53 protein-coding genes (2 of these 53 only partly in view) are annotated in these 57,671 nt (G+C 46.6%); 23 read left to right on the plus strand and 30 right to left on the minus strand.

Annotated features, from left to right (window positions below):
* Positions 1-35, minus strand: the 5' portion of a protein-coding gene (locus LY387_RS03125) for an alpha/beta fold hydrolase (protein ID WP_234495285.1). The gene continues 724 nt to the left of window position 1, outside the view; 35 of the gene's 759 nt are visible here — the first part of the coding sequence; its start codon is at positions 33-35; the stop codon falls past the left edge of the window.
* A gap of 92 nt (positions 36-127) precedes the next feature.
* Between LY387_RS03125 and seqA the strand changes: the two genes are divergently transcribed.
* The 6 genes from seqA (at position 128) to rlmM (ending at position 5,859) form a co-directional block, all read left to right on the plus strand.
* Positions 128-658, plus strand: a complete 531-nt coding sequence (seqA, locus tag LY387_RS03130) for a replication initiation negative regulator SeqA (RefSeq protein ID WP_128648311.1) — start codon at positions 128-130, stop codon at positions 656-658.
* A 92-nt stretch (positions 659-750) separates the two neighbouring features.
* The gene (pgm, locus tag LY387_RS03135; protein ID WP_234495286.1) at positions 751-2,397 is read left to right on the plus strand and encodes a phosphoglucomutase (alpha-D-glucose-1,6-bisphosphate-dependent); all 1,647 of its coding nucleotides are present in this window, start codon (positions 751-753) and stop codon (positions 2,395-2,397) included.
* Between the two features lie 425 nt (positions 2,398-2,822).
* Positions 2,823-3,731: a transcriptional regulator GcvA gene (locus LY387_RS03140; RefSeq protein ID WP_234495287.1), complete on the plus strand. Its 909-nt coding sequence runs from the start codon at positions 2,823-2,825 to the stop codon at positions 3,729-3,731.
* Positions 3,724-4,362 carry an alpha/beta family hydrolase gene (locus tag LY387_RS03145; RefSeq protein ID WP_234495288.1) on the plus strand — a complete coding sequence of 213 codons (639 nt, stop codon included), beginning with the start codon at positions 3,724-3,726 and terminating at the stop codon, positions 4,360-4,362. The genes LY387_RS03140 and LY387_RS03145 overlap by 8 nt, the downstream gene beginning before the upstream one ends.
* Complete coding sequence (locus LY387_RS03150) at positions 4,355-4,771, plus strand: DUF423 domain-containing protein (RefSeq protein WP_234495289.1); 417 nt, start codon at positions 4,355-4,357, stop codon at positions 4,769-4,771. Before LY387_RS03145 ends, LY387_RS03150 begins: the two co-directional genes overlap by 8 nt.
* Positions 4,768-5,859: a 23S rRNA (cytidine(2498)-2'-O)-methyltransferase RlmM gene (gene rlmM / locus LY387_RS03155; protein ID WP_042473674.1), complete on the plus strand. Its 1,092-nt coding sequence runs from the start codon at positions 4,768-4,770 to the stop codon at positions 5,857-5,859. Before LY387_RS03150 ends, rlmM begins: the two co-directional genes overlap by 4 nt.
* A gap of 26 nt (positions 5,860-5,885) precedes the next feature.
* Here the strand turns inward: rlmM and xni are convergent, their stop codons facing one another.
* The 5 genes from xni to queF form a co-directional block, all read right to left on the minus strand.
* The gene (gene xni / locus LY387_RS03160) at positions 5,886-6,668 is read right to left on the minus strand and encodes a flap endonuclease Xni (protein ID WP_234495290.1); all 783 of its coding nucleotides are present in this window, start codon (positions 6,666-6,668) and stop codon (positions 5,886-5,888) included.
* A gap of 62 nt (positions 6,669-6,730) precedes the next feature.
* Positions 6,731-8,092, minus strand: coding sequence for a nucleotide 5'-monophosphate nucleosidase PpnN (ppnN, locus tag LY387_RS03165; protein WP_234495291.1), 1,362 nt, complete (start codon positions 8,090-8,092; stop codon positions 6,731-6,733).
* 233 nt (positions 8,093-8,325) lie between these two features.
* Positions 8,326-9,894 (minus strand): GGDEF domain-containing protein, encoded by a 1,569-nt coding sequence (locus LY387_RS03170; RefSeq protein WP_234495292.1) that lies wholly within the window; start codon positions 9,892-9,894, stop codon positions 8,326-8,328.
* A gap of 104 nt (positions 9,895-9,998) precedes the next feature.
* Positions 9,999-12,263 (minus strand): tetratricopeptide repeat protein, encoded by a 2,265-nt coding sequence (locus LY387_RS03175; protein ID WP_234495293.1) that lies wholly within the window; start codon positions 12,261-12,263, stop codon positions 9,999-10,001.
* Between the two features lie 31 nt (positions 12,264-12,294).
* Positions 12,295-13,140 (minus strand): NADPH-dependent 7-cyano-7-deazaguanine reductase QueF, encoded by an 846-nt coding sequence (gene queF / locus LY387_RS03180; RefSeq protein WP_234495294.1) that lies wholly within the window; start codon positions 13,138-13,140, stop codon positions 12,295-12,297.
* A 110-nt stretch (positions 13,141-13,250) separates the two neighbouring features.
* Between queF and syd the strand changes: the two genes are divergently transcribed.
* Together syd and LY387_RS03190 are read left to right on the plus strand one after the other, a co-directional pair.
* Positions 13,251-13,796 (plus strand): SecY-interacting protein, encoded by a 546-nt coding sequence (gene syd / locus LY387_RS03185; RefSeq protein WP_112480670.1) that lies wholly within the window; start codon positions 13,251-13,253, stop codon positions 13,794-13,796.
* 2 nt (positions 13,797-13,798) lie between these two features.
* On the plus strand, positions 13,799-14,575 hold the full coding sequence (locus tag LY387_RS03190) for a Zn-ribbon-containing protein (RefSeq protein ID WP_234495295.1): 777 nt from the start codon (positions 13,799-13,801) through the stop codon (positions 14,573-14,575).
* Between the two features lie 82 nt (positions 14,576-14,657).
* Here LY387_RS03190 and metQ read toward each other — a convergent pair whose 3' ends face one another.
* Genes metQ through metN form a run of 3 tightly spaced genes read right to left on the minus strand, consistent with a single transcriptional unit; the run spans position 14,658 to position 17,203 of the window.
* Positions 14,658-15,467 (minus strand): methionine ABC transporter substrate-binding lipoprotein MetQ, encoded by an 810-nt coding sequence (gene metQ / locus LY387_RS03195; protein WP_112480668.1) that lies wholly within the window; start codon positions 15,465-15,467, stop codon positions 14,658-14,660.
* A 34-nt stretch (positions 15,468-15,501) separates the two neighbouring features.
* Positions 15,502-16,179, minus strand: a complete 678-nt coding sequence (locus LY387_RS03200; RefSeq protein WP_234495296.1) for a methionine ABC transporter permease — start codon at positions 16,177-16,179, stop codon at positions 15,502-15,504.
* Entirely contained in the window at positions 16,169-17,203 is a 1,035-nt protein-coding gene (gene metN, locus LY387_RS03205) for a methionine ABC transporter ATP-binding protein MetN (protein ID WP_042473684.1), read from the minus strand. Before metN ends, LY387_RS03200 begins: the two co-directional genes overlap by 11 nt.
* Before the next feature lie 199 nt (positions 17,204-17,402).
* On the opposite strand from metN, the gene gmhB reads away from it, so the two are divergent.
* The 5 genes from gmhB to treC all read left to right on the plus strand — a co-directional run bounded on the left by gmhB (position 17,403) and on the right by treC (position 22,735).
* Complete coding sequence (gene gmhB / locus LY387_RS03210) at positions 17,403-17,954, plus strand: D-glycero-beta-D-manno-heptose 1,7-bisphosphate 7-phosphatase (protein ID WP_112480665.1); 552 nt, start codon at positions 17,403-17,405, stop codon at positions 17,952-17,954.
* A 24-nt stretch (positions 17,955-17,978) separates the two neighbouring features.
* A complete protein-coding gene (locus LY387_RS03215) occupies positions 17,979-18,347 on the plus strand; it encodes an MliC family protein (RefSeq protein ID WP_234495297.1) in 369 nt (122 codons plus the stop codon).
* A gap of 15 nt (positions 18,348-18,362) precedes the next feature.
* Positions 18,363-19,307, plus strand: a complete 945-nt coding sequence (treR, locus tag LY387_RS03220; RefSeq protein ID WP_234495298.1) for a trehalose operon repressor TreR — start codon at positions 18,363-18,365, stop codon at positions 19,305-19,307.
* Between the two features lie 239 nt (positions 19,308-19,546).
* Positions 19,547-20,971, plus strand: a complete 1,425-nt coding sequence (gene treB, locus LY387_RS03225) for a PTS trehalose transporter subunit IIBC (protein ID WP_234495299.1) — start codon at positions 19,547-19,549, stop codon at positions 20,969-20,971.
* A gap of 81 nt (positions 20,972-21,052) precedes the next feature.
* A complete protein-coding gene (gene treC, locus LY387_RS03230) occupies positions 21,053-22,735 on the plus strand; it encodes an alpha,alpha-phosphotrehalase (protein ID WP_234495300.1) in 1,683 nt (560 codons plus the stop codon).
* Between the two features lie 216 nt (positions 22,736-22,951).
* Here the strand turns inward: treC and LY387_RS03235 are convergent, their stop codons facing one another.
* Positions 22,952-23,551: a YitT family protein gene (locus LY387_RS03235; protein ID WP_042473693.1), complete on the minus strand. Its 600-nt coding sequence runs from the start codon at positions 23,549-23,551 to the stop codon at positions 22,952-22,954.
* Positions 23,552-23,899: 348 nt separating this feature from the next.
* On the opposite strand from LY387_RS03235, the gene glyA reads away from it, so the two are divergent.
* Entirely contained in the window at positions 23,900-25,150 is a 1,251-nt protein-coding gene (gene glyA / locus LY387_RS03240) for a serine hydroxymethyltransferase (protein WP_042496689.1), read from the plus strand.
* A gap of 81 nt (positions 25,151-25,231) precedes the next feature.
* On the opposite strand, the gene LY387_RS03245 is transcribed toward glyA, so the two are convergent.
* The 13 genes from LY387_RS03245 to leuS all read right to left on the minus strand — a co-directional run bounded on the left by LY387_RS03245 (position 25,232) and on the right by leuS (position 38,224).
* On the minus strand, positions 25,232-25,561 hold the full coding sequence (locus tag LY387_RS03245) for a hypothetical protein (RefSeq protein ID WP_042496692.1): 330 nt from the start codon (positions 25,559-25,561) through the stop codon (positions 25,232-25,234).
* A gap of 191 nt (positions 25,562-25,752) precedes the next feature.
* Positions 25,753-26,718, minus strand: a complete 966-nt coding sequence (lipA, locus tag LY387_RS03250; RefSeq protein WP_128648988.1) for a lipoyl synthase — start codon at positions 26,716-26,718, stop codon at positions 25,753-25,755.
* A gap of 4 nt (positions 26,719-26,722) precedes the next feature.
* A complete protein-coding gene (lipB, locus tag LY387_RS03255) occupies positions 26,723-27,364 on the minus strand; it encodes a lipoyl(octanoyl) transferase LipB (RefSeq protein WP_112459637.1) in 642 nt (213 codons plus the stop codon).
* A 175-nt stretch (positions 27,365-27,539) separates the two neighbouring features.
* Positions 27,540-27,818: a DUF493 family protein YbeD gene (ybeD, locus tag LY387_RS03260; RefSeq protein ID WP_042473702.1), complete on the minus strand. Its 279-nt coding sequence runs from the start codon at positions 27,816-27,818 to the stop codon at positions 27,540-27,542.
* 143 nt (positions 27,819-27,961) lie between these two features.
* Positions 27,962-29,140 (minus strand): serine hydrolase, encoded by a 1,179-nt coding sequence (locus LY387_RS03265; RefSeq protein ID WP_234495301.1) that lies wholly within the window; start codon positions 29,138-29,140, stop codon positions 27,962-27,964.
* A 99-nt stretch (positions 29,141-29,239) separates the two neighbouring features.
* A complete protein-coding gene (locus LY387_RS03270; protein ID WP_234495302.1) occupies positions 29,240-30,040 on the minus strand; it encodes a septal ring lytic transglycosylase RlpA family protein in 801 nt (266 codons plus the stop codon).
* On the minus strand, positions 30,040-31,161 hold the full coding sequence (gene rodA / locus LY387_RS03275) for a rod shape-determining protein RodA (RefSeq protein ID WP_234495303.1): 1,122 nt from the start codon (positions 31,159-31,161) through the stop codon (positions 30,040-30,042). Before rodA ends, LY387_RS03270 begins: the two co-directional genes overlap by 1 nt.
* Positions 31,158-33,044 carry a penicillin-binding protein 2 gene (gene mrdA, locus LY387_RS03280; protein ID WP_234495304.1) on the minus strand — a complete coding sequence of 629 codons (1,887 nt, stop codon included), beginning with the start codon at positions 33,042-33,044 and terminating at the stop codon, positions 31,158-31,160. Before mrdA ends, rodA begins: the two co-directional genes overlap by 4 nt.
* A gap of 11 nt (positions 33,045-33,055) precedes the next feature.
* Complete coding sequence (gene rlmH / locus LY387_RS03285; protein ID WP_042473711.1) at positions 33,056-33,526, minus strand: 23S rRNA (pseudouridine(1915)-N(3))-methyltransferase RlmH; 471 nt, start codon at positions 33,524-33,526, stop codon at positions 33,056-33,058.
* Between the two features lie 4 nt (positions 33,527-33,530).
* On the minus strand, positions 33,531-33,848 hold the full coding sequence (rsfS, locus tag LY387_RS03290; RefSeq protein WP_042473714.1) for a ribosome silencing factor: 318 nt from the start codon (positions 33,846-33,848) through the stop codon (positions 33,531-33,533).
* A 71-nt stretch (positions 33,849-33,919) separates the two neighbouring features.
* The gene (gene holA / locus LY387_RS03295; RefSeq protein WP_234495305.1) at positions 33,920-34,939 is read right to left on the minus strand and encodes a DNA polymerase III subunit delta; all 1,020 of its coding nucleotides are present in this window, start codon (positions 34,937-34,939) and stop codon (positions 33,920-33,922) included.
* A gap of 13 nt (positions 34,940-34,952) precedes the next feature.
* Complete coding sequence (lptE, locus tag LY387_RS03300) at positions 34,953-35,519, minus strand: LPS assembly lipoprotein LptE (RefSeq protein WP_234495306.1); 567 nt, start codon at positions 35,517-35,519, stop codon at positions 34,953-34,955.
* A gap of 131 nt (positions 35,520-35,650) precedes the next feature.
* Positions 35,651-38,224 carry a leucine--tRNA ligase gene (leuS, locus tag LY387_RS03305; protein ID WP_234495307.1) on the minus strand — a complete coding sequence of 858 codons (2,574 nt, stop codon included), beginning with the start codon at positions 38,222-38,224 and terminating at the stop codon, positions 35,651-35,653.
* A gap of 137 nt (positions 38,225-38,361) precedes the next feature.
* On the opposite strand from leuS, the gene LY387_RS03310 reads away from it, so the two are divergent.
* Positions 38,362-38,832, plus strand: a complete 471-nt coding sequence (locus LY387_RS03310) for a zinc ribbon-containing protein (protein ID WP_128648982.1) — start codon at positions 38,362-38,364, stop codon at positions 38,830-38,832.
* Positions 38,833-38,891: 59 nt separating this feature from the next.
* Here LY387_RS03310 and cysZ read toward each other — a convergent pair whose 3' ends face one another.
* A complete protein-coding gene (gene cysZ, locus LY387_RS03315) occupies positions 38,892-39,596 on the minus strand; it encodes a sulfate transporter CysZ (protein ID WP_234496044.1) in 705 nt (234 codons plus the stop codon).
* A 217-nt stretch (positions 39,597-39,813) separates the two neighbouring features.
* On the opposite strand from cysZ, the gene zipA reads away from it, so the two are divergent.
* The 3 genes from zipA (at position 39,814) to LY387_RS03330 (ending at position 44,495) form a co-directional block, all read left to right on the plus strand.
* Positions 39,814-40,815 (plus strand): cell division protein ZipA, encoded by a 1,002-nt coding sequence (zipA, locus tag LY387_RS03320; RefSeq protein WP_234495308.1) that lies wholly within the window; start codon positions 39,814-39,816, stop codon positions 40,813-40,815.
* A 67-nt stretch (positions 40,816-40,882) separates the two neighbouring features.
* On the plus strand, positions 40,883-42,886 hold the full coding sequence (gene ligA / locus LY387_RS03325) for an NAD-dependent DNA ligase LigA (RefSeq protein ID WP_234495309.1): 2,004 nt from the start codon (positions 40,883-40,885) through the stop codon (positions 42,884-42,886).
* 484 nt (positions 42,887-43,370) lie between these two features.
* Positions 43,371-44,495: a porin gene (locus LY387_RS03330; RefSeq protein ID WP_234495310.1), complete on the plus strand. Its 1,125-nt coding sequence runs from the start codon at positions 43,371-43,373 to the stop codon at positions 44,493-44,495.
* A 150-nt stretch (positions 44,496-44,645) separates the two neighbouring features.
* Here LY387_RS03330 and LY387_RS03335 read toward each other — a convergent pair whose 3' ends face one another.
* A complete protein-coding gene (locus LY387_RS03335; RefSeq protein ID WP_128648979.1) occupies positions 44,646-45,272 on the minus strand; it encodes a DUF2057 family protein in 627 nt (208 codons plus the stop codon).
* 174 nt (positions 45,273-45,446) lie between these two features.
* Between LY387_RS03335 and cueR the strand changes: the two genes are divergently transcribed.
* Positions 45,447-45,851 (plus strand): Cu(I)-responsive transcriptional regulator, encoded by a 405-nt coding sequence (gene cueR, locus LY387_RS03340; RefSeq protein ID WP_234495311.1) that lies wholly within the window; start codon positions 45,447-45,449, stop codon positions 45,849-45,851.
* A gap of 640 nt (positions 45,852-46,491) precedes the next feature.
* On the opposite strand, the gene LY387_RS03345 is transcribed toward cueR, so the two are convergent.
* Entirely contained in the window at positions 46,492-47,370 is an 879-nt protein-coding gene (locus LY387_RS03345; protein WP_234495312.1) for a TraB/GumN family protein, read from the minus strand.
* A 465-nt stretch (positions 47,371-47,835) separates the two neighbouring features.
* Between LY387_RS03345 and LY387_RS03350 the strand changes: the two genes are divergently transcribed.
* The 3 genes from LY387_RS03350 (at position 47,836) to LY387_RS03360 (ending at position 50,136) form a co-directional block, all read left to right on the plus strand.
* Entirely contained in the window at positions 47,836-48,513 is a 678-nt protein-coding gene (locus LY387_RS03350) for an oligogalacturonate-specific porin KdgM family protein (RefSeq protein WP_042473740.1), read from the plus strand.
* 216 nt (positions 48,514-48,729) lie between these two features.
* The gene (locus LY387_RS03355; RefSeq protein ID WP_234495313.1) at positions 48,730-49,083 is read left to right on the plus strand and encodes a DUF2799 domain-containing protein; all 354 of its coding nucleotides are present in this window, start codon (positions 48,730-48,732) and stop codon (positions 49,081-49,083) included.
* A gap of 309 nt (positions 49,084-49,392) precedes the next feature.
* Positions 49,393-50,136, plus strand: a complete 744-nt coding sequence (locus LY387_RS03360) for an oligogalacturonate-specific porin KdgM family protein (protein WP_234495314.1) — start codon at positions 49,393-49,395, stop codon at positions 50,134-50,136.
* A 31-nt stretch (positions 50,137-50,167) separates the two neighbouring features.
* On the opposite strand, the gene LY387_RS03365 is transcribed toward LY387_RS03360, so the two are convergent.
* Positions 50,168-50,617 carry a DUF411 domain-containing protein gene (locus LY387_RS03365; RefSeq protein ID WP_234495315.1) on the minus strand — a complete coding sequence of 150 codons (450 nt, stop codon included), beginning with the start codon at positions 50,615-50,617 and terminating at the stop codon, positions 50,168-50,170.
* Between the two features lie 91 nt (positions 50,618-50,708).
* Positions 50,709-53,438: a heavy metal translocating P-type ATPase gene (locus LY387_RS03370; RefSeq protein WP_234496045.1), complete on the minus strand. Its 2,730-nt coding sequence runs from the start codon at positions 53,436-53,438 to the stop codon at positions 50,709-50,711.
* 203 nt (positions 53,439-53,641) lie between these two features.
* Between LY387_RS03370 and gltX the strand changes: the two genes are divergently transcribed.
* On the plus strand, positions 53,642-55,069 hold the full coding sequence (gene gltX / locus LY387_RS03375) for a glutamate--tRNA ligase (RefSeq protein WP_234495316.1): 1,428 nt from the start codon (positions 53,642-53,644) through the stop codon (positions 55,067-55,069).
* Between the two features lie 136 nt (positions 55,070-55,205).
* On the opposite strand, the gene dxs is transcribed toward gltX, so the two are convergent.
* Entirely contained in the window at positions 55,206-57,071 is a 1,866-nt protein-coding gene (gene dxs / locus LY387_RS03380) for a 1-deoxy-D-xylulose-5-phosphate synthase (protein ID WP_234495317.1), read from the minus strand.
* A gap of 24 nt (positions 57,072-57,095) precedes the next feature.
* Positions 57,096-57,671, minus strand: partial view of a (2E,6E)-farnesyl diphosphate synthase gene (gene ispA / locus LY387_RS03385; protein ID WP_234495318.1) — the 3' portion only. Its footprint extends 309 nt past the window's final position; 576 of the gene's 885 nt are visible here — the last part of the coding sequence; its start codon lies off the right edge, out of view; it ends in the stop codon at positions 57,096-57,098.

Genomic DNA, 57,671 nt, shown 5'->3' on the forward strand with positions numbered 1-57,671 from the left:
TGACCTTCTCTTTTGTAGTTTAATAAAGCTGACATTTTCTGTTATTCGTGATGTGTTTAACGTGGAGGTTCATCGCGGAACTCGTTATAATCATCCAGAGTTTAAACATAGAGATTGTGAAAAGCGAATGAAAACAATTGAGGTTGATGAGGATCTATACCGTTACATTGCAAGCCAGACCCACCACATTGGCGAAAGTGCTTCAGATATCTTACGACGTTTATTAAAGGTAGATGCAGCCGAGACGGAAAAGAGACCCGCTGCCGCTAAGACGATTGTCGTGAGTAAAGAGGCACCAAAAGTAGAAGCTGTTGATTCAGTAAAAGAGATGCGCTCTTTACTGATTTCAGACGAGTTTGCGGGCCTTAAGAAAGCGATTGACCGCTTTATGTTGGTCTTGTCTACTTTGCATCGCTTGAATCCAGAAGGTTTTTCAGAGGCGACGCAAGTGAAAGGTCGCAAGCGTGTCTACTTCGCTAACAATGAAGCGACCCTGCTAGAGAGTGGCAATACAACGAAACCAAAAGCCATTCCAAATACGCCGTTTTGGGTGATTACCAACACCAACACCAGTCGTAAGAGACAAATGGTCGAGCAGGTGATGACCATGATGGAATTCCCTGCAGAGCTCATCGAGAAAGTCACGGCTTCTATCTAAGATTTCGATTTAAACCTCATAATGTTCAAACTTAAACGAGTATTATGAGGTTTTTTGTATTTTTTAAGCTTGAATTTGAAAGGACGTCAGTTATGGCTATACACCCACGCGCGGGCCAAAAGGCTTTGCAAGAAGATTTGCATAATATCCCAGCGCTTGTTTCTAATTACTTCTTAGTTCAACCAGAAGCTGGTAACACAGCTCAAAGCGTACAGTTTGGTACGTCTGGTCACCGCGGTAGTGCCGACAAGGCAACCTTCAACGAAAACCACATCCTTGCCATTGCACAAGCTGTGGCTGAAGTACGCGCAGAGAAAGGCACAACGGGCCCACTGTTTGTCGGTAAAGATACTCACGCACTGTCAGAACCAGCGTTCGCGACTGTGGTTGAGGTATTGGTTGCCAACGGTGTACACGTGATTGCTCAGGAAGATAACGGCTATACGCCAACCCCTGGTATCTCACACGCGATTTTGACTTACAACCTGTCCAGCGATAAGAAAGCGGACGGTATTGTCATTACGCCTTCACACAACCCACCTCAAGATGGCGGTATCAAGTACAACCCAACGCATGGTGGTCCAGCAGAAGCTGAGCTAACTCAGGCGATTGAAGACCGTGCTAACGAAATCATCAGCAACGAAATGAAAGACGTTAAGCGCCTACCTATCGCCGTTGCGAAAGCGAATGATTTGTTTGAAGAGCGTGATTTGGTGAAGCCGTATATTGATGACCTAGTCAATGTCATTGATATGGAAGCGATCCAAAAAGCGGGTCTCAAGATTGGTGTTGATCCGTTGGGTGGCTCAGGCATTGATTACTGGCATCAAATTGGCAAAGCGTACAATCTAGATCTTACTTTGGTAAGCGAAGCGGTCGATCCATCATTCCAGTTCATGTCATTGGATAAAGATGGCGTTGTTCGTATGGACTGCTCGTCTCCATATGCAATGGCTGGTCTGCTAGCGCTTAAAGATGACTATGACTTGGCATTTGGTAATGACCCAGACTACGACCGTCACGGCATCGTAACGCCAAAAGGTCTGATGAACCCAAACCATTACCTAGCAGTGTGTATCGACTACCTATACCGTCATCGCAGTGAATGGCGCGCTGACGTTGCTGTAGGTAAAACGTTGGTATCGAGTGCGCTGATTGACCGTGTTGTCGCTGATCTTGGCCGTACGCTGTGTGAAGTACCCGTTGGCTTTAAGTGGTTTGTTGACGGTTTGTACAACGGTGAGTTTGGCTTTGGTGGCGAAGAAAGCGCAGGTGCATCTTTCCTTCGTAAAGATGGTACACCGTGGTCAACAGACAAAGACGGCATCATCCTTTGTCTTCTAGCGGCAGAAATCACTGCGGTAACGGGTAAGAACCCTCAGCAGTACTATGAAGAGCTTGCGGCTAAGCACGGTGAGTCTAAGTACAACCGTATTCAAGCGGTAGCGAATACAGAGCAGAAGAACGTGCTTAAGAAGCTATCACCTGAGATGGTGTCTGCAGAAACTCTAGCTGGTGACGCGATTACGGCTCGCCTAACGCATGCTCCAGGTAATGGCGCGGCAATCGGTGGCCTAAAAGTCACAACCGCTAATGGTTGGTTTGCAGCGCGCCCATCTGGTACTGAAGATATCTATAAAATCTACTGCGAAAGCTTCAAAGGTGATGAGCACCTAAAACAGATTGAAGCCGAAGCACAAGAGATTGTGAATCAAGTATTTGCAGACGCTGGCTTGTAATCCTAATCTGACAAAAACGATTAGCTCAGCTATTAATAAAACTATAGAAAGCGGTCACCATGGGTGGCCGTTTTTTTATGGGCTGATTTAGCGGATATAACTATCCAGAATTAGTGAATAAAATTCAGATAAAAAAACACCGCCATATAGGCGGTGTAAGAAAATTTGACAGACAGGTCAAAAATACAGGAAGTACACACATCAACTAGGGGATAACTAGCCAAGGTGTGGTGGTAGAATTCTACCTAACTCGAAAATCGAGATTGCAAACACAACATCGCAAGCGCAGAGTCAATCGGTTCTAGAGAGAACCGAGCCGTTCAGACTCGCGTTTGCGGGATGAAATATAGAATTTCTCTGGCTGTTCGGCAATGGACAAATTATAATGTTTCAGATTAAAAAAACTAATGCATTAGAGAGTCGTTATGTCGAGACGTTTGCCTCCCCTCAATTCGCTCAAAGTTTTCGAGGCGGCCGCGCGCCATTTGAGCTTTACCAGAGCTGCGGAAGAGCTGTTTGTCACTCAAGCGGCGGTCAGTCATCAGATAAAAGCACTCGAGGAATTTTTGGGCCTCAAGCTATTTCGTCGCCGAAATCGTTCGTTGCTACTGACAGAGGAAGGCCAAAGTTACTTTCTTGATATCAAAGATATTTTCACGTCACTTGCCGAAGCCACTGACAAGGTACTCGAACGCAGTGAAAAAGGCGCACTAACCATTAGCTTGCCCCCAAGTTTTGCGATTCAATGGCTGGTTCCTCGCCTTGCCGATTTTAACGAGCAAGAACCCGATATCGACGTGCGAATCAAAGCGGTGGATATGGATGAAGGCTCACTTACTGATGACGTAGACGTTGCGATTTACTATGGTCGCGGCAACTGGCCTGGACTTCGTGCTGATAAGCTTTATCAAGAGTTTTTGGTTCCTTTGTGCTCTCCAGCCCTCCTGCTTGGCTCTAAACCGCTCAACACCTTAGACGATTTATCGAAGCACACGCTGCTTCACGATACCTCACGTAAAGACTGGAAGCAGTTCGCCAAACAAAATGAACTTGACGGTGTTAACGTCAATCATGGTCCTATCTTTAGTCACTCAACCATGGTGCTTCAGGCTGCGGCTCATGGGCAGGGCATCGCGCTCGGTAACAATGTGCTTGCTCAGCCTGAGCTCGATGCTGGGCGTCTCATTGCACCGTTTGATGAGGTCTTAGTGAGTAAGAACGCGTTTTATGTCGTTTGCCACGACAAACAAGCTGATATGGGGCGTATCGCCACGTTTAGAGATTGGATGCTCGCGAAGGCGCAAAGTGAGCAAGAGGTGCTATTAGATGACTAACCTTGTATTTGATGGGCCACAGCAAGGTCCGCTGTTTCTGTTCGCTCATGGCGCTGGTGCGGGGATGGATCATGATTTCATGCAAGACATGGCGCAACGCTTAGCTGCAAAAGGCATTCGTGTTGTCAGATTTAATTTCCCTTATATGGTAAAACGCGTTGAAGATGGTAAGAAGCGCCCACCTGACCGCGCTCCAAAATTGCTCGAGGCTATGACTGAGGTAATCGAAAAGGTTGCCAGCGGACAGCCTATCGTGATTGGTGGCAAATCGATGGGTGGTCGAATGGCGTCGTTGCTTTCTGAGCATGAACTCGTCAAGTCGATTGCCTGTTTGGGTTTTCCTTTTCATCCGCCGGGCAAGCCTGAAAACTTCAAAGGCGACCATTTAGCGACGATGGAAAAGCCGTGCCTTATCTTACAAGGTGAGCGCGATACCTTTGGTAAGCAAGAAGAGTTCGCCGACTTTGCTCTTTCAGATAAGGTCGAAGTGAGCTTTGTACCCGATGGTGACCATAGCTTTAAACCGAGAAAATCTTCAGGCTTTACCGAAGCGCAAAATCGCCAGATGGCTGCGGATCGTTTAGCGCTATTTATAAAGGGTATTAATGATATGGAGGAGGCGAGTGCGTAGTCGAACTCTTGTTGTTATTGCCGCGCTTTCAGGGCTTATCAGTGTTGGGCTTGGCGCATTTGCGGCGCATGGCCTTAAAAACCTGTTGTCGCCTTATTTGCTTGGTGTGTTCGAAACAGGTGTGACGTACCAGTTTATTCATACCTTAGCTTTGCTGCTGTGCGCGCTATTTGCGTTGAATACCCCTATATTGAATGCGCAAAAGGCGTTTCATCGCGCCGCGATTTGCTTTATCATCGGCATCCTTTTCTTTAGCGGTAGTCTATACGCCCTTGCGCTAACAGGAGTGAAGTGGTTTGGTCCTATTACTCCACTGGGCGGGGTGATGTTTATGGTAGGTTGGGGATTCCTCGCTTATGCTGGATATCAGATGACTGACGAAACAAACAAAGATGGAGTCAATCAGTGAAACAGGTAATGCTTTATTGCCGCTCTGGATTCGAGAAAGAGTGTGCAGGCGAAATTCAAGACAAAGCGACAGCCCTTGAGGTATTCGGCTTCCCGCGAGTCAAAAACAACTCAGGCTACGTGATTTTCGAGTGTTACCAAGACGGTGATGCGGACAGACTTATCCGCGATATTGATTTCCAATCGCTTATCTTCGCTCGTCAAATGTTCGCGATTGCGAGTGAGCTTGAAGCTCTGCCATCGGATGATCGCATTTCTCCGCTATTGGCTGCACTCGATGAGGTGGAAGATTTCCCTCGCTGTGGCGATATCCGCATTGAAACGCCAGACACCAACGAAGCGAAAGAGCTACTCAAGTTCTGCCGCAAGTTTACTGTGCCAGTGCGTCAAGCGATGCGTGGCAAGGGTTACCTGTTCAATAAAGAGCACGCCAAAAAGCCGGTTCTGCATATCTGCTTTATCGCACCGGGTCATTGTTACGTGGGTTACTCGTATCCAAACAACAACTCCGCGTTCTTTATGGGTATTCCACGCCTTAAGTTCCCAGCAGATGCGCCAAGCCGCTCGACGTTGAAATTGGAAGAAGCGTTTCACGTGTTTATTCCTAAAGAAGAGTGGGATGAGCGCTTAGCATCCGGCATGTGGGGGGTTGACCTCGGTGCGTGTCCTGGTGGTTGGACATATCAGCTGGTTCGCCGCTCTATGTTCGTACATGCGATTGATAATGGCATGATGGCAGATAGCCTAATGGAAACGGGTCAGGTTAAGCACCACCAAGAAGATGGCTTTAAATTTGAGCCACCACGTAAAAACGTTACTTGGTTGGTGTGCGACATGATTGAGAAACCATCTCGCGTTGCGCAGCTAATGGGTGAGTGGTTGATTCGTGGCTGGGCGAAAGAGACTATCTTCAACCTTAAACTGCCAATGAAAGGCCGTTATGACGAGGTTCTGCAAGATATTGAGAACCTAAAGATCTTCTTGATTGAGAACAAGGTGAAGTTCAAGCTACAAGCGAAGCACTTATACCATGACCGTGAAGAGATCACGGTGCACATTCAAGTGCTATCCAATATCTCGCCGCATTAATCTCGCCTAAAGCGTCTCTTAAAGGTCTAGGTGTTGCTGCCTAGACCTTCAAAACGAATATCCTGCAGGTTAAAACCAAGCTCAATATCTGTTTTGAGCGCCGATACTTGCTTTGATTTTCTCGCCATCTCAATGTGTTCATCGAGCTTCTTGCGATACTTAGCTGCAAGCTCTTCAGAAGCATACGCAGACTCAATGTCGCTATACTCGGTCAAAATCTCTTTTGCTGCTTTTGGACCAATACCTGCTACTCCCGGCACTTGAGAGGAGCTCACGCCCGTTAACCCCCAATAATCGGCCAGCTGCTCAGGCTTAACTCCAAATTCTTGTTCGATAAACGGAGCGTCCAACCAGCGATGCTGAAAGTAGTCGCGAATTTGTAGCGTCGGGGAGAGCAGTTGGCAATAGCCTTTGTCAGTCGAGATAATGGTAACCTTTTCTCCGTGACTCGCGACTTTCACCGCAAGGGTTGCTACTAAATCGTCCGCTTCATCCCCTTCTGATAGCAGAGAGTCAATGCCGAGTTGCCACCATGCATCTTGGATTTTATCGAGTCCATTGTAGAGCGGCTCTGGCATCGGTTTTCGGTTTTGCTTATATTCAGGAAGGATGTCACCGCGCCAACCTCGGTCTTGCTCGTGATGATCGAATACCGCAATGATATGAGTTGGCTGCGCTTCGTCGACGATACGACGTAAGGTGCGAGATGTGGTTTGAATGGTTCTTTCTATGTCATTTGGATCAGGTTGTACCGCATGTACACGGCGGATCAGGTTTAAAGCGTCGATGATAACAAGATGAATTGACATAAAAATAAAGCCACGGAGAAACGTGGCTTTATTGTAAATAAAACGCTACTGAGTTTCAGGTTTTATTCGCCATTAGCGATGCGATAACACGGAATGTACTCAGAGCCTGGTAGTTTCATGCGTTGCTGAGTCACAAAATCGCTCAGTAGTTTGTCCATTTTCTTCATTAAGGCTTTGTCGCCATCAATGGTAAATGGACCATGTCTTTCGATTTCCCGAATGCCTTCGGCTTTCACATTACCCGCAACAATGCCGGAGAAGGCTTGGCGCAGCGCCGCTGCTAAGTTCTCTGGTCGCTGATTCATGTGCAGATCAAGCCCAGCCATATTCTCATGGGTTGGGTCGAATGGTAGCTGGAATTCTGGCTCGATGTGCAGTGACCAGTTGTAGCTGTATGCATCGCCATTTTTCTTGCGGTGCTCTTTTACCGCTGGCATTGCCTGTTTCATTATCTTGGCGGCTTTTTCAGGGTCAGCGATGACTATCTCATAGTATTTAGTGGCTTCTTCACCCAGTGTTGCTCGAACAAACTCATCGATGGAGCGGAAGTATGCCTCACTCTCTTTCGGCCCCGTCAATACGATAGGCATTGGCTGTTCAGCGTTATTTGGGTGCATCATAATGCCCAAAATATAGAGCAGCTCTTCAGCGGTACCGGGACCTCCAGGGAAGATCACAATACCGTGAGCAATACGCACAAACGCTTCAAGACGCTTTTCAATGTCTGGCATGATGACCAATTCATTGACAATAGGGTTTGGTGGCTCAGCGGCGATAATAGAGGGTTCAGTTAGCCCTAAATAGCGCTGGTGGGTGTAACGCTGCTTGGCGTGGCCAATGGCCGCCCCTTTCATTGGCCCTTCCATTGCACCCGGTCCACAGCCGGTACAGATGTTTAGCTCACGAAGACCGAGTTCGTTGCCAACCTCACGAGTGTATTGGTACTCGGTGGCGTTGATGGAGTGACCGCCCCAGCAGACGATCAGATTTGGGTCGATCCCTGGGATCAGAGTGCCCGCATTACGAAGAATACCAAATACCAAGTTGGTGATGTGAGTCGAGTTGGTTAGGTTGAGACGTTGGTTATCAGCAAGGTGCATGTTGACGTAGACGATGTCACGCAGAACGGAAAACAGGTGCTCTTGAATACCCTTGATGATTTGACCGTCTACGAATGCATGCTCCGGTGGGTTAGTCAGCTCAAGCTTGATACCACGCTCACGACGCATAACGTTAACGTCAAACGATAGGTGTTTATCCAGTAGCTCTTTTGAGTTGTCGGTGTGGCTACCGGAATTGAGTACCGCTAGCGTACAGTTGCGATACAGTTGGTATAGGTCACTAGACGCGGTCTTTTTAAGGCGCTCAACCTCAAGTTGAGACAAAAGGTCCATACTACCCGCGGGACTAATGTGAGTGATCATAAGCAAATTCCTTATCTAGAACCGAATGCCGCGACGTCCTGTGTTGGGCAAGGGAGAGTAGGGTGATGGAATGCCCACTGAATTGAGGTCGCAGGTTTTGTTTTGGGTTCGTTGTTATTGTTATTGGTCGAGTCTTTAATACGAGTTTTCTCTAGAGATTAAAGTACACGACTATCTATTAGACTAGCAAATGTTAGCTATGTTGCTATAACTATTTGAAAAATATGATGAGATTATGGGTTCCAAGCCAGCTGGTTTGGACCAAGCTTCTGGGTGTGAGACAGGGTTTTGTGAAGACGCTCTAGCACGTCGTCAGGCGTATCGTTTTGTGTAAATACCGCGCTGGTCGCAGAGAGGGTAATGGTGATCAGTTGGTCGCGGAACTTAAATGGTAAATTACTGATCTTAGTTTGAATTTCGCGAACTTTGGCCAAGCTGGTCGCTTCGTTTTGCTCAGGCATGATCAGAATAAACTCTTCACCTGAGAATCGCGCTACGGTATCGGTTTTGTCGACCGTGTTTGCAATGGTTTTCGCTATGATTTTCAGAGCTTTATCACCGGCACTGTAACCAAAGTTGTGGTTGATGCTTTTAAACTTGTCGATGTCAAAGACGACAACCCACAACGGATGTTGGTTTTTTAGCCAGCGGCGGTACTCAATCTCTAACTTATCGACCAGCGCCGTGCGGTTGTATACCTTGGTGAGTGGATCAAGCAGCATGCGCTGCGACTGATCTTCTAGTCGACGTCGGTAATCTTGCGTGGTGTCGTATAACGACTCGAGCTGATTCTTGTTGTGAGCCATCTGCTCTAATAGAGCGGCTTCTCTCACTTCTGCATGTTGTAGTCGTTCAGTCAGAGAGGCTAGTTGGGCAAACAATGGATTCATTGCTCTTTTAGCTTCCTCCAAATCTTTTACCGACTCAATACCACGTTTGCCGCTCGATACTAGTGCGTGCAGCTCTTGGCTCATGTTTTGGCGTTGTTCAAAGTAGATTTGGCTTTGGTCTAGGTTTTGCGAGCTGCCTTTAAGAGAGGAAGAAAGTGACCCGTTGACCTGTTCTAGGAACTGCTGAGAGGTTCTACGTTCATATTTGGTGGCGTCAATCACCAGTCTCAGCACTTGCAGCGTGTGTTCTAAAAGCTGATTTCCCGTGGAATCGGTGAGTAACTTATAGCGGATCTCAAACAGCTGTTCACCCGGCTCACCATCGAAATCCAGCTCGGTAATGAGGTTCTGTAGCTCGTCGTTCAAGCTCAGTAAAATACCGCTGTTCTCACTGGGCTCTGGCTCTTTTGAGGCAAGTGCAGAGTTTGAAGTGATGATTTTTACCGCGCGCTCATAGATAGCGAGCAGCTTAACGGCGTTATCGGTAAGTTTGAGTGAGCTTTTGTCGTTATAGGCTAGGACACTGCGAAGGTCACGTTTGATTTGAGCAGGCAGACCGCTGATGCGCTGGAGGGTCTCGCCACTGCGACGCGTCTGTTCCTCTAGTGAAACGTGTTGTTTTTCCATCGTGGCAGCCCTTTGACCAATCAAGCGCTCCAAGATGGCAAACTTGGGCACTAAAGAACTAATGTCTTTGTTATGCTCTAACTCTTGGCGGAGTTCAATCAGTTTGTCATCAATTCGCGAGTGGGAACCAATATGAGTGTTACTCAACGTAGAAATGAAACGTTTTAGGATAGTTTGTTCACGACGCGATTTGAGCGAAGCGTCGCGCTGAGCTATACGTAATTGCTCCAACTGCACTTTCAGCTGATGGAGATGCTCTAATGTCTCGCTATCCTGTGAGCTCATAAATCCTATAAAAACAAACTAGATGGGAATCTTATTGATGTATTGATCGATAATATCAAAAAACATCACAACGTCACGTAATTCAATGTTCAAGTGCCGTTTTTTTACCCATTCATCAACGATTTTTTGAACCCGTCCTCATTCTGGGAAGAAGAATGAACTTTAATAAGCCCCTGTTTTATCGCTGTGCGACACGCTTGTCGGATATTGTCGGTCGCAAGACTCGCTGCCGGTGCATTGTCGATTGCTTTTAGATAGACCCAATGACTCTGACTCTCACGCATACTGACATCACGCGCCATATGCGTCGCCACCAATAGAATATCGAGTAATTCTTTGTCATTGATAGCCGTGTAAGCGCGAGGCAGGAACGGGTAGTTGGCCATGCCAATACGTACGATGCGATTCATCTTGCGTTCTTGCTCAAACTCATTCACCCAACTTTGGATCTCATCAAAGAGGCTTTCAGCGGTCCTTGGCTTAATGCTTGGCTCGATGTAAAGCAGGTTGGCATCGGAAAAGTGATAAATACGAGCAGGTGATTCAACCTTGCTACGGATAAAGTCACCAAATGCGCGTTCGAGTTCGAGACCTGCTTTGTAACCGTTTTGTAGGTACATATTGCGTAGAAAAGGGAGGTCAATCATGACAAACCGCAGTCGGTCACTCAACGGTTCGTTGATAAGCTCACCCACCTGCCACTGCTCAAAGTAACGCTGAGTACGTTGCAGTGAATTCGGTAGCTTGGCATTAAGTAGGCGTAAGTTTGGTAATCCAGAGCGAGCGTGTGTGAACAAGTTTTCGTTAAGCTCGTGAAGCTCGGTTTTGTTGCGGCGATACACGTAACTGAGGCGCATCACGATGAGCGCGAGTAACGCAGCAACACAGAACAGCCCCAACGCGACTTTCTGGAACTTGTTTTGCTTCTCTGTCGCTTCACCTAACTCTTGCTCTTGAATATCGTAATGCAGGCCTTGCTCAACAAACTGTTTCTGCTTGCGAAAGGCTTCTTCGCTGATCTGGTTTAGTTGGTCTTGCTGATAGATACGAAGCGAGTTGGCTTTTTTGATGTTGACCAAAGCATTCTTGTAATCCCCTTTTTGCTCATAACCGAGGGCAAGCAGTTGATAGGCCTGCTGTTCAAGAGAGGTTTGCTGCAGAGATTGACTGAGCTCTAACGCTTTTTGTGCCTGCTCGAGTACTTTCTCGTTCTCTTGCTGATGATACGCAAGCCCTGCGTCAAGCAATGCTGCTCGTGCTTTTAGCGCGGGTAAATCTGAGTAGTTAAGCAGCTTTTCTGCACGCACCAGATACTGCTCTGCCAATGGGTAGTTGTAGAGCTGTAAATAAGTCGAAGCAAGGCTAAGGCGAATATCAATCACCTTTTGAATATTTTTACCGGTCGACTTGTGATCGATCACATTGAAGTAGTGGACCAGAGCTAGGTTGTATTTGCCTTGCAAGAAGTAGATGTCGCCCATTAATTTCAAGACATCGGCGAGGATTGGTGACTCTGGGTAATTACCGTAAAAGTCCGCTGCTTGAGATAGGTGTTCAAGTGCCTTATCGAGCACCTGCCTTTGCATGAAAAGCTGTGCCAGAAGCTGGTTGATATGGGCAAGTTGGTCACTGCTGTTGAGTTCAATTGCAGACCAGTAGGCAAGGAGCAGCTCGGACAGCGCTTCGTTGTAGCGGCGGTAACGAAGATAGTGGTTGCCATAAACGGTATGGAAGTCAATTTGCCATTTGGAGAGTTTCTCCTGTGGAACAAACGCTTTGGCTCTTTGATACATCTGCTCTGCGAGCTCATATTCATTCTCTGCAGAGGCAATCTCTGCTTGCAGAATCTTGATGCGATAGCTGGTGCGATTGGCGATGCTTTGCCCTTTGCGTATTGAATCTAGGTCGCGCTCTACGTCTTTTAGTGCGTTGAGTGCTTTTGCACCCTCACCAGTGGTTAGCCACTGCAATCGAGTTTTTAGGATGCGAACGTCCAGAGCCAGAAAGAGCAGCTGATACTTTTCTGTCATCGCTTGAGCAAGCTGCAAGGTTTGCAGCGCTGCTTGTTTATCACCGAGGTTAAACTGAGCCTGCGCTACGATAATGAGCGCATTGACACTACTAAGCGGTGTGCGAATACGTTGGTCGGTATCATCACGCGCCAGTTTCGGCAGCCTGTCATCGTTCGGCTCTGCAAATGTTCGATTGGTCAGGTAGTTGTTGGCGATCTCTAGGGCTTTCGCGGGCTCAATTTCGACCAGTTTGTCTGCCTCGACCAAAATTGGTGAGGTAAAGGTGGTGTTGGCATTGGCCATGCCTGACATTACCGAGCAAACCAGCGCGAATACAATCCAAATTCTTGAGCCCATGAAGTCGTCCATTTTCCCTAATAGTGAGTGCTTATTGTCTTGCCATGCGCAAGTTGTGAGCTGGTGCGCTGTCTTGGTTTGAACGGTAAGGATTGATATCCAAACCGCCACGGCGAGTGTAGCGAGCATACACGGTTAGCTCTGTTGGTTTACAGTACGCCATGATATCTGTGAAGATACGCTCAACACACTGCTCGTGGAACTCATTATGTTCACGGAATGAAACTAGGTAGCGTAGTAGGGCTTCACGGTCGATCTTTGCGCCGTGATATTGGATCTCGACACTGCCCCAATCAGGTTGATTAGTGATAAGGCAGTTGGATTTTAGCAGGTGACTGTGCAGCGCTTCTTCAACCACTTCCTCTCCTGCAGCACCCTCAAGTAGCGCCGCGTCGAAGTCGTAGCTGTCGATACGAATGTCTTGGTTGTCGATGCACTCGCCCTTCATGCCCACGATCTGAGTGTTTTCAAAGTCGCCCACTGGGATAAGTTTTACGGTTACGGTTTCACCAGCGCAGTTTGATAGGTCGCCAGCGATGGTGTTTTGCACCTCATCCCATGAATCAAATCGCGTTTGGTTGTAGCTATTGAGATACAGCTTAAATGACTTAGATTCGATAAGGTTGGCACTGGTTGCAGGGATGTAAGCCTCACCCACAGCGACCTGTGGCAAGCCATTGGCATTGAGCCAAGAAATCTCATACATAGTCCAAATATCACAGCCTTGGAATGGCAAGCTATCACCGAGTTCAAGGTCGTCACGGTTTAGGCTTCGTGGTACAGGTTGCAAAAGCGAAGCGTCATACTGGTTGGCATAATCGGTCTTTTGACCCAGAGTGAGCCCCGAAAGCTCTTTCGCGTTGGAATATTTGCTCATAATTGTGTGATATTTCGATTAGAATAAAGCGAATTTTACGAGATCCCCGAATAGCTGTCATCCTTTGTGCTCGGAAATCGCCGAACAATTGAAGGATGAGTGGAGAGTATATGAATCAAAGTGTACAGCAAGCTCTAGAGGCGTTTTCACAGCGCTATCAACAAGCTTGGCAAGAAAAGCATCAAACACTACCGGCCAGTGAAGAGCTTCACGGTTTGGTGTCCCCTTGTATTGACCGCAAAGATGACGAATCGGTGTATTGGCGTGCCTGCGTCCGTGACGTCCCTGAGCGCTTAGAAAACATTGAGCAAGGGATAGAGCTAACGTTACACGATGACATTAAAGCTTTCTACGGACACCAGTACAGCGCAGACATGAATGCCACATGGCAAGGTAACGAACTCACGCTGCTGCAAGTGTGGAGCGATGATGATTTCACTCGTCTGCAAGAGAACATTTTGGGTCACCTGGTGACGCAGCGCCGCCTTAAACTCAAGCCAACGGTATTTATTGCGGCCACTGATGCGGATATGGATGTGATTTCTATCTGTAACATCACCGGGAACGTGATTCTTGAGCGCCTAGGGACCGATCGCCGCGATGTGGTTGCTGAGGATATCGAGACATTCCTTAACGGTCTGGAGCCTGACGTTTAATTATGTATGTGGTAGAGCTTCATTTTGAGTGTTTTGATAACACCACAATCAGCGCAGTAGAAAAGAGCATTAACGGTCTGATGGACGCGCTGCGTTATAACGGTCAAGTGTTAGGTCGTGAGTTTCCGGTGGTGATGGGTGAGGGGGAGTTCTTCGTTCGTGCGGTATGCCCTGAGCAAGATAGCTTGCACCCAAGTAACCACTCAGATTTCGTAAAAGTGTGTTTAAAGCGTTTGTCGGATGCGTGTCTATTGGCACCTAAGGTTCGCCTTCTGGGGCGTGATATCAACTCAGAGCAAGCAGCAGAAGATGAAACGCCGAGCTGGCAAGTGTTGTACACCACCTATGTGCACACCTGCTCACCACTTCGAAGTGGTGAAACCTTGTTGCCAATCCCGCTGTACCGTAATCCGCCAACACTCAATGGCGATCATAAGTCAGTGATTAAATGGCAAACCGAGTGGCAAGCGTGCGATGAAATCCAGATGGCGGGCGGTTGTAAAGCCGAGCACGCTGCGCTGCGAGAGCTATCTGAGGTAGGCAGTGACCTGTTTCGTCGTGGGTGGGATATTCGCGGTCGTATCGAGTACATTACCCAAATCCCAACGTACTACTATTTGTACAAGGTAGGTGGTAAGAGTCTTGAGGAAGAAAAAGCACGTAAGTGCCCGAAATGTGGTGGAGAATGGTTGCTTGATGAGCCGCTGCACGACATCTTTTACTTCAAGTGCGATTCATGTCGAATCGTCTCCAATATTTCTTGGGATCACCTAAAGTAAACGGGTTTATCGGGTGAAAACACAAAAGGGGTTGAAGCTAGGCTTCAACCCCTTTTTGATGCTTAGTGCAAAGGTGGTGAGATTACCAGCCTTTAACCACGCCACCTTTGAAGATATCAGAGGCTGCGTTGTACACATCTTCTGTTTGGTACGCTTTTACGAAGTTCTGAACGTTTTCTGCGTTTACATTGTCTTCACGCGCAACGATTAGGTTTACGTATGGAGATTCTTTGTCTTCTACGAATACACCATCGCGTTGAGGTGTTAGGTCGATAGAGCTTGCGTAAGTTGTGTTGATGATAGATAGCGCTACGTCATCAAGAGAGCGTGGTAGCTGTGCTGCGTCTAGCTCAACGATAGTGATGTTCTTTGGATTTTCTTCGATATCACGAACTGTCGCCAGTAGACCCACACCTTCACGTAGAGTCAGTAGACCTTGCTGCTCAAGTAGTAGTAGAGAGCGACCTAGGTTTGTTGGGTCGTTTGGTACTGCGATACGCGCGCCGTCTTGGATTTCATCGACAGACTTCACTTGCTTCGAGTAGCCCGCGATTGGGTATACAAAGGTGTTACCTGCAATAGTCAGCTTGTAGTTACGATCCGCTACTTGTTGGTCTAGGTATGGCTTATGCTGGAATGCGTTGATATCAATAGAGCCATCATCAAGCGCTGCGTTTGGTGTTACGTAGTCAGTGAAGGTGACTAGCTCAACGTCTAGACCGTATTGCTCTTTAGCAACCTTTGCAGCGACTTCTGCAACTTGCGCTTCTGCACCTGCCATTACACCGACTTTGATCTTGCTGGTGTCGACTTCTTTTTCACCACAGCCAGATAGAATAAGTGCTGATGCAGCGGCTGCAATTGCGAGTAAATTCTTAACGTTGAATTTCATGACTCTCTCCTTGTTATAAATCTTAAAATCTCGATTATCTGTGGTCTACGCGGCGAACAACGGCATCACCGATAGACTGAATAATTTGTACCAATACAATAAGCATCACTACGGTCACGGCCATAATGGTCACATCGTATCGGTGGAAACCATAGCGAATGGCTACGTCACCTAGACCGCCACCGCCGACGGTACCCGCCATTGCTGAGTAGCTTACTAGGGTCACTAGAGTGATTGTCACCGAATTGACAATCGTAGGTAATGCTTCTGGAAGCAGTACCTTAGTAATGATTTGGTATGGTGTTGCGCCCATTGATTGTGCCGCTTCTACCAGACCTGTTGGTACCTCAAGTAGTGCACCCTCAATAAGACGTGCCACAAATGGAATCGCGCCAACTGTTAGTGGAACGATTGCTGCTGTGGTACCGATAAAGGTGCCAATCAAAATCTTGGTCAGTGGAATGATCGCTACCATCAATACTAAGAATGGTACCGAGCGACCGACGTTAACAATGGCACCTAGCACACTGTTTAAACGCGTGTTTTCTAGCAAGCCACCTTTTTTAGTGGTATGCAGAATAACGCCCAGTGGAATACCCACGGCGAAGCCAACCACACCTGCTACTGCAACCATGTAAAGGGTTTCCCATGTTGCCCCTAATAGTAGGTTACTGTTTAGAGATAACCAGTCTGTGACAGTGTTAAAGGACATAACCAAGTACCTCTACTTTTACATTGTGGTCACGAAGATATTGAATCGCCGCGTTGTCGTCTTGCTCATTACCAAATAGTTCTGCCACCATCATGCCGAATTTTACACCGCCCGCGTAATCAAGATCGGAGCTTAAAATGCTGACATCAATATTGTATTTACGTGCAATTTGCGTCATTAGCGGCGCGTCTACAGTAGCACCGGTAAACTCTAAGCGAACAAGCGGGTAGCTGCCTTCAACACGCTCAGCTTGCAGCCTTGCTTGGTAGTCTTCTGGAATCGATAGATCGAGTGTTGAACGAATGAATTCGTGTGCAAGCTCGGTTTTTGGATGGGCAAAGATTTCACCCACGGTGCCTTTTTCAACCAGGCGACCGTCGCCAATGATAGCGACCTCATGACAGATGCTTTTTACCACGTCCATTTCGTGAGTAATCAGTAGCATGGTGATCTTGAGCTTGCGGTTGATTTCTTTCAGTAGTTCAAGAATCGATTGTGTCGTCGCAGGGTCAAGTGCGCTGGTGGCTTCATCACAAAGCAGTACCTTAGGATCTGACGATAGCGCGCGAGCAATCGCAACACGCTGCTTTTGACCGCCACTTAGATTGGCAGGGTAGGTATCGCGCTTATCTGCCAGACCAACGAGCTTTAGAAGATCCGTCACTTTGGTTTCGATGTGCGAGCGCTCTTTGCCAGCAAGTTCAAGTGGCAGTGCGACGTTTTCAAATACGGTGCGAGATGAAAGCAAGTTAAAGTGCTGGAAAATCATGCCGATGTTGCGGCGCGCTTCGGAAAGCTCGGATTTAGAAAGCTTAGTCAGGTCAACACCATCAACGATGACTTCACCTGACGTTGGCGCTTCAAGCATGTTTACGCAGCGAATCAACGTACTCTTACCTGCACCAGAGGCGCCAATCACACCAAAGATGGTGCCTTCTGCGATATGCAGATTGATGTCTGCCAAGGCGTTGATTTCCTTAGCGCCTTGATAAAACACTTTGTTTACTTGATTAATTTCGATCATCTAAGCAACCTGAAGTCCGTGAGTAGCATAAAAGTTTGAACTACATCTCAATTGATAGAAGATGCTATGGTTTTCACCTTTTAGTGTCAATAGATATTTTTACGTCTAGACGTCTAAACGGCATTTTCATAGTGCCGTGACTATAAAAGCGTGTAATAATTCAGTTTATTAGCACCTATCTATAACAAGAGAGTGAACTGTGGCAAAACCAGCTGTTTTTTTGGATCGTGATGGCGTCATCAACGTCGATCACGGGTATGTGAGCGATGAACACGACTTTGAGTATGTTGAAGGCGTCTTTGAAGCGACGAAAAAACTGCAGGACATGGGCTATATGCTAGTGTTGGTGACCAACCAATCAGGCATTGCTCGCGGTATGTTCTCCGAAGATCGTTTCCTTTCTTTAACTCAATGGATGGATTGGAACTTCTCTGATAATGGCGTTGAGTTCGATGGTATCTATTACTGTCCACATCACCCAGAGCATGGCATTGGTGATTACAAGCAGGATTGTAACTGCCGTAAACCAAAGCCGGGCATGTTTATCTCTGCTCGTGATTTCCTAAAGATTGATATGGAAAACTCAGTCATGGTCGGTGATAAAGCCGAAGATATGATGGCAGCTGAAGCGGCTGGCGTTGGTACCAAGATCTTAGTTCGTACTGGCAAACCGGTGACCGAGCGCGGTGAGTCTGTCGCAACTGTGGTACTTGATAGTATCCGCGATGTGCCGCAATACTTAGCTAAGTAATCAGTCGACCCAAAAGGAGTCATTATGAATACTTACGCTAAATACGGATTGGTTGCCGCGTTAATGGTGGGTGGTTTAACAGCGTGCAGTAGCCAAGAACAGGTAGAGCCGCAAAACCCGTATCATGTTCTCCAGTATCAGTGCGATAACCAGAGCTTTCAGGTAACCCAGCTATCGAGCGAGCAGGTTCTGCTACTCATTGATGGCGAAGAGTATCATCTACATCGTGTCCCTTCTGCATCTGGTACCAAATACTCACTCGATGGCCAGTCGCAGGCTGAGTCTGACGTTGAGCTGTTTAGTAAAGGTAGAGAGGGTATGCTTACCATTGCCGGTGAAACCGATAAAAGCTGTATGATGACCACGCGAAGCGTACCAAAAAACGGATATTGAACCTTTTAGACACTCATGAGCAAAAAACTCACCATACTTGATATTGCGAAGCTGTCGGGAGTCGGTAAATCTACCGTCTCTCGAGTGCTGACTAACGATCCTAAAGTAAAACCCGAAACCCGCGAGAAAGTGGAGCGTGTGATTGCAGAGCATGGCTATGTGCCCTCTAAGTCGGCGCAATCGATGCGTGGGGGCGGAGTGCAAAAGGTCATTGGTGTCATTATCTCTCGTCTCGACTCGCCTTCTGAGAACAAAGCGGTGAGCAGCATGCTTAATGTGCTTTACTCGGCAGGTTACGATGTGGTGATCATGGAGAGTCAGTTCGATCCCGAGAAAACCAACGAACACCTGAGCGTACTGCGTAAACGCAACGTTGAAGGTGTCATTGTGTTCGGTTTTACTGAGCTTGATATCGACAAAGTGTCTCAGTGGCAGGAGAAGGTCGTCGTCATCGCTATGGATACCGATCAAGTCTCCTCCATCAACTACGACAATCATGGATTGATCCGAGCGGTTTTGAATAAACTGCAGGCACAAGGCGTCAATCAGCTTGCTTACATTGGTGTGGATCCTAAGGATAAAACCACGGGCTTGGCTCGCCTCAACGCATTTCAAAACTGGTGTGATGATAATGATCAGCATGCCGAGTATCGTACCGGTGAACTTCATCATGAGAGTGCCTACCAGCTTGTTGATGAGGTAGTGACGGACTCACTTCAAGCTATCGTGTGTGCCAGCGATACCTTAGCGCTTGGCACGATCAAACGCTTACAAGAGCTTGGCCGAGAAGATATTGTTGTGACGGGCGTTGGTGGCAATGAACTCTTATCTTTCCTGTTCCCGAATATCTACAGCATTGATCCTGGCTATCAGCAAGCGGGAGAGAAGGCGGCTAACCTATTGATAAGTCAGCTTACTGGTAATAAAACCATCTCTCATCTCACGCAAGAAGCGGTGTAATCACGGCTTCTTTTTCTTTGTAGCTCCCTTAATCAACTTGGCGCATTTATCAACAATTATTGTGATCACACTCAATTAATGGGACTGTTCCCATTTTTGTTTGAATCATTCCATGGCACACTTTGCGTAACTTTTGGGAATGTTCCCATTCGCATGTTGCGATATTATTAATACAACGAGACAAATGGACCTAGACGTCTTAACCCTACGTCTCTATATCAGTAAAAGGTGTACAAACGATGAGCAAGATAGCCCAGCAAGACATTGCAGCGATCATCGACGGTGTTGGCGGCGCTGACAACATTGCCAGTGTTAGCCACTGTTTAACTCGCTTAAGATTCGTTCTTAACGATACCGATAAAGCCGATAAGTCGGCATTAGAAAGCCTTAAGATTGTGAAAGGCTGCTTTACCAATGCCGGTCAGTTCCAAGTGGTAATTGGTACTGAGGTCGACGAAGTCTACAAAATGTTGATTGACTCAGCAGGCAAGAAAGCGGCGTCTAAAGACGATGCCAAGCTGGCTGCTCGTCAGAACATGAACTTTCTAGAGCGTGGTATTTCGCACCTAGCCGAAATTTTTGTTCCCCTTTTGCCGGCGATTATCACGGGTGGTTTGATTCTTGGTTTCCGCAACGTTATCGGCGACATCCGTATGTTCGATGGCAAAACCTTAGTGGAAATCAGCCAGTTCTGGGCAACCGTTCACTCGTTCTTGTGGCTAATTGGTGAGGCGATCTTCTTCTTCCTACCGGTTGGCGTGTGTTGGTCTACGGTGAAGAAGCTGGGCGGTACGCCAATTCTTGGTATCACGCTGGGTGTGACCTTGGTATCGCCTCAACTGATGAATGCCTATCTCATTGGTAAAGAAGTGCCAGAGGTTTGGGATTTCGGATTGTTTGTGATTGAGAAGGTGGGCTATCAGGCTCAGGTGATCCCGGCGATGCTGGCGGGTGTGGCATTGGCGCTTATTGAAACCAACCTAAAGCGCATTGTCCCAAGCTACCTGTATCTGGTTGTGGTGCCATTCGTTTCAATCATTCTGTCGGTCATTCTTGCTCACGCCTTCATCGGTCCGTTTGGTCGCGTGCTCGGTGATGGCGTTGCGTTTGCGGCAAAAGCTGCGATGACGGGTGATTTTGCAGTACTGGGTTCTATGGTGTTTGGCTTCTTGTACGCACCATTGGTGATTACTGGTATCCACCACACAACCAATGCTGTTGACCTTCAGCTTATGCAAGATCTAGGTGGCACGCCAATCTGGCCTCTGATTGCACTGTCTAATATCGCTCAAGCATCTGCGGTTGTTGGCATCATCATTATCAGTAAGCGTGAGGGTGAGCGTGATATCTCAGTTCCAGCCGCTATCTCGGCTTACTTAGGTGTCACAGAGCCAGCTATGTACGGTATTAACCTTAAGTACAAGTTCCCAATGCTCAGCGCAATGATTGGTAGCGCAATTGCAGCCGCTATCTGTGGCAGCGCTGGCGTGATGGCGAACGGTATCGGTGTGGGCGGTCTACCGGGCATCTTATCGATTCAGCCTCAATACTGGATGGTGTATCTCATGGCGATGTTAGTCGCAATGGCCGTGCCGATTATGCTTACTTTGTTCCTGTACAAACGCGCTCAATCAAAAGGTGAGCTAGAGCTTGCGAGCGCGTAACCCCCATTAGTGGCTCACCTTGAGCCACTTCTTTGCTTTTTATTTTGACGAATTTCCAAATTGGTAAGTGAGATTAAACCTATGAGTCAAACTGCTCAAAAAGACTGGTGGAAAACAGCCACGATTTATCAAATCTATCCGAAGAGTTTTTGCGATAGCGGTGATAAAGGAATGGGGGATATCAAAGGAATTACCTCGAAGCTTGATTACTTAGCGAAGTTAGGTGTCGATGCCATCTGGTTGACTCCAGTGTATGCCTCACCAATGATTGATAACGGTTACGACATCTCAGACTACTATGCGATCAACCCTGACTTTGGCACCATGCAAGACTTTGATGAGCTGCTTGCTGCTGCCCATCAGAAAGGTATTCGCATCATTATGGATATTGTGGTGAACCACACCTCAACTGAGCATCAGTGGTTCCAGTCGGCACTAGGGGATAAACAAAGCCCGTACCGCGACTACTACATCTGGAAACCTAACGAAGGCAAGCTACCTAACAACTGGCAGTCAAAGTTTGGTGGCTCAGCATGGGCATTAGACGAAGCCACCGATGAATACTATCTGCACTTATTTGCCAAAGAGCAGGCTGACCTTAACTGGGAAAACCCAAAAGTTCGCGAAGAAGTAAAACAGGTCATCGAGTTCTGGGCACAGAAAGGGGTGGATGGCTTTAGGCTGGATGTGATCAACCTTATCTCAAAACAGCAAGACTTTGCTGATGATGACATTGGTGATGGCCGTCGTTTTTACACCGATGGTCCACGCGTTCATGAGTATTTACAGGAAATCAGTGAAGCAGTATTCCAGAAGTATGGCTCGGTAACCGTTGGTGAAATGTCGTCTACGACGCTAGAGCATTGCCAGCAGTACAGCTCACTGGATGGTAAAGAGCTTTCGATGGTATTCAATTTCCACCACCTAAAAGTGGATTATCCCAATGGTGACAAGTGGACGAAAGCAGACTTTGACTTCCTGCAGCTAAAACAGATTTTCAACCACTGGCAGACAGGCCTAAATGGTCAAGGGTGGGGGGCGCTATTCTGGTGTAACCACGACCAACCTCGCGTCGTGAGTCGTCTTGGTAATGATCAGCGATATCGAACCGAGTCAGCAAAAATGTTGGCAGCGTCTGTTCATCTAATGCAAGGCACGCCTTATATTTATCAAGGCGAAGAGATCGGCATGACCAACCCGGGCTTCACGGATATGAGCCAGTATCGTGATGTCGAAAGCCTTAATATGTATCAGCTGATGGTGGAACAGGGCGATACCTCTCATGAGGATATGATGGCTATCCTGAGACAGAAATCTCGTGATAACTCTCGCACCCCGATGCAGTGGAACGACAGCAAACACGCTGGTTTTACCCAAGGTACACCTTGGATTGGCGTTGCGGAGAACTATCCTCAGATCAACGCTGAGGCAGCGGTTGAAGATGAGCAGTCGGTATTCTACTTCTATCAAGAGCTTATCGCGCTTCGTAAGCAGTTAGCGGTGATTACTGACGGTAGCTATGTGGATTTGTTCCCAGAGCACGCTCAGGTTCATGGTTACTTGCGTGAGAGTGAGGAGGCGATGCTGCTGTGTTTGAACAACTATTATGGTGAGGAGACTCGCGTGGTGTTGCCGGAGCAGTTTGATGGTTTGGTGAGTCGTGCTGTGTTGAGTAATTATGGGGTTGTTGGTGAGGTTGAGTTGGTGGGTGAGGTTGTTTTGAGGCCTTATGAGGCTTTGGTGTTGTTGGTTGAAAAAAGTTAAGAGCCAAAAGCAAAGAGCTTTACCCCTCCTAGCCTCCCGGCTGCGCGCCCCGCTTAAAAGGGGAGGAACTACTGGCTCGCTATCGCATCGCCCGAATGATTTGCAACTAGGCGATGCGACGATAGGAGCTAGCCTGTAGTTCTCCCCCTTGATAACGGGGCGCGTAGCTAGGGGAGCTAGAGGGGGTAAACGAGCGAAGCGAGTAATACTCCCACCTCACCCATAAGTCACCACATACCTCGTCGGCTTATGATTCATCGCCAGCACCAAGTTCAACATCACCGCACCTAGAATCGAAATCCCAATAATCGACGGCGACACAAAGAAGAATGAAGCGACAAGAATGGCACAATCAATTGCCATCTGTGTTTTACCAACCGATATTCCAAACTTGTCCTGAATAAACAGACACAACACGTTAAAGCCACCTAGGCTTGAACGGTGTCTGAAGAGAATCAGCATACCAAGACCCATCAATAAGCCACCGGCAATTGCGCAGTAGATGGTATTGACGTTGTCCAGCGTGACCACTCGATGCATGTTGTCCGTAATAATAGACACCAAGGCACCAGAGATGGCGCTGCTGGCAGCAAAGCGTTTGCCAAAGCGTTTCCATGCAAGTAGGTAAAACGGGCTGTTTAGGGCGAAATAAAGCGTACCAAAAGAAATCGGCACAAACTGGCTCATAAGAAGGGCGAGACCTGTAGTTCCGCCAGTCAAAAGTTGAGCCGACTGAAGAAAGAATATCCCCTGAGCGACGATAAAGGTGCCAGTAAGAATCGCTATCCAGTCTTCTTTACGTGAGTGTTTTTGCATCAATTCTAAATTCTTCTAATCAATAAACGGCGCAATATTATTGAAAAGTTGATGTTTTCGGTAGCTTGAAGGGGAAATTTACGGTAAACCTATGTAATTCAATTTTTACACTGTGTAAATGGAATTATTGACACTTAGTGCCCGTGATAACGCCGATTTATCGGCGGATATGATGAAGCCTAAGGTTCACTATGAAAAAACTGCATGAGAAATTTCCAATTTTCTCTTTATGACCTAGATCAAATTATGTATGATGCAAGTCATCAAATGTGGTGACGAAAACGTTTGCTTTTGGTCATTGAGTGGTTTTTTTGAAACTTTCAGAACAATCTGAGTCAGGAGATACAGATGCTTAAGCGTGATATGAACATCGCTGATTACGATGCGGAGCTATTTGCAGCAATTCAAGAAGAGACACTACGTCAGGAAGAGCACATCGAGCTTATCGCTTCGGAAAACTACACTAGCCCTCGCGTAATGGAAGCGCAAGGCTCTCAGCTAACCAACAAGTATGCTGAAGGCTACCCAGGTAAGCGCTACTACGGTGGTTGTGAGTATGTTGATAAAGCGGAAGCACTAGCGATTGATCGTGCTTGTGAGCTATTTGGTTGTGAGTACGCGAACGTTCAGCCGCACTCTGGTTCTCAAGCGAACAGCGCAGTATACATGGCGCTACTTAACCCGGGCGACACAGTTCTAGGTATGAGTCTAGCGCACGGTGGTCACCTGACTCACGGTTCACCAGTAAACTTCTCTGGTAAGCACTACAACGTGATTCCTTACGGTATCGATGAAGCTGGCCAAATCAACTACGACGAGATGGAACAGCTTGCTGTTGAGCACAAGCCGAAGATGATCATCGGTGGTTTCTCTGCATACAGCCAAATCGTAGACTGGGCTCGCATGCGTGAAATTGCAGACAAGGTTGACGCTTACCTATTCGTTGATATGGCGCACGTAGCGGGTCTTATCGCTGCAGGTGTTTACCCAACGCCAGTGCCACACGCTCACGTGGTAACAACAACAACGCACAAGACTCTAGCGGGTCCTCGCGGTGGTCTTATCCTGTCTAATGCAGGTGAAGACATGTACAAGAAACTGAACTCTGCAGTATTCCCTGGTGGTCAGGGTGGTCCTCTAATGCACGTTATCGCTGGTAAAGCAGTGGCGTTCAAAGAAGCGATGGAGCCAGAGTTCAAAGAGTACCAAGCGCGCGTTGTTAAGAATGCAAAAGCGATGGTTGCACAGTTCCAAGAGCGCGGTTACAAGATCGTCTCTAACGGCACTGAGAACCACCTGTTCCTTGTTGACCTAATCGACAAAGACATTACAGGTAAAGAAGCGGATGCAGCACTAGGCGCAGCAAACATCACTGTGAACAAGAACTCAGTACCAAATGACCCGCGTAGCCCATTCGTAACGTCTGGTATCCGTGTTGGTTCACCTGCGATTACTCGCCGTGGCTTCACTGAAGCGGATGCGACTGAGCTTGCTAACTGGATGTGTGACGTTCTAGACAACATCAACGATGCATCAGTAATCGAAGCAACGAAAGCGAAAGTACTAGAGATCTGTAAGCGCCTACCTGTTTACGCGTAATTCTCTACTGCTGATACGCAATGAAAAAAGCGAGCTAAATGCTCGCTTTTTTAGTGCCTGAAACTTGAAGGTCTCGGGGTATTACTTATTGATGTTAAGCAAAGTGCCTGATTTGCATCGGAATGAGTAATACTTACGGCTCTCACTAAACTGACCCAAGCCTTCGCCATTACAGTAATCAATGTTGATATCACGCATGATATCCAATGTCTTCTCGCTGTTAAGGGCGAACTTAGCACCGTCCTTACAAACGATACGAACGCGACCATCGTCGCTGACCGAGTATAGGTTCACTTCAGTGTTACATAGCTCGAATGACGCTTCTAAATAGTTGTCTTGCTGAGTGTTTTGCGCACAACCTGCGATCACTGTTGCCGCTAGAATCGGCAAGCCAATTTTCAATAACTTCATGCTACATCCTTGATTGGGTGAAACTTTTTCTTTAAGCCTACCTAAAAATAGCAAAAATGCGAGTATGAGATTGTCATGTTGCATATTTTTCTCAAAAAAAACACGGATTGCTTCAACAGCGAACCCGTGTCTCTTGTTCCGAAAAAGGCAATGTTACTTCAAAGAAGCAATGTTCCTTCAAAAAGACAAAGCTATTTCACTTCTTCGCCTTTTGCTTGCAAGTCTGCATGGTAAGACGAGCGAACAAATGGACCACATGCTGCATGGGTAAAGCCCAGCTCTAATGCGATCTCTTTTAGCTCATCAAACTCTGATGGTGGCACGTAACGCTCTACGGGCAAGTGGTGACGACTTGGCGCTAGGTATTGGCCTAGAGTTAGCATGGTAACGCCGTGAGCGCGAAGATCTTTGAGTACTTCAACGATCTCTTCTTTGGTTTCACCTAGACCCATCATCAAGCCAGACTTGGTCGGTACCTCAGGGTGCATCTCTTTAAATTTCTGAAGAAGTTGCAGTGACCATTTGTAGTTCGCACCTGGACGCGCTTTGCGATATAGGCGAGGCGCTGTCTCTAGGTTGTGGTTAAACACGTCTGGCGGGTTATCTTTTAGTGCCTCAAGCGCTACATCCATACGGCCGCGGAAGTCAGGTACCAAGGTCTCGATGCGGATCTCTGGGTTAAGTGCGCGGATTTCACGGTTACAGTCTGCAAAGTGCTGAGCGCCACCGTCACGGAGGTCGTCACGGTCAACAGAGGTCACCACGACGTATTTAAGCTTCATATCTTTGATGGTTTGAGCAAGTTTTTGCGGCTCACCCGCTTCAGGCGCGTTTGGACGGCCATGAGCCACGTCGCAGAAAGGACAACGACGAGTACAGATAGCACCAAGAATCATAAAGGTTGCCGTACCGTGGTTAAAACATTCAGCCAGGTTAGGGCATGATGCTTCCTCACATACCGAGTGAAGATCGTTTTTGCGCATTGCAGACTTGATGTCTTGAATACGCTGGCTGTCCGCTGGCAGCTTGATCTTCATCCATTCAGGTTTACGAAGGATTTCTTTTTGCTCGGTAGGCATGTTCTTTACGGGAATCAGTGCCATCTTGTCAGCGTCACGGTACTTGACGCCTTTTTCCATTTGGATAGGTTTGCTCATCGTCTTATGCTTCTTCGCTGAATTCTACTTGCTCGTAATCAAGTATTTCTAATAGTGCTTTGATCATTTGGTCTTCGACAGTCGAGACCTCTTTTGGACCACCCAGTTGGCTCACTTGAACCATTTCCATCCCAGCATAACCACAAGGGTTGATACGAAGGAAAGGGGAGAGATCCATATTTATGTTGAGTGCTAGTCCGTGGAATGAGCACCCTTTACGGATACGCAGACCGAGCGAACAGACTTTTTTACCATCGACATACACACCAGGGGCATCTGGTCGTGCTGCTGACTCAATATCATACGCGTTAAGTGTCTTGATAACGAGGTTTTCGATGTGCGTAACCAGCTCGCGAACGCCAAGCTTTTTACGACGTAAGTTGATAAGAAAGTAGGCCACGAGCTGACCAGGACCATGATAGGTTACCTGACCACCACGATCGCTTTGAATGACGGGGATATCACCAGTATTGAGTAGGTGCTCTTCTTTACCTGCTTGTCCCTGAGTAAAGACCGGGTTGTGTTCCACTAACCACACTTCGTCTCGTGTGTCGTCTGTTCGATTGTCAGTGAAATCATGCATGGCTTTCCAGACAGGTTCATAGTCTTTTCGTCCAAGCTTCCTTACAACTAGCTGATTTTCCACCAGTCACCTCGCTGCCACTTAATAAAGTATTCGCATTATAAACATGTTGATGGTTTTGAACTACCAATAAATAACGAATTCTTAACCAATATATGATGCGGACTTTTTATCTTATTGATAAATAAAAAGAAAGCAGCCTAAGCTGCTTTCAAAAAAAATTTAAAGTTTCAAATTTTTACAGAACCATGCGAACGATGTCGATCTCACCAAGTTCTTTATAAAGGGTCTCTACCTGCTCGATTGAGGTTGCTGTGATATTGATAGATACAGCGTGGTAGTTGCCTTTTGCACTTGGCTTAATGGTTGGGCTGTAGTCCCCTGGCGCGTGGCGTTGGATCACTTCCAACACTTTTTCAGGAAGCTCTGGTTTTGCGTAACCCATCACTTTGAAGGTAAAAGAGCAAGGGAACTCTAGTAGGTCTTTGAGTTTTGCATCAGAGTTGATGGTCAACATAATAGGGACTCCAAAAAATACCAATTCTTTATAACGGTGCGAATAGTAATGCCTTACGTGGACGATCTCAAGCCAATGAAAAAGTAAAGCCGCTTTAAGCGGCTTTACGATGACTCGATTACTTTTGCGTTAAACACTAGGGCTTAGAAAAAGCTCTTGAAAAGTAATACGATGTAATCCCACAAGCGACTGAATAGGCTACCTTCTTGAACATCTTCAAGAGCAAGCAGTGGGTATTCAGCAACGTCTTCGCCTTCTAGTTGATAGTATAGCTTACCAACTACATCGCCTTTAGATATTGGTGCTTCTAGCTGTTTTTCAAGTACGAAGCTGGCTTTTAGGTTTTTCGCTTGGCCGCGTGGCAGCGTGACATAGGTGTCCTGATCGACGCCAAGTGCGACTGCGTCTTTGTCACCCATCCACACTTTCTCTTCAACGAAGGTTTCGTCTGCTTTGTGTGGGTTGACCGTTTCGAAGAAGCGGAAGCCGTAGCTCAGTAGCTTTTTGCTTTCTGATTTACGAGCGTTTGCGCTCTTAGTACCCATAACTACCGCAACAAGACGCATCTTACCTTCGGTCGCAGAGCTCACTAGGCTGTAACCCGCTTTGCTTGTGTGACCGGTTTTGATGCCATCAACGTTCATGCTCTTGTCCCAAAGTAGACCGTTACGGTTGTATTGGGTGATGCCGTTGTAGGTAAATTTCTTCTCAGAGTAGACACGGTACTCGTCAGGCACATCTTTGATAAGTGCGCGGCCAAGCAAAGCCATGTCATACGGTGTTGAATACAGGTTTGGATTGTCTAGACCGTGTACGTTAGCAAAGTGTGAGTTGGTCATGCCAATCGACTTCGCCCACGCGTTCATTAGGTCAACGAACGCGTCTTCAGAGCCCGCAATATGCTCCGCCATTGCGACACATGCATCGTTACCCGATTGAATGATGATACCTTTGTTAAGCTCATCAACGGTGACTTTTGTGCCGACTTCGATGAACATCTTAGATGAATCTGGGAAGTTCTTAGCCCAAGCATTCTTGCTGATAGTTACTTCATCTTGTGGCGTAATATTACCACGCTTAAGCTCTTGACCGATGACGTAGCTGGTCATCATTTTTGTCAGGCTAGCTGGATGAAGCTGGGTGTTCATCTCTTTCTCAGCTAGAACTTTACCAGAGTTGTAGTCCATCAAAACAAAGCCTTTGGCTGCGATTTGAGGCGTATCAGGCATGACAACAGGTGCCGCAGTAGCAGAAGTGGCTGCCAAAGTTGCGGAAAGAGCAATAGTGGTTACAAATTTCATAGAAGACTTATTCTTATTCATTTCGAATGCGTTTTAGTAATAGTTCGTATAGTAACAGAATGTTTGCTACAAACTAGATAGCTTACACTAAGTAACAACAGTTATTTATGTCAATGATGTTTACAGTTTTTTGACGAAAGCTGAGGGATAACCAATCTTTTGCACCTGTTCTAGCACGTCCTGCGTCTGCTTGTAGTCTTTAAACGGACCTAACATCAAGCGGTAGTTACTGTTCACAGGGGTTAAGAAGGTCTCGACGGATAGCTTTTCTGCCAACTGCTTTGACAATTCATCGATGCGATCCTTGTGTGGCGATGCCGCCACTTGGATCGTGTATTCAGGATGTTGGTCGAGTTTATGCTGACTCGACGGTTTTTCGACGATGATAACTTCAATTTCAACGTTTGCCGTGCCAGTTTTAATTACGTCGAGTTTGCTCGCTGCGGCATAGCTTAAGTCGATGATGCGTCCATCATGGAAAGGTCCGCGGTCATTAACACGAACAATCGTCTCTTTGCCATTGTCGAGGTTTTTCACTTTGACGTAGCTCGGCAATGGAAGCGTTTTGTGCGCCGCTGACATGGAGTACATGTCATACACTTCGCCATTTGACGTTAAGTGACCGTGAAACTTCTTACCGTACCAGGATGCTTGGCCACTCTCTTTGAAACCCTCGGCATCTTTAACAACGGTATAGCTCTTGCCACGTAACGTATAGTTCTTGTTACCACCTAAACTGTATGGCTCATACTTTGGCTGAGCTCCTTCAATATGGTCAACCGAAATTGGCGTTGAAGGTGCGACATCATCTTTGATGTCATAACGACTGTCCGATGATGAGCATCCCGCAAGAACGGCGACACCTAATGCTAGCCAAAGCCAGTTGAGTTGGTCACGCCATTGAAAATTCCGTTTGTTCATTAAGTTGCCTTTGAGAATGCTTTTCTGTGTGTATGTATGGACATTAAGATGCCAAAACCAGCCATCAGAGTCACCATGGAGGTTCCACCGTAACTAATGAGCGGCAATGGTACACCAACAACCGGTAATATACCGCTCACCATACCAATATTTACAAAAACATAAACGAAGAAGCTCAGTACGATACTGCCAGCCATCATTCGACCGAATGCAGTTTGAGCAGAGCTGGCGAGATACAAACCGCGCCCAATAATGAACAGGTAAAGTGCTAAAAGAATCAGAATGCCTACCATTCCCCATTCTTCAGCAATCACAGCAAAGATAAAGTCGGTATGGCGCTCTGGTAGGAATTCTAACTGAGACTGAGTTCCCTGCATCCAACCTTTACCGGCAATACCACCGGAGCCAATCGCGATCTTACTTTGGATAATATGATAGCCAGCACCAAGCGGATCAGACTCTGGGTCAAACAGCGTTCTTACACGAACCTTTTGGTATTCGCGCATGAGGAAGAACCAAAGCACAGGCACAAAAGCGCCGAGAGCCATAGCAGCACCAAAGATAATCTTCCAGCTGATACCCGCCAAGAAGATAACAAAGATGCCTGATGCAGCGATCAGGATAGAAGTCCCCAAATCTGGCTGTTTAGCGATCAAAACTGTCGGGACAAACACCATGACCAGGGAAATGATCAAGGTTTGGAATGTAATTGGTAGTGAGCGCTTACCTATGTAGCGAGCGACCATGAGTGGTACGGCGAGTTTGAGAAGCTCCGAAGGTTGAAAGCGAACGAACCCTAGGTTTAGCCAGCGCTGAGCGCCTTTAGAGGCTTCACCGAAAAACAGTACCCCAAATAGAAGTAACACGCCGGCAAAGAACATCAGAGGTGCCAGGCTTTCGTAAGTCCGTGGTGAAATTTGAGCTAGCACGACCATTACAACCAGTGCCAGCACCATGCGCATCGCCTGTCTGTCCATCATTGCCATACTTTGCCCACTGGCACTGTACATGACGACTAAGCCAAATCCCATAAGGGCTAAAACGCCAAGCACAAGGGGGAGGTCGATGTGAAAGCGCTCAAACATCACTCGGCTTTGACCGGTGGAAGGATCAAATCTCATTCTTCTTCACTCTCTTCCTTTTCTGCCAGTGCCAAATCGAACAGTTGTCGAGCTACTGGCGCACCGTTGCTCGAACCACCACCGGCGTTCTCGAGAACGACGGTGACCACGACCTCAGGGTTTTCAAACGGGGCGAAGCCGGTAAATAATGCGTGGTCTTTTAAGTGTTCAGCGAGCTCTTCGGCATTATATTCTTCGTCTTCGGCCAAGCTAAATACCTGCGCCGTACCCGATTTACCACCGCTTTGATAAGGCATATTGGCGAAAGCGCGTCGAGCCGTGCCTTTCACACCGTGGTTTACGCGGCGCATGCCCTCTAGTGCAATATCCCAATAGCGCTCTTGCACACCCGAAATAGGCGGTCTAGAGTCAACTTCACTCAATGTTTGATGATCAAAGCTGTCGCCATTTTCTATGGTTGCGCGCAGCAGGTGAGGTGAGAGCACTTCACCGCGATTCACGAGCACAGATGTTGCCTTCGCTATCTGCATTGGCGTTGCAGTCCAGTAGCCTTGCCCGATACCAACAGGGATTGTGTCACCTTGATACCATGGGGTGCGGTGTCTTGCCATTTTCCACTCACGTGTTGGCATGTTGGCTTTGCTCTCTTCATAGATATCAATACCCGTGTAGTCACCGAAGCCGAACATCATCATCCACTTGGATAGGCGATCAATACCCATATCGTAAGCAATTTGATAATAGAAGGTATCAACCGACTCCTCGATCGCTTTTAGAATATCGACCTTACCATGTCCCCAACGCAGCCAGTCACGGAATGGGCGCGTTTTAGAGTTTGGAATTCGCCAGTAGCCGGGGTCATTACGCGTCGTTTTAGTGGTAATCACACCTTCTTGAAGTGCACCAACAGCAATAAATGGTTTAACGGTTGAGGCTGGTGGATAGATACCTAACGTCGCACGGTTCACCAGTGGACGGTTTTTGTCTTCCAGCAATGCGCGATAACCTTTACCCGAGATACCGTTTACAAAAGCGTTCGGGTCATAACTTGGACTGGATACCATCGCCAGTACACCGTTATCACTCGGATCAAGAATGATAGCCGATCCACGTCGACCATCGAGCAGTTTGTGTACCTTTAACTGGAGTACGATATCAAGGTTAAGGACAATATCTTTCCCCGGAACGGGCGGCACAAACTTAAGCGTGCGAAGCACTCGACCACGGCTGTTTACCTCAACCTCTTGATAGCCTGCCGTGCCATGTAAAATATCCTCATAGTAGCGCTCGATACCCAATTTACCGATATCACGAGTCGCCTGATAGTTGGCATCTTTTTCTTCGCGGATGAGGCGTCGCATGTCTCGGTCATTAATTCGAGACACATAACCAATCACGTGAGTGAGGACATCGCCATACGGATAAAAACGTTTTAGATTGGCCGCAATCTCTACACCAGGGAATTTGTGCTGATGTACAGAAAAAATGGCGACTTGATCTTCCGTCAATTGCGTCAGTATCGGAATAGATTTAAAGCGGCGAGTTCGCTTGCGGTCTCGGTTGAAGGCTTCTTCACGCTCAGGCGAAATATCCAGATACTGTCGCAGCGCTTGGATGGTGGCATCCATGTCTTTGACTTTCTCTGGGGTGATTTCTAAGTTAAAAACCGGACGATTTTCTGCAAGCAAGATACCGTTTCGGTCATAGATGAGTCCACGGTTTGGTGCGATAGGCACGACTTTTATGCGGTTGTCGTTGGAGCGGGTTTTATAGTCTTGATACTGGTTGACTTGGATGTTGTAGAGGTTAGCGACGAGCACTAACACCATAGCAACGATAGCAACAAAAGCCACAATGGCGCGACTTTTGAAAAGTCGCGCTTCGGCCTGATGATCCCGTATCTGGCTGCGTTTACGTTTCATCGCTCGCTAAATTACTCTCTGTGATACGGATGGTTAGCGGTAATCGACCAAGCTCGGTATAAGCTTTCTGCCATTACAATGCGCACAAGCGGGTGAGGCAGTGTCAGTGCAGACAAAGACCAGCTTTGGTCTGCAGCGGCCTTACATGCTGGTGCTAGCCCCTCAGGGCCTCCAATTAAGATCGACACATCTCGACCGTCGAGCTTCCAACTCTCAAGCTGCTCAGCAAGCTGGGGTGTATCCCATTTCTTACCTGGGATATCCAACGTGACAATGCGGTTTCCTTTTGGAACCGCGGCAAGCATCGCTTCGCCTTCTTTTTGAAGGATACGTGCGATATCCGCATTTTTGCCACGCTTACCTGCTGTTATTTCGATGAGCTCAAGTGGCATGTCGTGCGGGAAGCGTCGGCGATACTCTTGAAAGCCTTCCTCAACCCATTTGGGCATTTTGGTACCGACTGCGATCAGTTGTAGTTTCAAACCACTAGCTCCAAAGCTTTTCTAGTTGATACAGCTCGCGGTGCTCTTCTTGCATTACATGCAGCATGGTAGAGCCCATATCCAGCACGACCCATTCACCCTCGGTATCACCATCGATGCCCAAAGGCTCAAGTCCTACTTTTTTCACTTCTGAAGCAACATGATCGGCAATTGAAATGACGTGTCTTCTAGAGGTGCCGGTACAGACGATCATAAAGTCTGTGACGCTGGACTTACCTTCAACATCAATAGTGACAATGTCTTGGGCTTTCATATCGTCCGCTTTATCAGCTAGAAACAGTTTCAATTCTTCGCGTTGCAAAAGAGATTCCTCAGTGTTTTTTTGAATAGTGGAGTACGTGTACTCAATCGATCGCTAATTATATCACGATTTTATGGTTGTAAAGACAAGCTGTTGTCAGCGCTACTCAGGTTAAGCGTCAACTGCTGCAAGTAAGGCCAAGGACTCAGCTCATATTGGGTTTTAACCTGAATCTCGATGGCGGTGAGCAGTTGGATCGCTTGGTGCAGCTTTTCAGGCGTTAGGCGATTCAGTGCGGCACTATACAGCGGCTTCTTGTTTTGCCAAATCCTAAACTTATCAAATACTTCTCTAATCGATGACTGCTTAAGCATCTGCTGCATCTTAGAAAGTTGCGTCAGCTCTTTTTGGATGGTACGCAGCAAAATCGTCGCCTCAACGCCTTCAGATTCCAGTTGTGTCAGTATACGGTGCGCACGCTTTGGCTTGCCTTCAAGCAGCGCATCAACCCAGTGGAAGACGGTAAAATGATTGTGTCGACTTAACGATTCTTGCACTCGAATGAGATTGAGCTGTCCATCAGGGTAGAGTAGCCCCAGTTTCTCAAGACTCTGAGAAAGGGCAAAAAGATTGCCCTCGTGCCACTGGCAAAGCAGTTGCACAGCTTCGCCGTCTGGTGCCAAATTGTTGGCTCGACAGCGTCTCATTACCCATTGTGGCAGTTGTTTGATATCAGGAGTGTTACAGCTAACCAAGCAGGCATTGAGTGCTTTAAACCATTTAGCGGACTCTTGCGCTCTTGTGAGCTTTGTTCCGGTAATGATAAGCACGATGTCGTCATGCAATTGGGGCGCTATTTCTGCAAGATGCTTTGCCGTTCCCGCGTTTATTCCCGATTCTGGTACCGTGAGTTCGATGATCTGCTTCGATGAAAACAAGCTTAGCGCCTGGGTGCAGTCATACACTTCGTTCCAGTCTAGGGAATTATCGATACTAAAACGATGGTGTTCCTCAAAACCGAGTTGTTTGGCGTGTTTGACAATGCCGTCACGGCTTTCTTGAACGAATAGTGGCTCGTTGCCAAATAGCATGAAGCAGTGATGCCACTGTTTCGCTAAGTGCTCAACTAGCCTGTCCGCAAATATTCTCACAGCGAACTACCTATTATGACTTAGCGTCGGCTGGCGTGTTTGTGTCTTCAAGGAGTTGCTGTTCTTCGTACTCCTCGATTTCTGTCTTAAGGCGAGCCATCTGGCGCATCATTTGCTGCGCGGAAAATTCGCGCATCTCATCTTCGATAAGCTTACGTTCAGCAGATTTTGCTAGTGCAGATAGCGGGTTATCAAGGTAGCTGCGGGTCATGGTCGCGGTAAAATCTTTAGAGCCGAGATTCGGTACGGTCACACGGTAGTTAACTTCGTAGACGACTTCTTTTTCTGCCGCACGCGTGTTTTGGTACAGCGAGAGGGTACGATCGGTAATAGTTTCACCGGTAATATGGATATTCGGCACGTCTTTGCTCGGTGAAACGAGATCGATCTGATTCAAACGCAGTTGCTCTTTGATAAGACGAGTGATCTTGCTGTATTGGTCAAAACTGGTGACCGAAATAGCGGTAATGTCTTCAGGTACCGAGTACTCGCCACGCAACTGGAATCCACACGCTGTCAGCAAAGAAGAGAGAAGAATAATAAAACTGGCTTGTGTTAGTTTTTGTTTGAATCGAAACATAGCTACCGAAGACTCTCATTGAAAAGGCTTATGTAAGTCCCTGAACAGACACTTAGATAAGGCTTTGCTTAAAATGGACAAAAGAGCCGCAGTGGTAAACTGCGACTCTTGATATCATAAAGTGATGATGATTAGTTCGCTACAATATTCAGTAGCTTACCTGGTACATAGATCACTTTACGAACAGTTTTGCCATCTGTGAACTTAGTGACGTTCTCGTCGTTCAGACCAAGCTCTTCAACTTGCTCTTTAGAGGCGTCAGCAGACACAGTCAGCTTAGCGCGCAGTTTGCCGTTTACTTGAACAACGATCAGCTTCTCGTCTTCAACAAGGGCTTTCTCGTCATGCGTTGGCCATACTGCGTTGTCGATGTCTGACTCACCTAGAGCAGTCCACATTTCAAATGAGATATGTGGAGTGATTGGGTAAAGCATTGCCACTACTGCTTTTAGCGCTTCATCTAGAATCGCACGATCTTGCGCTGACTCTTGAGGCGCTTTCGCTAGCTTGTTCATCAGTTCCATGATAGCTGCAATAGCAGTGTTGAACGTTTGACGGCGGTCGATATCGTCCGTTACTTTCGCGATAGTCTTGTGAACGTCGCGACGAAGTGCTTTTTGGTCACCAGAAAGAGCGGCAGTATCTACGGCTTCTGCTGCGCCTTTCGATGAGTGCTCGTTAACCAGTTTCCAAACACGTTTCAGGAAGCGGTTAGCACCTTCAACGCCAGACTCTTGCCACTCAAGCGTCATGTCTGCAGGGGATGCAAACATCATGAATAGACGTACGGTATCTGCACCGTACTTGTCTACCATCTCTTGAGGGTCGATACCGTTGTTCTTTGACTTAGACATCTTGATCATGCCTGAGTGCTCAACATCGCGGCCTTGGTTGTCTTTCGCCGAAGTGATGCGACCTTTACCGTCACGCTCAACCGCTACGTCTGTTGGTGCAACCCACTCTTTACCGCCTTTGTCATTCTCGTAGTAGAACGCGTCAGCGAGTACCATGCCTTGACATAGTAGTTGCTTAAACGGCTCGTCAGAGGTTACGTAACCCGCGTCACGAAGCAGTTTGTGGAAGAAGCGAGAGTACAGTAGGTGCATACAAGCGTGCTCGATACCACCAATGTACTGGTCTACTGGTAGCCAGTAGTTTGCTTTTTCTGGATCTAGGATGTCGTCAGCTTGCGGTGAACAGTAACGCGCGTAGTACCAAGAAGACTCCATAAACGTATCGAACGTGTCCGTTTCACGAAGTGCAGGTTCGCCATTAAATGTGGTCTTTGCCCATTCTTTGTCGGCTTTGATTGGACTAGTCACGCCGTCCATAACCACGTCTTCTGGAAGAATAACCGGTAGTTGGTCAGCAGGTACTGGGTGAACTTCACCATCTTCAGTCGTTACCATTGGGATTGGTGCACCCCAGTAACGCTGACGAGATACACCCCAGTCACGTAGACGGAAGTTTACAGTCTTGTGACCTTTGCCTTCAGCTTCCAGTTTTGCTGCGATTGCATCGAAGGCCGCTTGGAATTCAAGACCATCGAACTCGCCAGAGTTAAACAGTACGCCTTTCTCTGTGTACGCTTCTTCAGAGATGTTCAGCTCGCTGCCATCAGCAGGCTGAATGACAGGAAGAATATCTAGACCGTACTTAGTCGCAAACTCAAAGTCGCGTTGGTCGTGACCAGGAACCGCCATAACCGCGCCTGTGCCGTAGTCCATCAGTACGAAGTTAGCCACATAAACTGGCACCTCACGACCGTTTAATGGATGAATAGCAGTAAGGCCAGTCGCCATACCTTTCTTCTCCATTGTCGCAAGCTCAGCTTCTGCAACCTTGTTGTTTTTGCACTCTTCAATGAACGCTGCAAGCTCAGGGTTGTTCTCAGCTGCGATCGCCGCTAGAGGGTGACCTGCTGCAATACCCACGTAAGTCACACCCATTAGGGTATCTGGACGAGTTGTGTAGACTTCTAGATCTTGTTGACCGTTAACGGCAAACTTCAGTTCAACACCTTCAGAGCGACCAATCCAGTTGCGCTGCATGGTCTTAACCATGTCTGGCCAACCTTCAAGGTTATCTAGGTCATCAAGAAGCTCTTGTGCGTACTCAGTGATCTTAATGAACCACTGTGGAATCTCTTTTTGCTCAACCGGAGTGTCACAGCGCCAGCAGCAGCCATCTTCAACCTGTTCGTTTGCAAGAACAGTTTGGTCATTTGGACACCAGTTAACCGAAGAGGTCTTCTTGTACACTAGGCCTTTTTCGTAAAGCTTAGTGAAGAACTCTTGCTCCCAGCGGTAGTACTCAGGCGTACAAGTAGCGAACTCACGGTTCCAGTCGTAGCCAAAACCAAGCAGTTTAAGCTGGTTTTTCATGTATTCGATGTTTTCGTAAGTCCATGGCGCAGGAGCTGTGTTGTTTTTAACTGCAGCGTTTTCTGCAGGTAGACCAAACGCATCCCAACCAATTGGTTGCATTACGTTTTTACCTTGCAGGCGTTGGAAACGAGATACCACATCACCGATCGTGTAGTTACGTACGTGACCCATGTGCAGTCGTCCACTTGGGTAAGGGAACATTGACAGGCAGTAGAATTTTTCTTTATTTGGGTCTTCACTTACAACAAAGGTTTCATTGTTGTCCCAATGCTGTTGAACTTTACGTTCAATGTCTTGTGGGTTGTATTGTTCTTGCATCGATGATGTCCGGTTATCTTGGAATTTGTGAGTTCTGTTAATACAGAGACTAATAGATCGTCATAGAATACCTAAAGGAAGCTCGGTCAACAATAGCCAATATAGCCTTCATCGTATTGGGGTAAATAGGGGGATGTATGCCTAAGCGTAAAACCAGTTATGAAGAAATGATCGAAGACGTGGTTGAGAATCTCAAACACAGCCCTGATGAGCTACAGCACGTGCTTGAAAAGTCAGGACAAGTTGTTGAGGCTGCCAACGATATGACTAAGGATGAAATGGCACTGATCTCAGCGTATGTGAAGTCGGATCTGAAAGAGTTCGCTGACAACTACGAGGAGAGCAAAAGCGGTCCATTTTATTTGATGATTGCGAACTCGATTTGGCAGGGATTATTGGACATTACCGACAAGACGAGAGTCGAGTGGGTCGAGTTGTTCCAAGACCTTGAACATCAAGGTGTGTACACCTCTGGAGAAATGATTGGCTTGGGTGTACTGGTTTGTGAAGAGTGCGGCCATAAGACCGAGTACAATCATCCCACGGTAATCAGCGATTGTGGTAAGTGTGGTAACAAAACCTTTAGTCGCCAGCCTTTAAAGCCTTAATGTTCCTGTTACGATGTTCCTTACCATAAAATAAGGAACATCGATGTTTCATCTCGCGTCTATTTGTATTGGTCGCGGAATTCTTGCACCCACATTGCTGTAGCCCCACAAACCGATACAGGAACGATAAACAGGTTCAGAATTGGAATCGCGGTGAACAGTGACACCAACATTCCGAAACTATAGGCTTTGCCTTGCTTTTGCTTTAACGACATTCGCATGTCGTTAAACGGGACTTTGTGGTTATCAAACGGGTAGTCACAGTACTGAATAGCCAGCATCCATGCGGTGAAGATAAACCAGGCAAAAGGACCGATCGTTTGCCCAATCGCGGGTATTAACAGCAAAAGAAACAGACCGATGGCTTTCGGTAAGGTGTACAAGAGTTTACGCCATTCACGAGCCATTATTCTCGGCACATCTTTGACGACACTCATTAGGCCTTCATCGTTGACCTTGTTTCCGGTTAGCTGCTCTTCAACTTTCTCGGCAAGCAGGCCGTTGAACGGCGCCGCAATAAAGTTGGCTAAGGTACTAAAAAAGTAGGAAAAGGTCGCAAGGATAGTAAGCGCTAACAAAGGCCAAAGGATATAGCTAAGCCATGATAAAAATTCTGGTAGATAGCCTAGCCAACCTTCAATCCATGCATTTAAATTAGAGAAAAGGTAGTACATCGCAGAACCCACTAGAATGATGTTAGCGAGTAATGGTAACAACACGTAGCGTCGGATCCCTGGAGTGAAAGCGATTTGAAAACCTTGCATGAAGTAGCCAAACCCAGTGTTTGCTTTGTTCAAAATTGGTGTCCTTTGTTCGGTATTAGCGATGCGAATGCACCCGACTATAACAAAAAAGGCTTCATGAAATCACAAACTTCTTATACTTAGGTGTTCTAATCATCTATAGAGTTTTGGTAAAGTAGAGAAAGCTGAAGTGTGTAAGCGCTTCTTTAAGGACTATTTTTAACATTGAGAGCAAACAATGCAGGAATTGCGATTCGTACTCATTATTGTCGGTGCCTTGGCTATTGCGGCGCTACTGTTCCACGGTTTGTGGTCGAGCAAAAAGGAAGGCCAGAAGAAATTTGGCGATCGACCTCTAGGTAAGTTAGACGAAAATGACAACGCTGACGATGACTACGTTGCTCCTGAAGATGATTTCGAGATCATCAGAAAGACACGCACAGAGCCAGATTTTGGATTAAATGAGCAGAAGCCTGCTTATGACCCTCTGGATGATACGCTACCAGAAGAGGCACCAATCCAGCAGCAGGTGGAACAACCTGAACCAGAATTACAGGAAGCGCCCGTTAGCTTCCAAAGCACGCCTGTAGAAGAACCAATGCCAACTGCAGTTGTTGAAACTCAAGAGGAAGAGCCTCTGCCATCGTTTTCTGCAAATAAAGATGATGATATTGATGCGGTTGAGCCGAGAATCGATTTAGACGCGCTCAATGATGACATTGGCGAAGAACTTGAAGAGCCTGAAACGCCAGTGAGTATCTCTGAGCCAGTTGCACCAGCAGTAGCCCAAGAGCCGGTGGAACCAAAAGAACCAGAGATGGAAGTCTTAGTACTCAACGTACATTGCTCTGGTGATGTACCTTTCAATGGAACAGAATTGTTCGACAGTATGCGTCAAAACGGTCTTATTTACGGTGAGATGGATATTTTCCACCGCCACGCTGATTTGTCGGGTACAGGCAAAGTGTTGTTTAGTGTCGCGAACATGATGCAACCAGGCACGCTTCAACATGACGACCCAGCAACCTTTACCACTAAAGGTATCTCATTCTTTATGACGCTACCTTGTTTTGGCGAAGCAGACCAAAATTTCAAGCTGATGTTACGTACAGCGCAGCAGATCTCTGACGATCTCGGTGGCAACGTATTGGATGACAGACGCAACCTTATTACGCCAACGAGACTGGACGCATACCGTCAACAGATCAAAGAATTTAACCTGGCAAAAGCCAGCGCGTAATCTGAATTAAATCGAAGCAAAAAAGGCTCCTTAGGAGCCTTTTTTATCAGTACTATCAAGGTATAACATGTCGCAACAACGATTAAACGAACTCAAACAACAGCTTCATTATCACGGTGTGAAGTACTATGTTGAAGACAGCCCTGAAATCCCAGACGTTGAATATGATCGTCTTATGCAAGAGCTACTTGGCATTGAAGCTGAACACCCAGAGTGGGTGACAGTGGACTCACCAAGTCAGCGAGTGGGCGGTCTACCACTTGATAGCTTCAGCCAAGTTCAACATGAAATACCAATGTTGTCGCTGGACAATGCGTTCTCAGATGAAGACTTAGATAGCTTTAACAAGCGCGTTTCCGAGCGACTGAATCGTACGGATGTTGGCGCCTATTGCTGTGAAGTGAAGCTTGACGGCTTGGCCGTAAGCCTTCTCTACGAAAATGGCACGCTAGTACAAGCCGCGACACGAGGTGATGGTACGACAGGCGAAAACATTACAGAAAACGTTCGTACTATCAGTGCAATACCTCTCAAGCTTCAAGGTGATGATATTCCGGCTCGTATCGAAGTTCGTGGTGAGGTCTTTATGCCGAAGGCGGGCTTTGAGAAACTCAACGAGCAAGCTGCAAAAAAAGGTGAGAAGGTATTCGTTAACCCAAGAAATGCCGCAGCTGGCAGTTTGCGTCAGCTGGATTCTCGTATCACAGCGAAGCGCCCACTTAGCTTTTACGCCTATAGCCTAGGGGTTGTCGAGGGCACCGAGCTTCCTGCCAGTCACTATGACCGCTTCTTGAAGCTAAAATCGCTTGGTTTCCCTATGGGCCCAGAAACTAAACGCGTCAATAGTATTGAGGAAGTCAAAGCCTACCACAAAGAAATCCAAGAAAAGCGTGAAGCACTTGCATACGAAATTGATGGCGTGGTGATTAAGGTCGATGATGTCGCTTTGCAAGAGCAGCTGGGTTTTGTTGCTCGCGCCCCACGTTGGGCGATTGCTTATAAGTTTCCGGCACAAGAAGAAATCACAGTCTTGAACTCTGTAGATTTTCAAGTAGGGCGCACTGGAGCCATCACCCCAGTAGCCAAACTTGAGCCAGTATTTGTTGGTGGAGTGACTGTCAGTAATGCAACGCTGCACAACGCCGATGAGATTGAGCGCTTGGGCGTAAAAGTGGGCGACAGCGTGATTATCCGCCGAGCGGGAGATGTTATTCCTCAGATCGTGTCTTTTGTACCTGAGCGCAGACCCGATGATGCAAAAGACATCGAGTTTCCAACGCACTGCCCAGTGTGTTCTTCTTTAGTGGAGCGTATTGAGGGTGAAGCCGTGGCTCGATGCACTGGCGGCTTAGTGTGTCAGGCGCAGCGCAAAGAGGCGCTTAAACACTTCGTTTCTCGAAAAGCCCTGGATGTGGATGGGTTAGGTGAAAAGGTCATTGAACAGTTAGTCGATAGGGAAATGGTGGAAACACCAGCTGATCTGTTCCGTTTGTCTGCGGGTCAATTAACAATTCTAGAGCGAATGGGGCCAAAGTCTGCTCAGAATGTGGTGAATGCCCTGAACGTATCGAAAGAAACGACACTAGCGCGCTTCTTATATTCCCTCGGCATTCGTGAGGTTGGAGAGGCTACGGCAGCAAACTTGGCCGCGCATTTCAAAACACTGGATGCTATTAGTCAGGCCACACATGAACAGCTTATTGAAGTTCAAGATGTCGGTGAGATTGTTGCTAAGCATATTCAGTTCTTCTTTAAGGCTGAGCTTAATCAAAACGTGATTGCTGCCCTTATCGAAGCAGGCATTCACTGGCCTGATATTGAAGAGTTAGCAGCAGACACACCACAGCCGTTGGAAGGTAAAACGGTGGTTCTAACAGGCTCACTGTCTGTACTTAACCGAAATGATGCGAAAGCTGCGCTTCAGGCGCTAGGGGCTAAAGTCACGGGTAGCGTGTCTAAGAAGACAGATATCTTATTCGCCGGAGACAACGCTGGGTCGAAACTTGCGAAAGCGCAAGAGCTAGGTATCGAAGTTAGAACCGAAGCGGATTTGATAGAGCTGATTCAATAGTCTTTTATTAATTTAATAAAAAGCCCCGATTATATACCGGGGCTTTTTTTGCGAGACACTTCAAATAATTACTGTTTAGAATATTAATAGCCAAACGGCAAATGAATAAATCACTAATTTTTAATTTATTTTGATGAAAAAATATTGGTGCGAGTCACTTCACATTAATTGGTGTGGTTTTCGCGCCATTGCTTTTTATTAATGAATGTAAAGCATTTCATTAAAGTTAGGATTAAAAATAAGATCTCCATCAATAACTCACCCCAAAATTTGTAGTGCCTCCTATTTTTTTTACCAAAAATAAGTCTTAAATTGATATTTTTTCTCGCGAAGTTAGTCTTGTAAATATGGATACACACAGTGTAGACAGCAAAATTAATCGGAAGTTCTGGTTATAAATAAAAAGGAAATAATTTGTTCTTCGGCGGCCAACTTAAGAGTGAATTATTGACAACAGCTATACCCATTTTTAGGAGTTTATTCCATGGAAAAAATGTTTAAACGCACCCTCCTAGGTGCAGCAGTGGCTTCATTAACAATGGCAGGTGCCGTTCAAGCGAAACCAGCAACAGATACAGTAGATCTATATGGTCAGATTGCTCTTTCTGTATGGCAATTTGGTGAAGATAAAATTGGTGGCGGTGACGCTCCAATTAAGCTAGAGAACGAATCTCGCTTCGGTTTGCGTGGTTCTCACGAGCTTGCTCGCGGTCCTAAATTTATCTGGCAGCTTGAAGGCGGTAACGTTGGTGACGATGGCGCTGGTAGTGGACTTGGTGTTCGTGATACCTACGGTGGTTTTGAGTTTGAAGACGCTGGTCGAATCCGTATTGGTCGAATGCTTACTCCGCTTTATGAAGTGATTGACTGGCCTTACTCGGGTCAACGAGCTGGCGCTATCTTTGACTGGGGTGGTGATGTACTAGGTGGTGCACGCTACGATCGTCAATCAAATATGGTTCGCTATGATTCTGCAAATCTTGGCGGTTTCACTTTCAACCTAGCAGCGGGTCGTGGTGATGAAGCGAGTGCGGATTCGAACTTCTATGGACTAGGTGCACACTACAGCGTAGGCGTACTAACACTGCACGGTGGTTATGAGTATGGTAAGGACCGTAAGTTTGACACATTGAACTCTGCTTACCAAAACTTCTTGAAGCAAAACCCTGGCGCACCTCTTATTGGGGATAAAGACACAGTAAATGGTCGCTCAGATACACAAGCAGGATTACTAGGCTTTGAACTAAACTTCGATACGTTTGGCTTTAACGGCGCATGGAAGTACGAGGAAGCAGATTATAAAGAGCTAAAAGATAAAGATGACAACGATCTTCTTCAATATGGTTCTAAGATCTCTCAAAATAGCTACTCGCTGGGTGCCGTATTTAGCGGTGTTGAAAACTGGCAGTTCAAGCTGAATTATGCGGCAAACCTAGAGCCTAAAATTGATGATACCGATACGGATGGTTACGCAGACTATATTGTTTCGGCACAGGCTCTATATTTCCTAGATGATTCTGCCATTACATATGTACGTCCTTACATGATCTCTAAAGATAACTCTTCTGCAGAGTTTGGTTGGGGTCTAGGTCTAGAATACTACTTCTAATTAAATCTCAAACACTGTCATTTTGGCCCCATACAATGGGGCCGTTTTTGGTTTAGATTAAAATACTTTGCTAAGATTAAGTGTCAGTAATAATAATAAAGCCTGCTTTCGAGCAGGCTTTGTGTGTTTGGGTTATGATACTTTGAACAGCTATTCTTCTAAGTTGCTAATTGCCCAAGTTAGGAACTTTTTACGCTCTTCATATGACGCGCTTTTAAATGATGACTTCATCTCTTGGTATGCATCACTATTGAGTTCTGTAGCCTGAACTTTTGATGTTTGAGTAAACTGAGATAAGCTCGCTACTGCGTTGGTCTGGTTATAGTCATTGACTTCTTGTGCCATATCAGCGGTTAAGCTGAAGGTGAGACCTAGTTGATCTTTTTTTACATCGGGAATCGGCTTTCCGTTGGTTGTAATATCAAACTCAGGTTTAGAATTGAACTCCATTCCTTGCTGTAAGGTTTGAACGTTCGGCACTGAGATAGAGATAGCTTTGTCAGAGGTTTCGAATGTTGCTACCAAGGGCTGAGATTTGAACTTGGTTTTATCGGAGCCTGTTTCCATGACTATTTTAGAAATGCGAAACACAAGTTGATTGACGCCGTTTTCTAAAACGATGTCGTCCTTTGAGTCAAAACCAAAGTTCGAATAACCGGCATCCTTACCATTAACGGTCAGTAGTTGTAGGCCTTTGGGCACATCTAGCGTAACCGCAGAGTATGCCATGGTGGGGGCTAAAACTATGCCTGCAAGTAGTGTTTTTGCTATTTTCATTACCACTCCTTAGTACTTTGCCAACACGGCAATCTTGATGTAGGGTCTCACTAATACTAGTTATTTTACATCGCGAATAATACCGGCTTTTGCAAGAGAACTTGTTCTGTACAGAAAATTGCGAGTCACTTATCATTTGAGCAACAAGGCAGAGGTATCGCGAAAGAGGGTGCTATGAATATTAGTGAAGTTGCAGCAAAAACGGGCCTAACCGCCAAGTCCATTCGTTTGTATGAAGAGAAAAAATTGATTTCCCCTCCGTTACGCGGTGAAAACGGATACCGAACTTACACTGCAAAACACATTGAACAACTCAGTGTCGTAGCCAAAGCCAAGCGTGTAGGTTTTACTTTAGAAGAATGCCGAGATATGGTCGACTTGGCGTTTCGACCTGACAGAACTAGCGCAGAGGTCAAAACAAGAACAAGTGAGAAACTTGCTGAAGTAAAGTCTAAGATTGAAGAACTGCGCTCAATAGAAGCTCAGCTCGAGACTTGGTTAGAACAGTGCCCAGGTGATGGTAGTGCTTCATGTCCAATCGTTGACGACCTTATTCAAGGCTGCAATACCAAAGCTTAGGCTCAAAGCCGGAACTCGCAGTAAAGCAGCCCATTATCAGTTTCTCTAAGTGTTAGAAACGTCGCTCTCCCCCTAGGAGTTTACAGCGTTCGATAGGAGTATAAGTCTGGCTGCCATCAGGTAGTTGGCATTCTACGTACGGACCCAATGCAGAACTGTTGGAGGCTACTGCGGGTAGTGAAAGAACACACCCCAGGACTAAAGCGGCAAAATATTTCATAACGATCCCTCATAACGATTAATAGAAAACATCTCACACTTCGAGATACAGCTAAGTATGAACAAGGGCTAATAAAGATCAAAAAAAATAGAGAAGATTAAAAAATTTTTAATTCCAAAAAAGTCGAACTTAATTGGAGTCGAAAATTAATAACGTTATGAAAATGATAGAAAAATTGAATATAGAGTTAAGCAATATCAGCCCTTAAATAGAGTTAAACAGTGCCCAACTACTTACTTTCTTTCTAACAAATTCTAACCAGTGTCTATCCAATTCATTGATTTGATAGAGTAAAATATAATCCAGACCTAAAAGGTAGTCATTTAAGTCATTGAGAGCCGTCGACCAGCCTACTTATCCGACATAAAGCTCATTAATCTCAGTTTCTTTTCTCACTGATAAGACAGTTTACATTGGACATTACATAGAGCAGTCTGCTTCGCCTGGTAATGTTAAACGTTCAATGGTGTAGCCCCTTTTGGATAGTAACTCGATAACGCTATCATCACCGACCAAATGCAATGCACCTACAGCGACGAAGAATATGCCTTCTTTATAGCGTGCATCTTCGGCTAGGGTCGAGGCCCAGTTTCGATTACGTTCGTAGATAAATGCGTGATAAAAATGCTCGTTGAATGCTTCGGCCTGTAAGATGGCGTCAAGATTATTATCATCACCTGCTTGCCAGGAATCAATTAGGCAACGGATACTTGCCTGACTATTTGCCCATTCGTTTATTGTCTGTTTGAGCATGTCGAGGCCGTTGTCTGGCTGCTTAGCAATAAGATCTATTTGAAATTGTAATGACTCTAAACCTAGTGTCGATAGGTTGTTTACTTCGGCCCATGCCATGAGCTGTGCCTCGACCCCATATTCTGCCTCAAATCCAAGGGAAGCAAACTGCCATTGCTGAAGCGTGAGTGCTACCTGCCATGGTGGGAGCGATAATAGCTGCTTAGCACTGAGCTTTGTCACTGAAGCAATCGATTCAAGTTGGTTGATTTCATCGGGACTTAGTGTGGAGCGAGTAGTGGGTTGCGAGTTTGAATTCGGAAAGGTAATAGGCTCATCTAGCTTGGCTTCGACGATTAGTGCATCAGCTTGGTTTAGCGCGTTCAACACAGGTTTGGACATTGTTGAGGTTTCTGGTGAGCCAAGGTGCACTGTACCCATTAAATACAAGGTCTGATTTGGGACCTCCGCCTTCCAAAGCATTGGCTGGGCCGATAAGTGTGAAGTGAACCCAGCAAGAAGCAGGGTTAATCCCAATGTCACACAAGTGTTGATGATCTGTCGCATTGTTTTTCTCTTTTCGTTGCTCACGATAAAGCTTAACACATTAATACCACCATACTTTTCATCTTACGGCTCGCAGTTATTAAAATTCTCATCGCGAATTAAATGGTGTTTTAAATAACTAAATTAGGACGACAGTCACACTTTTTATGGTTGTTTAGTCGATGAATCTTGAGGTTTTGCGACAAAAACATATCTAAAGCGACATTGATTGGTCGCTTATTGTGACAGTAATCAAGGTTAATTCTTTTCTAGAATTTTATATAAAATTACAGGCCGAACTTAAGTGTTTGATTTTAATGGTTTTACATTTATTTTTAAATGTCTAGTGTGATTTTTGTCACTTTACCGGGTTATTTATTTGTTGGTGCGAATTAATTGCGAGTACATTGAGTGCAAGCCAACTGGCAACGAAACAAGACGGCAATATAAGCCGCCCATATATCAACAAATATAGGTGTTTTTACCATGAAAAAAGTCCTCGCTCTTACCGCTTTAGCAGTAGCTTCAACAAGTGCATTCGCTGGTTCTTCTTATGTAACAGGTAACGTTCAATTCCACGATACTTACCTGCAAGGTTCAAAAGCGACATCAACGCTAGAAGCTGGCCATACGTTCGACTCAAACACAACGCTTCTAGTAGAGTTTGATGCTATTCCACTTGGTGACGTAAAAGATACTGATCGCCCATTACCTTTTACAACACTAGGCGCTGAGCAAGTATTCAATGTAACAGACAACTTCTGGTTGGCTGCGGGTTATCATCACCTAGTACAAGCGGGTGACACTGTACAGTATCGTCCACTTATTAAAATCGGTTATAACTTCGACAACGGTATCTCTCTGAGCAACCGTACTCGTCATCACATTCAAGCAGATAAAAACAAAGATGATGAAACTCGCTTAGATAACAAAATTGCTTACCAATTTGCTGATCAACCCGTCGCTGTTAGTTACAACAACATCTATGTGATTAAACAAGGTGACAATGATAACACGATGGACCACGAGCTACGCGCCACTTGGACTCGTGATGGTGTTCAACCTTACTTTGAGTTCCGTAGCCAAGCACACGGTTTGAAAGACAGCAACGGTAGCAGCCTAGTGAATAACGCCTTTGTATTCGGTGCGTCTTACGGCTTCTAAACGTCAACAATTTCGTTTTAGAAAGGTCCCTTATGGGGCCTTTTTTTTTGCAAGAAATGTAACGATAGCGCGAAAAATGTTAGTGGTGACTCGCAAGGTTTGAGAGCAGATAGTAATTGGCTGTGGTGACATCGTAGTGTTACGTGATAATGAACAAACTTATCGTATTGAGTTGCGAGTACACGATTTTATCCACACTGATGTCTTGGAGGTATTATGCGAAACTTAACTCGGATTGCAGGGATATTGATTTTTCTATTGATTGCGGGGTGCACCTCGACAAATTTTCCAACCGATGGCTCGGTAGATAGCTGGAACCAATTTGGTTATGTGGAAGCAAAAAAAGGATACTCAAAAAAGGATCAGGACTACCTACAGCTTTCTGAGCAAACACTTTTTGACGCTTACTCTAAAGGCTATGAAAAAGGGCGAGCTGAGTTCTGTGAGCAAGATGCCTACAAACTTGGGATTATGGGCAAACCTTATACTGGCATCTGTGATGAGTTAGATTGGCGATTTCGGATGCGCTATAACGATGGTCGCTCAAACCAAAGTCTTGGGAGATTGTAGTTTATATTGAGGTGAATCACGCTGACTAAAGTGGGCTCTCACATAGCTTTAATCTTTTTTGGAAAATTTTAAGTTTACTCAAACTGGTGATATTTAACGCAGTTGGGTCAATTGGGGGCGAGCTCTTCGGAGTGTCATGACATTTAGTTGACAGGTAGAATTAGATTTAAATGCAAGATTATGATTATTAATGATTTATCTAAATTTCTATTCATTATGACCTTTCAGTTTGATGACTTTGTCAAAACTTGTGTTTTACTCTGAGTAACTAAAGGATAGGCGCAAATTAGCCAATAAAAGGAAGCTACTTTGCGTCACCTAATTTTTGTGTTGCTTAGCCTCACTGCATTTTTTGCAAGCGCCGCCTCTTCATACATCGAAGGCAACATCCAATTTAATAGCACTTACCTTTACGACTCTAAAACCACTGCCAAAATGGAAGCGGGTCATACCTTTGATACGGATACGACGGTTCGTTTTATCGTAGAGGACATTCCCATTGGTAAGACGCCATACAGTCATCATAACCACCACAATAATGTTTACTATGGTCACTCTGCTCGAGCACCGCTGACTACATTAGGGGTTGAACAAAAGTTTCAGATGTCGAAAAACTTTTGGCTGGGGGCGGGCTATGAGCACTTGATGCAACTTGGTGAGACTGTCCAATATCGCCCACTGTTTAAGATTGGGTATGACTTTGATGAGGGACTGTCACTGAGTCATCGCACGCGTGTTGAGGCCTATGCAAAGCACGACCGATGGGGTTACAAGCCAGATATCGACTATCGTTTCGACAGCAAGGTGGAGTATCAATTAAAAACTCACCCGATAAAGCTGCACTATAACAACGTTTATCATATGAGTGGGGCTTACCATCCTTACTACCCATATACCGATAATGCGATGGACCATGAATTTAGGTTAACACTGACGAAATTCGCATTTCAGCCTTATTTTGAATACAAGAACCAAGGCACGTTCCGAACACCATACTACCCACGTGGCACGGCAAACTCAGCCATTGTCGTAGGTGGTACTTATCACTTCTAAAAAAACGCCCACTTTATGTGGGCGTTGTCGTTTACATGTTGTACGAACGGTAGGAAAAGACTTGCCCTTCTTCGTTGTAAGCATAGACATGATACGGGTCTTTTTGATCGCCATATTCCATACCAGGAGAGCCGACAGGCATCCCAGGTACTGCTAAGCCCTTCGCACCTTTTGGTGGGTTTTCTAGAAACGCCTTGATGTCGTCAGCGGGAATATGCCCTTCAAACACATAGTCGCCGATAACAGCCGTATGACACGAGGCGAGCTCCGGTTTGATACCAAGCTTTTGTTTTATTGGGTTCATATTCTTATGATCTTCGACGGTGACCGTGAAGCCTGCGTCTTCCATGTGCGTGACCCAGTCTTTGCAACATCCGCAGTATGGGGATTTATAGGTCAGTACATTGGTTGCAAACGCCGAGCCTGCTAGCATCGCCAGCGATAGCGTTGCCAGTTTTATAAATCGTTTTTGGTTCGACATAGTTCATCCTCTTTAACATTGCATTGTTATCAACAATCACCAAGTGCTTCATATAACCTTATTTTAGATTGTCAGTCATGTTGAGCACTGGTTAGTTTTTATAGTGGAACTTTCTTAATCGATTAGCATTGGTTACGACCGTAATAGAAGAAAGTGCCATTGCTGCCCCGGCAAAAACAGGGCTAAGCAAAAATCCGAATAGTGGATATAACACACCAGCAGCAATTGGGATGCCTAAGGTGTTGTAAATAAACGCACCGAACAAGTTCTGTTTAATGTTCTTAACCGTCGCTTTAGAGAGCGCGATTGCATGAGCCACAGTAGCAGGGTTGCTGTTTAGTAGCGTCATTGGGGCGCTTTCTATCGCGACGTCGCTACCTGAGCCCATAGCGATACCCACATCTGCGAGCGCTAATGCCGGCGCGTCATTGATACCGTCACCGACCATGGCGACATGTTGGTACTGCCTTTTAAGCGCTTCGATATGCGCGGCCTTTTCGTCTGGTAATACTTCAGAGAACACCTCATCAACACCAACTTGCTCTCCAATGACTTTTGCAACGTGGCGATTGTCACCGGTTAGCATGATGGTCTTTATGCCTTGACTTTGGAGGGCTTCAATCGCTTGTTTTGCCTCAGGTTTGATTTGATCGGCAATGGTGATTAAGCCTGCAGGTTTTGAGTCAACTAGGATAACGATTGGGGTCAAAGCCTTGGTCGCGGCGTCTGAAATTGATGCGTCTAGCACGGTAATATCTACCTGTGACGCTCTGATATGATTTAGAGAAGCAACGAGCACGTGGCGACCTTCCACCACCCCTTGAACGCCTCTACCTTTGAGGTTCTCAAACTCGGTTGGTTCATTGACATTCGTTTCAGCCCAATAATCGGTGACGGCTTTGGCGAGAGGATGTTCAGAGCGTTTCTCTAATGGCAACACTAATCTAGCAAGCTCCATTTCGGATAGACCAACAGTTTGGACGCCTTGTACTTTAGGTTGCCCTAACGTGAGCGTTCCCGTCTTATCAAATACGACAGCGTTGATCTTGCTAAGCTTCTGTAGTGCATCCGCATCTTTAATCAGAATCCCAGCTTGCGCGGCTTTACCTATGCCAACGGTGATAGACAGCGGGGTAGCAAGACCCAGAGCGCAAGGGCAGGCGATGATAAGTACGGTTGTCGTGACCACAAGCATGTAGCTTGCCTTTGGCTCTGGGCCTACTAAGAACCAAACCGCCGCAGCGCCTAAGGCAATGAGCACAACCACAGGGACAAACACTGCAGAGATGGAATCCGCAAGTTTCGCAATAGCGGGTTTGCTGCTCTGTGCGTCTCGAACTAGATTAATAATGCGTGACAGCATGGTATTGGCGCCGACGCCCGTTGCGTCGATGACTAAGCTGCCGTCGGTATTCACAGTGCCTGCTGACACCTTGTCGCCAACCCCTTTAAGTGCAGCAATGGGCTCGCCAGTGAGCATAGACTCATCAACATAGCTGTGACCCTCAGAAACCTGTCCGTCGACGGGGACCTTTTCACCCGGCTTAATTCGCAGTCTCATGCCAAGCTGAATGTCGGAAACGGCCAATTCGACGTCTTTGCCATCGATGATCGCCGTCGCTACTTGGGGTTGTAGGTTCATTAGCGCCTGCAAAGATTGATTAGTCTTGGCCTTCGCTTTGGCTTCTATGTAGTGACCGAGCGAGATAAGTCCGATGATCATCGCGCTTGCCTCAAAATACACATGGCGTGATGATTCTGGGAACCAGCTCGGAGCGATGACGACGAGCATCGAGTAGAACCATGCTGCGCCAGTGCCCAGAGCAACCAAGGTGTCCATGGTGGCACGACCGTGCGTTAGCGATTTGTAAGCGTTGGTATAGAAATCACGACCTGCCGTCGCGAGAAGCCATAAACAGAGTATGCCGACAGCGCCCCAAGCCATTTGATCGCCAGAGTGACGGATCATCATACTGCCGCCAAGCACGCCCCACAGCATCAACGGCGCTCCGACCGCTAGTGCGACAATCGTATTCTTTTTTTGCTGCGCTTGATGAGCAAGCAAGGCTTGCTGCTGTTGCTGCTGGCTAGTCGCTAGATCCTCGACTAACTCCCCTTGGTAACCGGCATTGCTAATCGCTTTTAATAGCGGTGTCTGGATATCATCTATCGGCAAGGCGGTGCTGACCATGGCGCTTTGCTCAGCAAGGTTTACGCGAGCAATGTCGACACCAGGTACGGAGAGAAGTGCTTTCTCTACTGACGAAACACAGCTCGCACAGGTCATGCCTTGAATCAGCAAATGAATACTCGGTAGGTGGGAGTTTTGTGAAACTTCGACGGGCTGTTGGATTTCAGGCTCTTTCTTATGATGCTCTGAATGTTCACTGGCGGTGTCTGTAGTGGGGACATTAGATGGCTTCGCTACTTGTTCTGTCACTAAAGTTGCGTGATACCCAACCTCTTCGATGGCATCAACTATGCTGTTTACGTTCAGTGTTGATTCCAGGGTTAGTGATTGCTTACTGATTTCAATGATGTCGCTGTCATCAAGCGATTGCAGTTTTTCACGCAGCTTTGCTACACATTTACCGCAGTTTAGCCCCGAGAGTTCAAATACCCATACAGGCTTAGCTTGGTAACCAAAGCCTTCAACAATCTCAATCACTGTACTCACATCGCTTTGTGTTGAGACTTTAAGTGTTTGCTTATCGATATGGTCGATATGGATGTCATTGGTCGATGCTTCGACAGCATTTTTGACTTTATTCACGCAACCCATACAGGATAAACCCGATAAATTAAGCGTATAACTGACCATAACCCACCTCAAAATTCGTTCGTTGTTGTTAACCATAAACCTTCCCTCAAGGGTAAGGTCAAGAGATTTGATTACATTGAGTTTGCTTGATGAGGTTATTGGGTATAGTGATTGTAGAATTAGCGCAAGGTGATAAAATAGCGCCCAAAATTTGCAACGCATAATGATGAGCATTGTGCGACGTTGACAACAAGGTACTTTCGATGACGGTTAAAACACGTTTTGCTCCAAGCCCTACAGGCTATCTTCACGTCGGTGGTGCGCGTACTGCACTGTATTCTTGGCTATTTGCTAAAAACCAAGGCGGTGAATTCGTTCTACGTATTGAAGATACAGATCTTGAGCGTAATTCTCAGGAAGCAGTAGATGCGATCCTAGAAGGCATGCAGTGGATGGGTCTTGAGTGGGACGAGGGTCCGTACTACCAGTCTAAGCGTTTTGATCGCTACAACGAAATGGTAGAGAAACTACTTGCTGAAGACAAAGCCTACAAATGCTATGCACCAAAAGAACTTCTAGAAGAGATCCGTGCAGAGCAAGAAGCGAACAAAGAGATCCCTCGCTACGATGCGAATCATCCGAAGATTGTTGCGGCGAACGCAGCAGCAAAAGAGGGTGATCCATGTGTGATTCGTTTCCGCAACCCGAAAGAGGGCAGCGTAGTATTTGATGATCAAATTCGTGGCCGTATCGAGATCTCAAACAGCCAAATGGATGATCTGATCATTCGTCGTACTGATGGTGCGCCAACATACAACTTCGTTGTTGTGGTTGATGACTGGGATATGGGTATCACTCATGTGGTGCGCGGTGAAGACCACATCAATAACACACCACGTCAAATCAACATCTATGAAGCACTTGGTGCGCCAGTACCGACATTCGCACACTGTGCAATGATTTTAGGTGATGACGGCGCTAAGCTATCTAAGCGTCACGGCGCTGTGTCAGTGATGCAATATCGTGATGAAGGTTACCTACCAAACGCACTAAACAACTATTTAGTACGTCTAGGTTGGTCTCACGGTGACCAAGAAATCTTCTCTCAAGAAGAGATGATCAACTTGTTCTCTCTAGATGCGATCTCTAAGTCAGCATCAGCGTTCAATACAGACAAACTGAACTGGTTGAACAACCACTACATCAAGACCTCTGAACCAGAGTATGTAGCGAAGTACCTTCAATGGCACCTTGATGAGCAAAAGCTGAACACTGAAAATGGTCCAGCGATCACTGAGGTGATCAAGCTTGTTGGCGAGCGCTGCAATACCTTGGTTGAGCTTGCAGAGCAAATCCGTTACTTCTACGAAGACTTCTCTGAGTTTGAAGCGGGCGCGGCTAAGAAACACCTGCGTGGCGTTGCGAAGCAGCCCCTAGAAGTAGCGCTAGCGAAAGTAGAAGCGCTACAAGAGTGGACAACGGCAAACATTAAAGAGCAAGTGATTGCGGCAGTTTGCGAAGAGCTAGAAATCGGCATGGGCAAAATCGGCATGCCACTTCGCGTAGCGGTAACGGGTGGTGGTCAATCTCCATCAGTAGACGCTGTGATGGAGCTTGTTGGTAAAGAGCGCGTAATTGCTCGCATCAAGATGGCTCTTGAGTTTATTGCTGAGCGTGAAGCAAACGCATAACGGCCAAGCGATTGGATTTGAAAAGCCGCAACCTAGGTTGCGGCTTTTTTGTGTCCGTAAGTTATCCGAATGAGAAAAAGTGGCATTAAAAAAGCGACCACAAGGTCGCTTTAGCTTTCTCTAACCAGAAATATCTCTATTTAGAGATGTAATCACGAATAGACGCTTCGATACCCGCAGCATCAAGACCAAGCTCTGTATGTAGCTCATCCTGCGTGCCTTGTGCGATAAATCTGTCTGGAAGACCAAGGTTTAGTACTGGCTTCATTAGCTTCTCTTGCATCATGAATTCTATGACACCAGCACCTGCGCCGCCAGCGATCGCGTTCTCTTCAAGAGTCACAATCACATCGTGGCTATCGCACAGCTCCTTGATAAGCGCCTCATCGAGCGGCTTAACAAATCGCATATCTGCCACTGTCGCGTTGAGGTTTTCTGCTGCAACCAGCGCGTTGTCTAAGAAGGTACCGAATGACAAGATGGCTACTTTCTCACCTTCGCGAACAACATGGCCTTTACCAATCTCTAAGCCGGTAAACTCAGCTTCAGGTGTTGTGCCGTTACCGCTGCCACGAGGGTAGCGAACCGCACTTGGACCAGTGTGCATGTGACCAGTGTAGAGCATCTGACGACACTCGTTCTCATCGCTTGGCGCCATGATCACCATGTTTGGAATACAACGCATAAAGCTGAGATCGAACGCACCTTGGTGGGTTTGACCATCGGCTCCAACCAGACCAGCACGGTCGATGGCAAACATCACCGGCAGATCCATAATGGCGACATCATGGATTAGCTGATCGTAGCCACGCTGCAAGAAGGTTGAGTAGATCGCTACAATCGGTCTGTTACCAGCAATCGCCATGCCCGTTGCAAGTGTCACCGCATGCTGCTCAGCAATCGCGACATCAAAGTACTGACTAGGATACTCTTTCGAAAAGCGAACCATACCAGAGCCTTCACGCATTGCTGGCGTGATTGCCATTAGTGACGGGTCTTTCGCTGCCATATCACACAGGAAGTCACCAAAGATCTTCGAGTAAGTCGGCTTGCTTGAACTGCTTTTTGGCAGGCAAGAGTGTGAAGGGTCAAACTTAGGTACACCGTGGTAGCCGATAGGATCCTTCTCAGCAGGCTCATAGCCCTTGCCTTTCTTGGTCATAATATGCAGGAACTGTGGGCCTTTTAGCTCACGCATATTCTTGAGCGTTTTAACCAACTCATTAACATCATGACCATCGATAGGACCAATGTAGTTAAAACCTAACTCTTCGAATAGCGTTCCTGGGACAATCATGCCCTTGATATGCTCTTCGGTACGCTTGACCAGTTCCTTAATTGGAGGAAGTCCAGACAGAGCTTTTTTGCCACCCTCACGAATGGAGGTATACAAGCTACCAGACAACACTTGAGCAAGGTGGTTGTTCAGGGCACCAACGTTCTCAGAGATGGACATCTCGTTGTCGTTAAGGATGACCAGCATGTCAGGGTGAACATCACCTGCGTGGTTCAGTGCTTCAAACGCCATACCTGCCGTGATAGCGCCATCACCGATAACGCTAACGACTTTGCGGTCTTTGCCTTCTTTAGCGGCGGAAATCGCCATGCCAAGACCCGCACTGATCGACGTTGATGAGTGACCAACAGACAGTGTGTCGTACTCACTTTCTTCGCGCCATGGGAAAGGGTGTAACCCGTCTTTTTGACGGATAGTCGATAATTGCTCACGACGGCCAGTTAAGATCTTATGAGGGTAGGCTTGATGGCCCACGTCCCAGATAAGCTGGTCGAAAGGTGTATTGTAGACGTAATGCAGAGCAACTGTGAGTTCCACAGTGCCTAGTCCGGAAGCCAAGTGTCCACTAGACTGGCTCACTGAATTTAGCAAATACGTCCTTAGCTCCTCACACAGCTTAGGTAAAGATTCCTTCGGCATCAGACGAAGTTCTTCTGGCGTGTTTGCTAATGTCAGTGTCGGATACTTTGAAATATCAAGTGTCATAGTTATTTAGCGCTTTAATATAGTCTAGTTGTTGCGCTCGATGACATATCGTGCGAAGTCTTCGAGTAATTGCGTATTGTAGGGTATCGCTTGCAAAGCACAAAGTGCTTCTTCAAATAGTTGCGTAGCTTTTTGCTGCGCGCCTTCCAGCCCAAGTAAGGCAGGATAGGTACTCTTATTGAGTTCGACATCGGAACCTTGAGGTTTCCCTAGTGTTTCCGTGTCACTAACAATATCTAGAATGTCGTCTTGCACCTGAAACGCAAGACCAATCGCCTCAGCGTAGTTCTCAAGCTGAGGAAGATACTCACGTCCTTTCTCTCCAGCGGCTAACGCGCCGAGTTGAACCGCGCATTTGATAAGCGCACCAGTTTTGTGGCGGTGTATCTGCTCAAGCTCTTCTAAGCCTACCGAGCGATTTTCCGCTTCCAAGTCCAGTGCTTGCCCGATACACATACCGGCGGCACCAGATGCGTTCGCGAGTTCTTTCACCATATTGATACGTTGAGACTCGGCAAATGACGCTAATGGACCTTCAGATAGTATCGTAAATGCCAATGTTTGAAGTGCGTCGCCTGTCAAAATAGCGGTCGCTTCATC

The sequence above is a fragment of the Vibrio maritimus genome (genome assembly GCF_021441885.1).
Taxonomy (GTDB): domain Bacteria; phylum Pseudomonadota; class Gammaproteobacteria; order Enterobacterales; family Vibrionaceae; genus Vibrio; species Vibrio maritimus_B.

Excerpts from the sequence above, each read along its gene's own strand:
- seqA (WP_128648311.1), top strand. The coding sequence starts at position 128 with ATGAAAACAATTGAGGTTGATGAGGATCTATACCGTTACATTGCAAGC.
- pgm (WP_234495286.1), top strand. The coding sequence starts at position 751 with ATGGCTATACACCCACGCGCGGGCCAAAAGGCTTTGCAAGAAGATTTG.
- LY387_RS03140 (WP_234495287.1), top strand. The coding sequence starts at position 2,823 with ATGTCGAGACGTTTGCCTCCCCTCAATTCGCTCAAAGTTTTCGAGGCG.
- LY387_RS03145 (WP_234495288.1), top strand. The coding sequence starts at position 3,724 with ATGACTAACCTTGTATTTGATGGGCCACAGCAAGGTCCGCTGTTTCTG.
- xni (WP_234495290.1), bottom strand. The coding sequence starts at position 6,668 with ATGTCAATTCATCTTGTTATCATCGACGCTTTAAACCTGATCCGCCGT.
- ppnN (WP_234495291.1), bottom strand. The coding sequence starts at position 8,092 with ATGATCACTCACATTAGTCCCGCGGGTAGTATGGACCTTTTGTCTCAA.
- LY387_RS03170 (WP_234495292.1), bottom strand. The coding sequence starts at position 9,894 with ATGAGCTCACAGGATAGCGAGACATTAGAGCATCTCCATCAGCTGAAA.
- LY387_RS03175 (WP_234495293.1), bottom strand. The coding sequence starts at position 12,263 with ATGGGCTCAAGAATTTGGATTGTATTCGCGCTGGTTTGCTCGGTAATG.
- queF (WP_234495294.1), bottom strand. The coding sequence starts at position 13,140 with ATGAGCAAATATTCCAACGCGAAAGAGCTTTCGGGGCTCACTCTGGGT.
- syd (WP_112480670.1), top strand. The coding sequence starts at position 13,251 with ATGAATCAAAGTGTACAGCAAGCTCTAGAGGCGTTTTCACAGCGCTAT.
- LY387_RS03190 (WP_234495295.1), top strand. The coding sequence starts at position 13,799 with ATGTATGTGGTAGAGCTTCATTTTGAGTGTTTTGATAACACCACAATC.
- metQ (WP_112480668.1), bottom strand. The coding sequence starts at position 15,467 with ATGAAATTCAACGTTAAGAATTTACTCGCAATTGCAGCCGCTGCATCA.
- LY387_RS03200 (WP_234495296.1), bottom strand. The coding sequence starts at position 16,179 with ATGTCCTTTAACACTGTCACAGACTGGTTATCTCTAAACAGTAACCTA.
- metN (WP_042473684.1), bottom strand. The coding sequence starts at position 17,203 with ATGATCGAAATTAATCAAGTAAACAAAGTGTTTTATCAAGGCGCTAAG.
- LY387_RS03215 (WP_234495297.1), top strand. The coding sequence starts at position 17,979 with ATGAATACTTACGCTAAATACGGATTGGTTGCCGCGTTAATGGTGGGT.
- treR (WP_234495298.1), top strand. The coding sequence starts at position 18,363 with ATGAGCAAAAAACTCACCATACTTGATATTGCGAAGCTGTCGGGAGTC.
- treB (WP_234495299.1), top strand. The coding sequence starts at position 19,547 with ATGAGCAAGATAGCCCAGCAAGACATTGCAGCGATCATCGACGGTGTT.
- treC (WP_234495300.1), top strand. The coding sequence starts at position 21,053 with ATGAGTCAAACTGCTCAAAAAGACTGGTGGAAAACAGCCACGATTTAT.
- LY387_RS03235 (WP_042473693.1), bottom strand. The coding sequence starts at position 23,551 with ATGCAAAAACACTCACGTAAAGAAGACTGGATAGCGATTCTTACTGGC.
- glyA (WP_042496689.1), top strand. The coding sequence starts at position 23,900 with ATGCTTAAGCGTGATATGAACATCGCTGATTACGATGCGGAGCTATTT.
- LY387_RS03245 (WP_042496692.1), bottom strand. The coding sequence starts at position 25,561 with ATGAAGTTATTGAAAATTGGCTTGCCGATTCTAGCGGCAACAGTGATC.
- lipA (WP_128648988.1), bottom strand. The coding sequence starts at position 26,718 with ATGAGCAAACCTATCCAAATGGAAAAAGGCGTCAAGTACCGTGACGCT.
- ybeD (WP_042473702.1), bottom strand. The coding sequence starts at position 27,818 with ATGTTGACCATCAACTCTGATGCAAAACTCAAAGACCTACTAGAGTTC.
- LY387_RS03265 (WP_234495301.1), bottom strand. The coding sequence starts at position 29,140 with ATGAATAAGAATAAGTCTTCTATGAAATTTGTAACCACTATTGCTCTT.
- LY387_RS03270 (WP_234495302.1), bottom strand. The coding sequence starts at position 30,040 with ATGAACAAACGGAATTTTCAATGGCGTGACCAACTCAACTGGCTTTGG.
- rodA (WP_234495303.1), bottom strand. The coding sequence starts at position 31,161 with ATGAGATTTGATCCTTCCACCGGTCAAAGCCGAGTGATGTTTGAGCGC.
- mrdA (WP_234495304.1), bottom strand. The coding sequence starts at position 33,044 with ATGAAACGTAAACGCAGCCAGATACGGGATCATCAGGCCGAAGCGCGA.
- lptE (WP_234495306.1), bottom strand. The coding sequence starts at position 35,519 with ATGTTTCGATTCAAACAAAAACTAACACAAGCCAGTTTTATTATTCTT.
- leuS (WP_234495307.1), bottom strand. The coding sequence starts at position 38,224 with ATGCAAGAACAATACAACCCACAAGACATTGAACGTAAAGTTCAACAG.
- LY387_RS03310 (WP_128648982.1), top strand. The coding sequence starts at position 38,362 with ATGCCTAAGCGTAAAACCAGTTATGAAGAAATGATCGAAGACGTGGTT.
- cysZ (WP_234496044.1), bottom strand. The coding sequence starts at position 39,596 with ATGCAAGGTTTTCAAATCGCTTTCACTCCAGGGATCCGACGCTACGTG.
- zipA (WP_234495308.1), top strand. The coding sequence starts at position 39,814 with ATGCAGGAATTGCGATTCGTACTCATTATTGTCGGTGCCTTGGCTATT.
- ligA (WP_234495309.1), top strand. The coding sequence starts at position 40,883 with ATGTCGCAACAACGATTAAACGAACTCAAACAACAGCTTCATTATCAC.
- LY387_RS03330 (WP_234495310.1), top strand. The coding sequence starts at position 43,371 with ATGGAAAAAATGTTTAAACGCACCCTCCTAGGTGCAGCAGTGGCTTCA.
- LY387_RS03335 (WP_128648979.1), bottom strand. The coding sequence starts at position 45,272 with ATGAAAATAGCAAAAACACTACTTGCAGGCATAGTTTTAGCCCCCACC.
- cueR (WP_234495311.1), top strand. The coding sequence starts at position 45,447 with ATGAATATTAGTGAAGTTGCAGCAAAAACGGGCCTAACCGCCAAGTCC.
- LY387_RS03345 (WP_234495312.1), bottom strand. The coding sequence starts at position 47,370 with ATGCGACAGATCATCAACACTTGTGTGACATTGGGATTAACCCTGCTT.
- LY387_RS03350 (WP_042473740.1), top strand. The coding sequence starts at position 47,836 with ATGAAAAAAGTCCTCGCTCTTACCGCTTTAGCAGTAGCTTCAACAAGT.
- LY387_RS03355 (WP_234495313.1), top strand. The coding sequence starts at position 48,730 with ATGCGAAACTTAACTCGGATTGCAGGGATATTGATTTTTCTATTGATT.
- LY387_RS03365 (WP_234495315.1), bottom strand. The coding sequence starts at position 50,617 with ATGTCGAACCAAAAACGATTTATAAAACTGGCAACGCTATCGCTGGCG.
- LY387_RS03370 (WP_234496045.1), bottom strand. The coding sequence starts at position 53,438 with ATGGTCAGTTATACGCTTAATTTATCGGGTTTATCCTGTATGGGTTGC.
- gltX (WP_234495316.1), top strand. The coding sequence starts at position 53,642 with ATGACGGTTAAAACACGTTTTGCTCCAAGCCCTACAGGCTATCTTCAC.
- dxs (WP_234495317.1), bottom strand. The coding sequence starts at position 57,071 with ATGACACTTGATATTTCAAAGTATCCGACACTGACATTAGCAAACACG.